A 57,671-nucleotide genomic window follows, 5' to 3' on the forward strand; every position below is an offset into this window, starting at 1 on the left:
AATCTCCATACATGGCGTGACCATGACCAGTAGCCATGATATTAGGTTCCAACGCAGCCAATTCTTTTACAGAACGCGCAGCTGCACCCCAATCAGGCGTAAAATATTTGGGAGGTCCACAGACGAATTCCTTCTGCGTAGCTACTGCCAAAACCGACTCCTGCATAGTGGTAACAAAGGCATCACCTGCAATCAATAAACCATCTTTTTCCCTAAACAGGCTTATGTGTCCGGGAGTGTGTCCTGGTGTATGAATCCATTTCCAGTCTTCTAATTCCGGAACAGTTCCATCATTAGGCAATTCTTTTAAATAATCACTTGCATTGATTGGACCTTTTGGATATGTAAAAGAAAGTAAAGACATCATACCTCCACCCACCGATGGGTCGGCTGGCGGGTAAGATGACTGACCAGTTAAGTAAGGCCTTTCCATATGGTGGCAATATACAGGGGTCCCCCACTCTTCTGCTAATTCAAGCAATGATCCTCTATGGTCAAAATGGGCGTGAGTCATAATAATAGCCTTAGGCCGGCTGCCACTACCACCAAATAAGCTGGAAGCCAGGCTCCTGATTTTAGAAGCCGTAGATTTCAATCCTGTATCTACAAGTACCCAGTCTGTTCTTTCCCTGTTCTGAATTATATACACATTCACAAAGATGTCTTTCAATCTCCATACGCCTGGAGCTACTATCCAACTATTATTACCAACAGATCTTTCCTCTGTGGCTGACTTCTCCCGTCTTTGTACTAATGTTTGATTCATAGTAATCTTTTAAGGATGAACAAATAGCGGGGCAAATAATATACCATGGCATATTACGTATACCAGGTAGTTATCTCATCATCAATAATGGATAAATCGGGGCAACCATTAGATTTCTAATGATGAACTCTCTTTTCTTTCAGCATGTGCTTAAACCTGCTAAAGGTTTCCGGCTGAATGTTGAGATAGGATGCAAGGAATTTTTGAGGCACCCTTTGAATCAGTTCCGGATTCTTATGAATGAAGTCAAGGAAGCGTTCCCTGGGAGTAAGACGAATCATATTGGTCCACCACTTATCCTTAACAACCATGGAAAATGTTACTACCAATCTTCCCAGCCTTTCCATTTTTGCACTTTTTGAATATATCCTCTCCAGGTTCTCATAGTTGATTGATACAACAGTAGTAGGCTCAATGGGTTCTACACAATATTCTGATGGAGTCCGGCTATGAAAGGATTCCTGTGAATGAATTATGTGGCCTTCAGTAGAGATCTGTGTTACCATATCTCCATCACCTTTCTTATAATACTTCAATACCAACCCTTTAAGAATAAAATTCAGGTACTCTTCTACTTCTCCTATTTTACACAATGGTTGCTTTTTCCTGAAATGGCGTATCTGGAGGTAGGGCCTGATATCATCATTAAATTCTTGTTCCTTAAGATCTATAAACTTGTGTAGAAACAGGAAAAATGGCCGTACATTTTCCATGCTGGCATCTTGTGAAGGTTATAATGAAGTTTGCCACCATAAGTTACTACAATTATTGCATTTCATAGTGGATCACCACGTAATAAAGTTTTTCTTTATTGGCTCTTTATTAATTGCCCTGAGGATATCTCTAAAAACTGCCTACATCTGGAAAAAGATTCCTGTAGATGCCAGGTCCCCTCCTTATATTACTCATAGCTGTAACTTAAAATAAACCTTAGTTTTGCCGATTATTTAAACAAACCACGCATAAATGACACAGAAGATTAAAGTTGCCAACCCGGTTGTAGAACTGGATGGTGATGAAATGACCCGTATAATCTGGAAATTTATTAAGGACAAATTGATCCTTCCCTACCTGGAACTTGATATTAAATACTTTGACCTTGGCATTGAATACCGTGACCAGACCAATGACAGGGTAACTATTGATGCTGCTAATGCCATAAAACAATATGGTGTGGGTATCAAGTGTGCTACCATCACTCCTGACGAAGACAGGGTAAAAGAGTTTAGCCTGAAGCAAATGTGGAAAAGCCCTAACGGTACTATCAGAAATATACTGGACGGAACAGTATTCCGTGAACCCATCGTTATCAAAAATGTTCCGCGCCTTGTCACAACCTGGGATCGTCCTATTGTTGTTGGCCGTCATGCTTTTGGCGACCAGTACCGGGCCACAGACTTTGTTGTTAAAGGAAAAGGCAAGTTGACAATTACATTTGAGGGTGATAATGGAGAAAAGCAGGAATACGAAGTTTACAACTATACCGGAGAGGGAGGTGTAGCCCTCGCTATGTATAATACCGATGAAAGTATCCGTGGCTTTGCACGCAGCTGTATGAATATGGCATTGCAAAAAGCATGGCCTTTATACCTGAGTACAAAAAATACTATCCTGAAAAAATATGATGGACGCTTCCGGGACATCTTCGCCGAAATATTTGATGCAGAGTTCAAACAAAAATTTGCAGAGGCAGGCATTACCTATGAGCACCGCCTTATCGATGATATGGTGGCATCTGCTATGAAATGGAATGGCGGCTTTGTATGGGCCTGTAAAAATTATGATGGAGACGTGCAGAGTGATTCTGTTGCACAGGGCTTTGGTTCACTGGGATTAATGACTTCCGTACTTGTAACGCCTGATGGACAAACAATGGAAGCCGAAGCAGCACATGGAACAGTAACCCGCCATTACCGTGAGCACCAGAAAGGTAACCCAACTTCTACTAACCCTATTGCTTCCATCTTTGCATGGACAAGAGGTCTCGCCTTCCGTGGTAAGCTGGATAATAACCAGGAACTAATCAACTTCAGCAATGCACTGGAAGAAGTCTGTATTGAAACAGTAGAAAGTGGTAAAATGACCAAGGATCTCGCCTTAACTATCAACCCTGGAAAAGTAGAACATGGCAAGGATTATTTATATACTGAAGAATTCCTTGATGCCATTGACCAGAACCTTAAAAAGAAAATGGGTATTTCCTGATAATATCTCATCATTTATAATAAAAGGTGCTTTCATCTGAAAGCACCTTTTATTATTCCTACACTGACCAATATCACAATTTTTCTATACAGCCATCATCTCCTCCCTGTCCATTTAATTGTTCATTTACAATATCAAAATGAGAGGTCATGAAAACAATGCTTATCATCCTCGTATTTATACATGGATTATTGCATTTGTTAGGGTTTACAATTGCTTTTAACATTACAAAGCTTTCGGAAGTTGCCATATCTGTTTCCAGATTCAGTGGCATTCTATGGCTTGTTGCGGGCTTGCTTTTAATCAACTCCGTGCTATTCTATATTAACGATAAGGATTGGTGGTGGATAATTGCAGGTGTAGCCTTATTGCTTTCTCAATACCTGATCATACTTAACTGGAAAGAAGCAAAATATGGCACTTTGATTAATGTCATTATCCTGGCTATCATACTCGTTTCTGTTGCAACGGCACAATTTAAAGACCAGTACCATAAAGATGTACAAGAGCAATTGGATAAGAATGCTAACCATAATTCCAATATTTTGACTGAACAGGATTTTGAATTATTGCCCAATGCTATTAAAAAATATTTAAAGTATTGCGGAGTAATAGGTAAGCCAAAAGTTAATCACTTTAAGGTCCGGTTTTCAGGTCAGCTAAGAAAAGATACAAGTGCAGCCTGGATGCCTGTTACAAGTTCGCAGTATAATTTTGTTGATAGTACCAGCCGCTTCTTTTTTATGAATGCAATGATGAAAGGTATGCCTGTGGCTGGATATCATCGCTTCAGTAATGGCAAAGCCGTAATGGATATAAGGCTGTTATCATTATTTAAAGTACAATACAAGGCAGGTAAAGAAATGGATGAAGCTGAAACCGTAACCTTCTTCAATGATATGTGCTGTTTGGCTCCAGCTACACTGTTAGACAAAAGAATAAAATGGCTGGACAGTGACAGCCATAAAGTGAAAGCAAGTTTCACCAGCAATGGTATAACAATCACAGCAACCCTCTATTTCTCAGATGATGGTAAGATGACCAATTTTGAATCTAACGACAGGTTTGCCATAGCTGCAGATAATAGTTTTAAAAAGGCTCAATGGTCAACTCCGATCAGGGGATATAAAATTATCAATGGAATTAATCTCCCTGCCATTGCCGAAACCATATGGCATTTCCCTAAAGAAGACCTTTGCTATGGGTCTTTTACCATTACCAATGTGGAATACAATCCCACATACTTAGACACCAAATAGCATCTGCATGACCTTAGTAATACAATACCTGTTTATTCTTTGATCCCAACATTGATTATCCCGGTAGGTACAACAGAAATTTATACCTTTCATTACATTAGTATGCTGATTACAATTTGTGTCTGAAATCTGAAATTTTCAGCCTAAATAAATAAAATGAAACCACTTCAAATAGCTGCTTATTGCACAATATCACTATCCATTATTTTATCAGCTTGTTCTGCTTCCAGGAATGTAAAGACCAATTCATATATTCCCGATTCGCAGTCCTTGTATGATACAATAGTAAAATGGGATAATATTTATTTTACCGCCTACAATACTTGTGACCTTGAGAAGCAACGATCTATTTTCTCAGACAGCCTGGAATTTTACCATGACAAAGGAGGTCTTTCCACTTCCAAAAATGATATCATGCAAGCGCTTGAAAAAAACATTTGCGGAAAAGTGACAAGGGAATTAGTAGCAGGTAGTATAGAAGTATATCCTATAAAAGACTTTGGTGCAGTAGAAATGGGAATTCACCGATTCCATAACAACCAGGAACCTCCCGGAACGCCATCACATGCGGGAAAATTTGTCATTATCTGGCAGCACACCAACAATACCTGGAAAATCACCAGAGTAATTAGCCTGCACTAAGCTTATATAATTGCCTGGCCATTAATAGCCTGGTGAAACAAGCATTGACATAACCTTACCAACGGCTACATATTGATAACCTGACCATGCTACGCTTCTAATAGTATATAAATGATCATCGGGATACGCTTGTGTCCAGTTTACACCATCACTGGAAGTGTATATGCCATTACCAGCGCCCACAAAAGTTTTCCCTGAATAACAAACACCTAATAATCCTATAGCCGGATTGGCAACATAGCTCCAGTTAATGCCATCATTGGAAAATCCGGATACACCGCTTCCCACGGTAACAAATTTAGATCTGGTCCATATAACATCATTTAAGGAATATCCCCCTGTGGCAGAGCTGGATCTGTTGGTCCAATCAATACCATTTGGTGAAGTTAATAATAGAGGCTTCCGGGTACCCTCTACAAAGTAACTACCCACAGCCACAAATAGGTTTCCTGACCAGGCAATGGAGGTAAGTTCACCACTATGAACCGTAAATGGAGATGCAGTCCATACAATACCATCTGTAGATTCTTGTATCTCTGTTTGGTTATTGGCCATATTAGCCCCGACAGCAATAAATTTTGAACCTGACCAAACAATGCCATAAAGCCGGAAATCGCTTACGTCACCTATAGATCTAATGGTCCAGTTTATTCCATCCGGTGAGGTTAATATGGTTTTATTTTCGCCAACAGCCACATACTGTGTTCCAGACCAGGTGATTCCCCATAACATATTATTAGTTCCTGTATGTTGCAATGTCCAACCCGAAACACTGTTAGAAGTGATAACTATTCCCGCATGTCCGACAGCCATAAATTGAGAATTGGCCCATATGATCTTATTTGGCTGGTAAGTACTTGAAATAGTAGTTTCCTGCCAGGACTTACCGCTATCATCAATCACAACCTGCACGGTCCCTGATAATTTATTGGAAATATTTCCTTTACCATCAATTATCCATATATCGAAAGTATAAGTAGCAGGAGTCGCTGACAATCCTACTTGAAATACACCGGTTAAAATGCCACTAACTTCACTATTAGCTGGTATATCCTGTGTAAGATCTGCCCCGGCAGATGTAGTGAGCCTCAACTGGTGCACACCCCCTTTGGCATTGGCAAAATTGATTTTTCCATAAAATGTAAAAGAAGTAAGATCAGGTCTTAATGTAACTATGTGTGGGTCGTATTCCAAACCTGAAATGCTGAAAGTTGTCGGGTTGGGGGGAGGGTTTCCACCTGATGTTCCCCCATTTTTTGAACATTGGACCATAAGGCCGCAGCAACAAAGTATTATGAATAGGCGTATAGAGGTAATCATACCCTAATCTAAAAGATCACCACTATTGAAACCAATGACAGGAAATTGAAAGATCACTGACAGGTATCAACCATTTCCATTTGATTTATTATACTGATTAATATGCTTAATAAATCGCATATCCTAAACTGGTAAAAGCATATTAAATAAGTATTGATTAAAATAAATCCCATTTAAATACATCCGGGTCTCATTAACCCTATTTACCAGGGTTGTGAATGATAATTTGATCAACTCCAGGGTATTACACCATATAGGCCTGGGATTCCGTTGCCGGTCATTTATACTTTACTTCTGATTTCTTTATTCCCTGGCTATACTTACTCCCTACCTCCGGTATAGCTACTGTATAGAAACGGTATGGATACTCCGTGCGGGCACGGAGTATCCATACCGTAGATAGGGAGTTCTTAGTGCTTTGGTATACTGGAAATAAGGAGAAGTACCGCAGCACTATAGAACAAGCATAATCGAATGCTATGGGCAGCAAAGAACAAATAATGCTATGATCTGATAGGTTTATTGAGGTGATTGGGAGCTATTCCTGGCTGGAGTACTCTATAATATCAAGGAAATGAATGTATTATAATTACCTGGTTTTCAACAAGAAAACTTGTCAACCTTCATTTGCCCTGGAGTTTGCTGAATTCTAAACCATGCAGGTCATGTAGTTTATTGATAGTGCTTTCAAGGTTTTCCATTGGAATACCAAGTACCATGCGGCAAAATAATTGTGCTTCATTTTGAAGTATGACACAGCCAAAGCGTTTTACCACCATCATCACTTCATTCATTAGTGTATAATCAAAACTTAGCACATAAGTTTCCAATATAGGCTTCTGAATAATAGGTGTCAGTTGCAAAGCAAGGGAGGTGACCATCTTGTAGGCATTGATAAGACCGGGTACCCCTAACAAGGTGCCACCAAAATAACGTACTACTATTACCGCTACGTTGGTGACACCTTTACTGTCTATTTGACCCAATATAGGCTTGCCTGCCGAACCAGAAGGCTCACCATCATCGCCTGCGCGAAAGTTATTTCCATCCGTGCCAATACGGTAAGCAAAGCAATGATGTGCTGCCTTGGGATGTTCTTCTTTTAGGGCTTTTAAATGCTTCTTAAAATCATCCGCAGTAGCAACAGGGTAAGCATAAGCAATGAAACGGCTACCCCTGTCCTTATATTCTGCAACAGAAGGCTTCTCAATAGTGTTATAATGGTTCATTCAATTTGATATGTTGATAAGTGCGGATAGTATCTGATGCAATACCCTCTGAAAATATGAGTGTCCCCTGTCTAAGTACTGGTGCAGCTAAACCTTCTCCCAGGAACAAATTTTCATTGGTGATCACCCTTGCCTCATCCCACATATCTTCTTCAATAAAAGATTGCAATAATACGGAACCGCCTTCAACCAGAAGGGATTGTATTTCCATATGGTATAAGGCATTCATTATTTGTTGCACCAGGCTATCAGAAGAAACTACCTGGTAATAATGTACGCCTGGCTGTTGGCGGACAACTTTCAAATTTTCAATGGTGTTTTTTCTTTCATTAAAAACTATGGTTGGAATAGATCCATCAAATAGCTTTAATCCGGATGGCAGTGTCAATTGTTTATCTATTACCATTCGCACCGGGTGATTTCCGGGCCATAGCCTTGTATTTAATGATGGGTCATCCTGAATGGCTGTATGGGTACCTATTAAAATAGCCATTTGTTCACTTCGCCATTTGTGTACCAGCCTGTTAGTAAATGCATTGGTAATAAAAAGCCGGGAAACAGGGAGCGGGCTATTTCCCAATGATGAAGAATACCCTAATTTACTATCTGCCGTTTGCGCCCATTTTAGCATAATATATGGCCGGTGGCATGTATGAAAAGTAAAGAACCGCTTATTCAATTCCCTACATTCCTTTTCCAAAATCCCCGAAACAACCTCTACCCCTGCTGACAAAAGCTTTTCAATTCCTTTTCCATCCACCTGTGCAAAAGGATCGCGGCAACCAATAACCACCCTTGGTATATTCATATGTACAATCAAATCAGCACAGGGAGGCGTCTTCCCAAAATGAGCGCATGGTTCCAGGGAAACATATAAGGTGGATTGACTGATCAACTCCTGTTTATCCGGGCTAACTGAATTGATACAGTTGACTTCAGCATGAGGTTCACCATATTTCCGATGATAACCCTCACCTATTATTTTGTCATCATGTACCAGCACGGCACCCACCATAGGATTGGGTGCTACATTGCCAACACCGAGTTGTGCCAGTTGAAGACAACGGTACATATATGTTTCGTGTGAAGTCGCGTTCATTCTATTGCAATAGACAAATTTAATCCAACATGTTTTAAGTTTGGCCAATGAAACTGGCAGCAGCAGAAAGGTATATCAGAAACAGCCTTGAGAGTATTTATCCTACTAACGAAGCAGTGATAATGGCAGATATGCTCCTGGAGCATTTCACATCCTTTTCAAAAGGTGACAGGTTGATGAATAAAGAAGCAGATTTAACCCAGCAACAAGAGGTAGCGATCCATAAAGGAGTTGAGCGTTTATTAAAGCATGAGCCCATACAGTACATAATGAATAAATGTTGGTTTTATGGGATGGAGTTATTTGTTGATCCATCAGTATTGATACCAAGGCCTGAAACAGAAGAATTGGTAGCATGGATCATAAGTGATGTAAGGGCCTCCGGATACAAGGTATTTTCCCGTGTAACAGCTGATGCCGATGAAACGGACTTATTAAAGATTCTGGACGTAGGAACAGGAAGTGGTTGCATTGCCTTAGCCCTAAAAAAAGCAATGCCACAAGCAGAAGTATGGGGTTGTGATTTGAGTGAAGAAGCACTGAATGTAGCCCGAAGAAATGGCTCTGCACTTGATATCAGGGTAGATTTTCAAGGGCTGAACTTTTTAGATCAATTGCAGCAAAAACAACTTCCGACAGTAAATATCCTCGTAAGCAATCCACCCTATATACCCATCAGGGATAAAGATCTAATGAATAAAAATGTTGTAGAACACGAGCCGCATACAGCATTGTTTGTCCCAGATGAAGATCCATTGATATTTTATAGAGCACTGGCCAAATTTGCATCATCCCGATTGCATGAAAATGGCAGTATCTATATGGAGATACATGAAGATTTGGGTAATGATGTAGTCAGGCTATTCAGTGATGAAGGTTATAATAAAATAGAATTAAGGAAGGACATGCAGCAAAAAAACAGGATGGTAAAGGTGAGTAAATAATAGCTCTTTAAGAGTAATGAGGGCTTTCCCGGCAAGTAACCTTTAAAGGTAAAGGATCAATTACTTGTCACTTTACATGAACCCCCACTTTTGCATTATATTTCTTGGCAATGCTCATGATCTTAAATACTTCTCCCCAATAGGCAATAGTATCGGCATTAACGATTACTGAGGGGGTGTCTACAATCTTTCTTGCGTTTTCTATCTGGTATTTAAGCAGGCTGTCCATGTGCGCATAATCAACCGGTGTCTGTCCCATAAAGTATTGGTGTTGATTATTCACAGAAACTATAATATTCTGTTTGGCTTTCATATCCTTTGAACCCTTTGGATTATTCACCTTGACAAGGTTTGGATTGGCCAACGTGGAAGCGATCAAAAAGAAAAGCAGCAGGATGAACAGGATATCATTTAGCGCTCCTGTATGCACCTCTGTATGAGCTCTTAATTTTCTTCGGATATTCATGTTACTGTATCTGGTATTTAATCAAGGTCATTTCTAACCTGGAGATTTACGTTTACACTTTTTTCTGCCCAGGTTGTGATCACCTTGTTGGCTCCTGCAATACATCTATGAATTCTGAGCTGGACGCTTCCATTTTGTTGGCGGTCTTATCAACCTGTGTGCTTAAAAAGTTGTGAGCCACATAAGCCAGCAGACCAATGATCAAACCTGAAGCAGATGTGATCATCTTAGTATAGATACCATTGGCCATTGTTTGAATGGTGAAATCTCCTGTTGAAGCAAGGCGGTAAAACAATTCAAACATACCAACGATGGTACCCAGGAATCCTAACATAGGCGCTATACCTGCAATCAGGGATAAAATAGAAAGATTTCGCTCCATGTTATAAAGCTCAAGTTTTCCTACATTCTCCATGCTTTTTTCAATACTATCAATAGGCTTTCCAATACGCTGAATCCCTTTGTCTATGATACGGGCTACCGGGTTATTGGTATTCTTGGCAAAGCTGCGGGCAGCACTTACATTTCCATTTACAATGTGATCGCGTATAATATTCATAAAATTGGAATCAATACGCGAAGCTTTACGTATGGCAATAAAACGCTCAAAGAAAACAAATATGGTAACCAGGAATAAAGCCACCAGGGGAATCATTACCCAGCCTCCCATGGTGAGCAATTCGCCTAAGCTAATGCTCCCGTCTTTATTCATATCAGCTTGTGAAGTAGCAGTCCGGCTTAAGGTATCTACAATTTGTAGCAGGTTTATCATACGAAATTTCGTCTTTTAGCGGTAAATGTAATATAACGTGATGAATAACGTTAGGCAACGCCTATTATTTTGTAATGCAAATAAGGGTTAAAAAATAGCCTGCTGTTTAAGCAGGCTTTAACTTTTTGAGAGATTTAACACAGGAAACCCCTACTTATAACTGGGTTCCTGCGGGCTTTATCATTAATGCTTGTATTTGTTTCATGGTTTTCTCCATACCCTCCGAACTTCCATCCAGGAAGATCACATTACCCTTACCATATTCTGCAAAGTTCTTTATAGCTTCTGTCCACATACTGAACAAGATCACATTGGTATCCAGGTTGGCCTGCTTCATCTGCTCTGCAGCCTCCGTCATACCCCTGGCCACTTCCTGGCGGAAAAGCGCTACACCCTGGCCACGCAAACGGGCGGCTTCTCTTTCTGCCTCCGCTGCAATTTTAATGGCATTACCTTCAGCTTCTGCGCCTTTTGTTTTAGTAATAAGCAGCGCCTGGCCTTCGTTTTCTGCTGCTGCCTTAAGATTATTAGAAGCAACCACTTTACTCATGGAATCCATAATGGCTTTATCAAATGTGATGTCATTGATCTGCAGATCCTGCAGATGATAACCCCATTGCTCCAATGTATGATCTATCTGGTCCTTTACATAATCAACGATCTCTTTTCGCTGTCCAAGTATTTCTGACTGACGCTTGGTAGCAACAAAGGCACGAATGGAGCCTTCTATGGTACGTGTAAGTGCCTGCATCAGGTCCCTGTCGCTGATAAACACAAATGCCACTCTTTTAATGGTTTCTTCATCCGTGTTCTGCACAGAGTATAGTAGCATGCTCTTAAAATAAACATTGGCCTGGTCTATAGTTACTGCCTGGAACTCCATTTCCACAGAACGGTTCTGAACCGATATCTTTTTCATTACCTGTTCGAAGAATGGTATCTTGAAGTTTAATCCAGGGCGTGCTGCACGACGGTATTTGCCAAACATCGTGATTACACCTACATACCCCTGGTTTACTGTGAATAGTCCACTAAACACAATAAGAAGAAGTAAAATTAACCACCAGTAGTTCAATAAAAAGTTGAGGAGAGAATTGGAATCGGATTGCAAAAGATACATGTTATGTTTTTTTGGTTGCTTGTTTGATCGACTAAGATACCATATCTGGATAAAATGAATTGTTATTCCCGGACGTATAAATAAATTTCAACTCTCCTGTTCCTTTGCCTTCCGGCAGGTGTATTATTATCTGCCACAGGTTTGGAACTTCCCCAGCCATTAGCCTGGATATTCCTATTGAAATGCGGTTGAAGGTAATCAAGGACAGATAATGCCCGCTTTTGAGAAAGAATTTCATTGGCGATGTAACTACCCCGGTTGTCTGTATGGCCATGAACCTGTATGGAATCAACGAAGAACTTCTTTGTTGAAATAATCAGGCTATCAAGAATCTTATTGGCTGCAGGGGTCAGTCCAAAACTATTGGTAGCAAATAATACATCGGGTAAAACCAGGGTATCTATTTTTTGGATTTGAGTAACGGAAGGACGGACGGTTTGAAGTGGTTTGTTTTTAGCTTCCTTTATTTCCCTTCCAAGGTATTCATGACGTTCATCCTGGGCGTAGATCGCTTCCATTGTATTTTTCCAATCAGGACATAATTGTTCTCTTACATCTGTAGGGCGAAGTGAAATATCATCAAGTAAAACAAAATAATTGTTTTCCCGGTTCAAACCTGTAGGACCAGTGATGTCTCCTTTTGAAAAATTGCCAATAGAAATAAAAGACTCCGAACCTGTTGCCTTATAGTGAAATACTATTTGTTGCCATGATGATGATTTAGAAGGCCTTTGAACAGCATCTTCAAGATATAGTGTAGGTGTAATTTTCTTGTATGGCTCTTTCTCAAATAAGAAATCGTAGGAAGTAAAATATACGCCTATACTGTCCAGAATGGGATGAAGAGATTTGATAAAAAAGCGCAGCTCATAGGTGTGGCCTTTCCGCAGTCCGCAGAGCAACCTACTCCGGATGAATGTTCTATAATAAGGTTTTTTCGCATGACCAGCTATTATGGATACAAAATGCTCTCCTCCATGGGCCAATCCCCTGTCTTTATAGTAATAAAAATAAGATGGCACTGTATATATCCATGCTTCGGGTGCGCAGTTCACTTTATATTCAGAACAAATATTCTCTTCTTCAAACCCTCCATTTAAAAGCAGTTCCTGTGCTATCAGCTGCAGTGGGAAGAGCATGATATATAAGAAAAATAGCTTCACAGAGTTTTGTTGTTATTCAGGAATGCATTCACCTATAATACATATCGGGGAAGAGCATTACCTAACTTTTCTCCTCCCAAATTTCTGCAATATGAATGATGGTTTCCACAGCCTTATTCATATCCTGAACACTGATAAATTCAAGCTTTGAATGGATAGCCTGCTCGCCTGCAAAAAGATTGGGGCAGGGTAAGCCCATGAATGACAACCTGCTGCCATCAGTGCCTCCGCGAATGCTTTCCATCTTTAAGTAAAGTCCGACTTTTGCAATAGCCTCCTTAGCATATTCAACAACTTGTGGATGCTGATCTAAGACTTCTTTCATATTGCGGTATTGTTCCGTCACCTTGAATTCAAAACTTGCTTTTGGGTAATTATCCATTACCATCTCCACCACACTTAACAGAAAGTCTTCCTTTTTTTTCAATCCATCAGTAACGAAATCTCGTATGATAAAATCAATTGTTGCTTTTTCTGCTATACCGTCTACACGGATGGGATGAATGAAACCTTGTTTTTCATCTGTTGTTTCGGGGGACAATTCAGCACGTGGAAGAGACGCCAGAACATCTCCCGCAATTTTTAAAGCGTTCACCATTTTATCCTTGGCATAACCCGGGTGAGTAATAACCCCATGGATGATCAACTGCACGGAATCAGCACTAAAGGTTTCATCTTCAAGGGACCCTGCCTCACCCCCATCCAGTGTATATCCGTAATCAGCTCCTAATTTTTTAAGATCAACTTTTACTGTTCCTTTCCCTACTTCTTCATCTGGTGTAAATAACAAGCGAATGGTGCCGTGTTTTACCTCTGGATGGGTCATCCAAAAATTGGCTGCATCCATGATTTCAGCAACGCCTGCCTTATCATCAGAACCCAATAATGTGGTACCACTGGCAGTAATGATATCATGCCTAATTAACCGGTCTAAATAAGGAAAGTCGGCCTTTTTCAGAACCTGGGCAGCATCGTCAGGCAACACAATATCTTCTCCATGGTAATTCTTATGCAGTATGGGTTTTACTCCTGTACCACTGGCATCGGGAGCGGTGTCAACATGGGCGCAAAAACATATTACTGGAACTTTCTTATTTGTATTAGCAGGGATAGTAGCATATACATACCCGTGTTCATCCATGTGTGCATCTGTAATTCCAATAGCCTGAAGTTCTTTCACCAGAAGCTTTGAAAGGTCTTTCTGCTTTTCAGTGGTTGGTTGCGATTGTGAAAGTGGATCACTTTGAGTATCTATCTGAACATATCTCATGAATCGCTCAGATGCTGTAAAGGAATAGTTGTGAAACATGCTTCAAATGTACGGCAAGGTAAATGCTAATCAAATGATACATAGTGGAATTGTACCATATTCAATACATGTATGCTCCCAAATAAACTATTTCTGTAGTTTTTCTTAACTTAACAAGAACCAAAACATTATGCAATGAAAAAAACCATTGTAGCTGCCCTTGTTGGTGGCATCATTATTTTCATTTGGCAATTCTTATCTTTTGCTTTGATTAACTTTCACAAGCCTGCACAAAACTACACTGATAAGCAGGATGCTATCATGACCTTTCTCAATTCACAACAATTGCCTGAAGGCGGATATATCCTGCCTAATATTCCTGACAATACCACTGCAGCTCAAAGAGAGCAAGCTATGAAAGAGGCTGAAGGAAAACCATGGGCTATTGTCCAATATCATCATTCCCTAAAGAACAATATGGCAATGAATATGGTGAGGGGTTTAATAGTGAATATTATCATAGTCTTCCTGTTTTGTTGGCTTCTTGGAAGAATGGCTAATCCAGGATTTACTACCATAGTATTAAGTGCACTGGCAATAGGCATGATCGTGTTTTTGAATGCACCTTATACCGGAGCTATATGGTATGAAAGTTTTGATACCTGGGCACACCTTGCAGATGCTATTGTCAGTTGGGGATTGGCAGGGTTATGGGTAGCCTGGTGGCTTGGCAGGGGAACCAGGTCAGCTGAATATAAAAAACCTGTGGAGCAATCATTTGAAATGGCAGCCGAATAATTGTATAAATAAGAATCGCCCTTAAAAAAGGGCGATTCTTATTATTTATGGGATAATTTTTATGGCATTATGATCCTTGATGTAGGCTCAATGGAAACTAATTCCAGGTCAAAGACCAGGTCCTGGCCAGCCAGGGGATGATTAGCATCCAACACCACACTCTCCTCTTTTACTTCTGCTACGGTTACTGGAAATTGTTGTCCGGAACCATTGCTCATCATTAACTGCATACCTACTTCAGGATTCATATCTGCAGGAAACTGATCTTTTGGAAATTCAATCATCATTTCCTGCTGCTTTTCACCATATGCATCTGTTACTTGTATCTCAACTGTTTTCTTATCACCTACTTTCATTCCCTTCACACCTTCATCAAATCCCTTGATTACTTGACCACTTCCTACTGTAAATTCCAAAGGTTCTCTTCCGTCTGAACTATCAAAAGTTTCACCGCTACGTAATTTTCCATGATAATGAACCTTTATCTTATCACCGTTTTGCACTTGTTGCATGATTTCGTTTTTTGAGTCAATAAATTATTTATGATACTGTTTCCAAATGGCTGTTCTTCACCAGGTATTTTTAAATTAAATGATAAACCTGCAACCAAACATATTATCTGCAACAACCAGGTGGGGCAAAAGCAGGAAGATGTTTTGTTATTGAAGGCTGGCAAGGTACTAATCTTTCACGTTTTGCTTGCCAATTTTTCCTGAAATTTGAACGATGAAGATTGTTTTAGCTTTTCTTATTTCTATACTTAGTATATCCTGCACCGCACAAAAAACGCCTTTAAAAACCACCTCTGCAACGACCAGTCCCATAGTTCCAGGAGCTGAACGATTGTCTGTATACCTTCCCTTGCTGAAGGGAAAAACAGTCGGCATTTTCGCTAACCAAACCTCCATGGTAGGAAATACCCATTTAGTAGATACCCTTAAAAAACTGGGCGTTTCTATAAAAGTGATATTTGGTCCTGAACATGGTTTTAGAGGAACAGCAGATGCCGGAGAAAAAGTATCAAATTATATTGACAAAGAAACAGGCATACCTGTTGTTTCACTGTACGGAAGCAAAAGAAGGCCTTCTATTGAAGATGTAAAGGATGTAGACATTTTACTATTTGATATACAGGATGTTGGTGTGCGTTTTTACACATTTATTTCCTCCCTCGAAGAGTTCATGAATGCGGCTTTTGAATATGGGAAACCTTTAATGATCCTCGACAGGCCAAATCCGAATGGATTTTATGTAGATGGACCCGTACTGGAACCTAATTACAAATCATTCGTAGGAATGCAGCCTGTGCCAGTGGTATATGGTATGACCATTGGGGAATACGCTATGATGCTAAGTGGTGAAAAATGGTTGAGTGAGAAGGCAAATCAACGCAGTGAATATTATAAGGTAGCTAAAAACTCTCCACCTGATACTTTATTTCATTTCATGGTAATTAAATGTGGCAATTATACACATAACAGTAAATACCAGCTCCCTGTAAAACCATCACCAAACCTTCCGGAGATTCAATCTATTTACTGGTATCCTTCTACCTGCTATTTTGAAGGAACTGTCTTAAGTGAAGGCCGTGGCACCGATAAACCTTTCGAAATATTTGGACATCCTTCCTTACCTAAGGATCTTTATAAATTCACCCCTGTTTCAACAGAGGGAGCAAAAGACCCTAAACTTAAAGACCAGGTTTGTTATGGTTGGAATATAAGTGGTACACAAGATCAGGTTTTGAAAAAGGTAAACAATAAAATACAATTAAAATACCTCCTCGATGCTTACCGTTTATTCCCGGATAAAGAATCATTCTTTATTAAAACAAAATCGGGAGACATGGACCAGTCATTTTTTAATAAACTGGCTGGTAACGCCACCTTAATGCAACAGGTAAAAGCGGGGGCTAGTGAAACAGAAATTCGCAAAAGCTGGGAACCCAAACTAAGCCAATTCAAGAGTATTCGTAGAAAATATCTTCTATATCCTGATTTTGAATAACAGGTAATAAGAGGTAAAAGAAAAATTATCAAATAGGATTTTATAAACCAGAATATTATTACGATTCCTGAAATATTACAATGAATTATAAAGATCTGCGCATTGTTTTTATGGGTACACCAGAATTTGCAGTTGCCTCGTTGAATGCGCTGGTACAGGCAGGATGCAATATTGTTGGTGTGATCACTGCTCCTGACAAACCAGCTGGAAGGGGTATGAAACTTCAGGAAAGCCCCGTGAAACAATATGCAATAGCTAAAGGGCTTAGAGTATTGCAACCTGAGAAATTAAAGAATGCACAATTCCTACAGGAATTAAAAGATTTAAATCCAGACTTGCAGGTTGTTGTAGCCTTTAGAATGTTACCAGAAGTGGTCTGGAATATGCCAAAAAGAGGTACCATCAATGTACACGGCTCACTACTGCCCCAATACCGGGGCGCAGCCCCAATCAACTGGGCCATTATCAATGGAGAAAAACAAACCGGGGTGACCACATTTAAATTGCAGCATGAAATAGATACCGGGGATATATTACTGCAACAAACCATTCCTATAGGAGAAAATGAAACTGCAGGTGAAATTCATGACCGTATGAAGGAAGTTGGTGCAGCATTATTGGTAAAAACCATTGAAGAACTGGCTGATGGGCGACTAAAAGAAAAGCCACAGGTCAAAACCGAAGACCAAAGAATACAAGATACCCCGGCATTGAAGCATGCTCCTAAAATTTTTACAGAAACCTGCCGCATAGACTGGAACCAACCATTGGAAGCAGTCAATAATTTAATAAGGGGCCTTTCTCCCTTCCCTGGTGCCTTTACATTCCTTGATCAAAAAATGCTAAAAATTTACAGGGGAGAAAAACTTAGCAATTCTACAAATGTCCAACCGGGAAAATATCAAACTGATGGTAAAACATATTTAAGATTTGCCTGTGCAGATGGCTTTTTCAATATTAAAGAACTGCAATTGGAAGGCAAAAAGAGAATGAATGTTGAAGATTTTTTAAGAGGATACAAATTTGCGGAAACGCAAAGTGACAATTAAAAATATTTACAAGCATGTAAAATAAAAGACCTCTAATTGAGGTCTTTTATTTTATAATAATTAAACTGCTTTTTTAATAATTCACTCTTACAATAAATTTCTCAGTTTCATTGATATCGAGTGCCGAAGCAGCAGCATTACTAAGACGTAAATTATAACCCTGGTTCTGACGTATACCACTCATTTCTCCCAACACCTTAGCATATACAACCTTATTATTTGAAGGGTTCACTATACGTACTATAGTTCCAGGCTCAACTCTATCCATCAAAGCATAATACTTTGCATCTTGCCATCCACTTGCTGTTTTAAATATTCCTGCAGTTGCAGTTTCGTCTGCTGAAAGTGGCTGAACCTTTACCTGCTTTTCAAATGAAGATTTAAAATAGCCACCATTTCCATCATTTACTGCCATGGAAACAGGCTGAGACTTAGCTATCGTTTCAGCCTTCTTTTCGGGCTCTTTTGTCTTTACTTCTTCTGTAGTTTTTTTGTCATCTAAAGGCTCGTGCACGGCGATATCCTTTTTAGTAGGCTCAGCTGCTTTTTTCACCGGCTCTGCTTGGATATTATTGTTTTGAACTATACTATTAGCCTCAGGAGATATAAGATAGCCCACTATCAATTTCTGGCCAGGGGTGATTTTATCTGTTGACAGATGGTTCCATTTACGCAAATTGGCCATCAATACTTTATTGTTTTTCAAACTTACCCTATATAGTCCCTCTTTATCTCCAACAACATAATAAAGACTACGACCTTTTTCCGAAGCCTGGGTAAAGTTGGTGGAAGTTAATGGGATCTTTATACTTTGGCCAATATTCAAACCCTTATTCATGTCAAGGGAATTAATTGCTTCAATTTCTTTTGGAGAAACATTATATAAACGGCCTATAGAATAGTAGTTTTCTTTTGGAGCAACCGTATGCACCAGGTAAGGTCCTTTATCTGAACTGTGTACAACCAATTCATTCTGTGCAAAAACAAATAAAGAGCAAAACAAAATGGTGGCAAGCAAAAATGACTTTTTCATGTGGATATAATTAGTTTTTCAATTGCCAGGCATGGTTCATTGCATGACATCAGATTAGCCTTACAAATATGCTCATTATTTTTCAAAAGCTGAATCGTTAGACTGCTTTAAAATACGCATTTCTTTAGGATAATAGTTGTTGATCCTGTTGGCAAGTGCATTAATCCATCCCAAAGGATGATTTTTATAGCTAACCGTTTGCCATCCCTTCGTTTGGGGAATTGTTGCCAGGTCTTTCCTTTGAAGATATTTAATGGCCTCTGCATAATCAAGGTTAGTTGAGGCTACATTTGGTGATAAAAGAGAACTTAAAGCCAATGCATGATCAGGAACAAGCCTTCCCTTCATGATTTGACCCAGCTCTGTTCCTGTATATTGAATATTCAAATTGCCGCGCAGTCGTATAAAATCATTGATGAATATGGCAGGCAATGCCCTGAAAGTATCATGATCCTTAAGAATTTCTAATGAATCTGATTTTAACCAGTCCTTAAGAATTAATTTTTCTTTACTACTGGCTGTATCTATGCGGGGAAGTTTACCTCCCACCTCTTTTTCTTCATTCACTTTTCTAAAACAGGAAATAAAAAACCCCTCTCCTTTTACCTTATTTGGATAAAAACGATATCCGAACGCACCATGACCAGGCGAAACTGATTCCACAATACCCCATTCATCATTCAAGGAAATCCGTTCATTCTTCATTTCAAACTCATTCACCAGCCAATCAGCTATCGATTCATCTTCAGCTTCTGAGTAAGAACAGGTAGAGTAGATCAACAAACCATTTTCTTTCAAGGCAGGAAGAATATCAGCCAGGATCCTTTGTTGTCTTTGGCTGCATAGTGCTACATTATTTAAACTCCATTCTGTAATAGCATCCGGGTCTTTCCTGAATAATCCGCTACCGCTACAGGGTGCATCAACAACAATAACATCAAAATACCCGGGAAGCTTTTTAAAGGCCGCAGGATCATTATTAGTTACCAGGGCATTAGACTTGCCCCATTTGATAATATTATCTATCAAGGTATTGCAGCGCGGTCTTATTACTTCGTTGCTTACTAGGAGACTTTCTTCTGATAGTATTGAAAGCAAATGGGTTGACTTACCCCCGGGTGCTGCACTTAGGTCCAATACTTTTAAAGGTTGTGACAAATCTGCAAGTTGGCTCATTGCCTGCTCCAGGAACATACTGGAAGCATCCTGCACATAATAACAACCAGCATGAAATAAAGGATCGAAAGTGAAAGATGGTCGTTCGGGTAAATAATAACCATAGTTTGTCCAGGGTATACTTGTGGGCACTGATGCCTGGTCTACACCAGCCAGTTTTATTTCCTTATCACTATCCCATAAAGAGTGGGCATCAGTCTTTATCGGGTTGATACGGATAGAAGTTACCTGGTTACCCTCATCATGCACTTTGATAAATGATTCCCTGTCGAAACCCTTAACACCTTCAATTGATTGTAAAAACGCCTCTGGTAACTTCATTATAATAAAAAACCTTTGACCTGGTGGGTCAAAGGTAATTGCAGATCCCTGATCTGTTTATTAAAAAGTAGGTTTTGAAAACACCTTGGCAGCCTGTTGCACCTGTGCATTATAGGCTTCAATTACTTTGGAAACAATACCGATGTTATCCTGGGCCTCTTTCCAGTTACGCTGTTCAATAGCTTCCCTTATGCCCGGCAAAGTTTTAACTCCATATCCTGTATAAAAACCGGGTGCATATACCTGGTGTTTATACCATGGCCTGCGTGGCAATCCATCTGTATCAATCAAACTTCTTTCTGCCTTATACAAAAGAAGGTTCAACTGGTTTAGTTTTTCTACAGGCAATGTTGTTGCATTGGCATACATTTTCTGAAACTCTTCTGCAGAAGTTTTCAATTGCGCAAGAGAATTATCCAGTTCACTGAAATTCAGAAAAGGCACCGCCTGTTTCACCTCGGGTGATGCATAGGTCTTTTTTGGATCCTTTCCTACTGCAAAAAGGTTTTCCTCTATCATTTTATTCTGGGTCTCAGTTTCCACTCTTTGATTATCCATCATGGCCTTTACTTCGGTAGCGTAATCATTCAATGTTTTATAAAAAGCATTGAAATCAAATGGAAGTGCATCTGCATTGGAAAGTCTCATAGTGATGCGGCCTGCAGTTTTTGCCAATGTAACTCCATATTGGAATCCCGGGTCTTTAAAGCGGGTATAGAGGTCATAGGAATCAAAAATGGAATGGTATTCCCCTCCCGGATCTTCCCCACCATATCCAAGATCCATAGATGCAATACCCATGTGTTGAATAAAGGGAGAGTAATCAGACCCTGCACCTAATGCGCCTAATTTCATATACTTATTGCCCAACAATTTTGCTCTTGAGGCTTTATCTGCATCCACCAATTGTTTGGCATAACGCCGCTCCTTAACCGAAACACCGGTCTGCGGATCTTTCACATCTTCAATTACCTGGTTAAAGAATGGCTCTAATGTATGTGAGCCACTGGCACCAATAAAACCACGGCCATTGCCATCAGAGTTAATATAGGCTACCACCTTTTCTTTTAATTCCTTCTCATGATCTTCTGCCCATTCTGTTGATCCCAGCAATGCCGGCTCTTCACCATCCCAGGCACAATAAACCACCGTACGACGTGGTTTAGAACCATTCTTTGCGAGTTCGCCCAATGCACGTGCTTCTTCCAATTCCGCTACCATTCCACTTAAAGGATCAGCAGCTCCATTGACCCATGCATCATGGTGATTTCCCCTAATGATCCATTGGTCAGGAAAATCGGTACCTACCATTTTAGCAATTACATCATGTACCGGTTTTTGATCCCAATTGAATGCCAGCTTCAGATGTACTTTATCTTTCCCTGGCCCTATATGATAAGTTATTGGTAAACCCCCTCTCCATGCTGCAGGAGCCACTGGCCCACCCAATGATTGTAGTAAAGGCAAGGCATCTTCATATGAAATAGGAAGCACAGGAATCTTCATGATGGTCTTCACGTCCTTTATATCCAGTCGCTTTGCATTTTTGGTTGCACCCACACCTGGTGTCAAAGGATCTCCCGGATATACAGGCATATCCATCACTGAACCCCGCTGAACAGCATCTGCCCGGCGAAATGGGCCAACAGGATAAGTATCTCCCTGCACATAGCCATCATCAGCAGGATCAGAATAAATAATACACCCTATAGCTCCATGCTCTGCTGCTACCTTTGGCTTTATCCCTCTCCAGGAACCTCCGTATTTAGCAATAACAATTTTGCCCTTAACATCTATTCCCATGCGTTCCAGTTCTTCATAATCTGCAGGAACGCCACGGTTCACAAATACAAGTTCAGATGTTACATCACCATCAGCTGAATAGGCGTTATAGCTGGGTAGCTGCTCTGACTTCTGACCAGAGGTCTTATCTTCTGATAAAGAAGGCTCTTCCAGCTTTGCTTTATATGGCTTGGAACCTAATAATTCCAATAATCTTGTCTTAGGTGTAGGAAACAAAACATAATAGGTATTTATTTCGGTTTGATATCCCCACTGGCGAAAAAGATCCGCCATGTATTCAGCATTTGCCCTGCCTTTGGCAGAACCAACATGGTGTGGGTGGGACGAAAGGAATTTCATCCATGTATCAAGGTTGCCGGCATTCATCTGGGCATCAAACTGCTTCTCCAGCCCTTTTTGTTTCTCTGAGCCGGCATCAGTAAAACCCAGAAGTTTTTGCTGAGCGTTTGAATGAATGCAAAGGAATAATAACAGGATATAAATTATCCGCATAACAGGAAGTATTTAAGTGTGTTTGCTAATGTACTACTAATGAGCATTGCAACAACACTTAATTGCACCTGGTTCTTATATGGAATAAGAAAGTTATACCTGTCTACAAGTTCTTGATCTCCGCTATAAGGTCCTGTAAAACCTTTTTAGCATCACCAAAGAGCATAGAGGTTTTAGGACGGAAGAACAGGTCATTCTCAATACCCGCATAACCGGGCTTCATGCTTCTTTTATTTACTATAACTGTTTTTGCCAGTTCAACATCGAGGATAGGCATTCCATAAATAGGTGAGGCGGTATCTGTTTTCGCCGCAGGATTCACAACGTCATTGGCACCCAGGATGAGCACAACATCTGTACTGCTAAACTCCTCGTTGGCCATCTCCATTTCTTCGAGTTTTTCATAACTCACATCCGCTTCTGCAAGCAATACGTTCATATGCCCCGGCATGCGGCCCGCTACCGGGTGGATAGCATACTTAACTTCAACTCCTTTATCTGTCAGCAATTTTTCAAGTTCATGACAGGCATGTTGCGCCTGAGCTACAGCCAATCCATAGCCCGGAACGATCATTACCTTATTGGCAAAGGTCATGACAACTGCCGCATCCGTCAGGCTGATCTCTTTATAATTACCTTGAGCCTTTACATCTCCGTTCTGGCTTGCTTTAGCACCACCAAAAGAGCCAATCAGCACATTGGCAAGAGATCGGTTCATTGCCTTACACATTAGTATGGTCAATAAGGTACCCGCAGCACCAACCAATATACCACCTGTAAGCATTACTTTATTATCATACAGGAAGCCTCCGCATGCTGCAGCCACACCTGTAAATGAGTTTAACAATGAGATAACCACGGGCATGTCTGCGCCTCCAATTGGCTGAACAAACAACACCCCATAAACCAGTGATAAAAAGAATACCAGGTAGAACAATACAAACACGGATGTATTCATGTGAATGTTCAAACCCTGAATAGATATTCTTTTAGCGGTGTTTGTAAGCAATCCATTGTTTACTTCAAAAGAAGAAGAAATGGTAGCTAAAAGAAAGATCGTTATGCCAATGATAGCCGCAAGAACACCAAGGTTTACAATATGCTGGCCTTTGAATGATTTGTCCTTGATTTTCCCATTCAGTTTGCCCCAGGCAATGATACTTCCGGCAAATGAAATAGAACCGATGATCAATCCAAGAAAAATGGTGATCATGGTACTTGTTTGCAAAGGCAGCTCGAAGGCACCTACATCAACTGTGGATTCGCCAGGGAAAGATTGGATAATGTGATAGGCGAAATTGGAAGAAGCAAAATGGTTAAACTCTGAAATTGATATCAGTGCCGCACAGGCACCCCCCATTCCATTGAACAAGCTTACCATTTCAGGCATGGCGGTCATCTTAACTTTCTTTGCCACAGCAGTGCCAATAACACCACCTATGATCAACCCACTGAATATCCAGATATAATTGTGCAGTCGTTCGCCGGAGTCAAGGTCTTCGTATAAAAAGATAGTACCAAAGATGGCCAGGAACATTCCACCAGCCGCCACCAGGTTTCCTTTGCGGGCGGTTTCGGGATGAGACAACATTTTCAATCCTAGTATAAAAGTAACCGAGGAGATAATGTAAATAATGGTGAGTATACTGAAGTTCATTTAGATCCTTTCTTTTTAGATTTAAACATTTCTAACATCCTGTCAGTAACAACAAAGCCACCAACCACGTTCAGGGTACCAAGTATCACAGCAAGGAAGCCAAGGATGAGGGCAAAATAATTATCGGCTTCCGCACGGCCCATAACAATGATGGCGCCTATGATCACCACCCCATGAATGGCATTGGCGCCGCTCATCAGGGGAGTATGTAATACACTCGGCACTCTACCTATAACCTCAATCCCTACGAATATCATCAGGATCACTATGTAAATGATCTGCTGGTTGCCTGCTATCCATGTCAAAGCATTCTCCATTTGTAAAAATTATATTTAACTGATTAATTGTTTTACCCGGTCATGTACCACTTCACCGCCATGAGTTATACAACTGCCTTTCACCAGGTCATCTTCCCAATTCAATTGAAGTGCACCTTCCTTTGTTGTAAGCAGTTGCAAAAAATTAAGAATGTTCTTTCCATACAGTTTGCTGGCATCAGAAGACATAGTAGACGGTAGATTACCACTGCCAATGATCTGGACACCATTGTGAATGACAATCTCTCCATCCCGCGTAAATGGCGTATTACCGCCTGTAGCTGCGGCAATGTCTACGATCACCGAACCGTTGCGCATATTATTGATCATTGCTTCGGTAATCAGTACAGGCGCCTTTTTACCTGGTATCTGGGCTGTGGTGATGACAATATCAGCCTTAGCTATGCTTTCAGATATCCTTTGTTGCTGCTTTTGCTTATACTCTTCTGTTTGTTCCACCGCGTATCCTCCTGCTTTCGAGGCATCTGCTGCACCTTCCACTTCCACAAACTTGGCACCCAGGCTCATTACTTCCTCTTTCACAGCAGGCCTTGTATCAAATACTTCTACTACTGCACCCAGTCTTTTAGCCGTTGCAATAGCCTGTAACCCTGCCACACCTGCTCCAAGTATCAAAACTTTAGCCGGCGTGATACTACCCGCCGCTGTCATGAACATGGGAAAATACCTTGGGTAGTTATTGGCAGCCACCAGCACAGCCTTATAGCCAGCTATATTGGCTTGCGAACTCAATACATCCATTGATTGCGCCCTGGTTGTTCTCGGCAACATGTCAAGGCTGAATACTGTTAACCCTTCCCCAGCCCATTTACTCATTTGTTCCTGGTGAAACAATGGTTGGTACATTCCTATCAATACTTTGCTGGATGGAATAGGTATAGATGGTTGATGTATACACAGTATCACTTCTGATGCAGCTACTACTGATTCTGCAGAACTAATAGTAGCTCCTGCTTTTTCATAATCACTATCAGAAGCCGAAGCCTTTGCCCCTGCACCTGATTCAACAACGATTGTATGCCCTTTTTTGATTAGTTGGCTTACACCCTCGGGCAGTAACGAAACCCGTGATTCCTGTTGTGGCTCTTTCAATATACCTGCAATCATGCGTTCAATTTATATCAAAAAATATTGTTCGTCCTATTAATGCCTTTCTTTTTTGTGTTTTGTTCTATGCTGTCTTCAAACCCTGTCGCCATTCCTATATTATTTAGATAAAGACCCATATCCATGTCATTAAAACCTTATTTTAAAATGCTGCTTTACTTTAAATTCTTTCCGGAAAAACACAAATCCAAGGAAGAATACATCGATCGTATATTGAACCGCTGGATGCTCTTTTATTTCACTCCACGCCCTTTCCATCTCTTTGCTCCAGTGGATATCATCAAAAACAAGAATGGATGCATCACTTGATTTATTCAGAAATTGGTTAAAGTAACGCATTGTAGGTTCATACCTGTGATTACCATCGATATATGCCAGGTCAATTATATTTTCATTTTTCAAAATGCCGGGTAATACTTTGTCAAAATCTCCCTGCAATGACTGGATATTATGTATTCCTAATTTTTTAAAGTTAGCCCTTGCTTTGGTTGTAATAGCCGTGCTGCCTTCTATTGTAATAATTTGCGCCGCCGGGCAGGCATAAGATAAATAAGCCGTGGTGAGCCCCAGGCATGTTCCCAGTTCTACTATCGTTTGCGGCTGGTAATGTTTGGCCACGCGGTACAAAAGCCTTGCATATTTCTTAGGCTTAAGAGCAGTGTACGCAAGTTGGGTAACAGTCTTTGTTTTTGCAGCACTCATTCTCGAACCCGCACCCAGGTCCTCAACTTCCAATAGCTCATGGTCTTTTTGCAATTCATTACGCAGGTCTTCTATAGCACCCGGCGGGTTATAATTTTTACCATTATTCAATACATTTAAAATGAAGTCAAAAACAAAAGGAGAATGCATACCATGCCCTTTACTATTGGATGCAGTCAGGTAATAATGCAGGTACTTTTTGGCTAATTCAAATGATGAATACAACGGTTGATTTATATAGTTTACAATAGCGTTCTTTAAAATACTTCGCTAGCTTTTCTTAGCTATGCTTCCTTTCCCAAACCTGGAAGGTATGAGACCATGCATTTTTTTCATCCGCATGGCAGAAACGATTATGGGTCAATACCCAATCATTTGCATCTAGCGCCGGGAAATAAACATCACCTTCAAACTGGTGATGCACTCTTGTCAGGTATATCCTTTGTGCTTTATCAAAAGATGAATTAAAGATCTCAGCACCACCTATTACAAATATTTCCTTTGCTCCATATTCTTTTGCCTTTGCTATGGCTTCTTTGGTAGAATGTACCATGTCCACATCCGGATGCTTCCATTCCTTATTCCTGGTTATGACAATACTTTTCCTTCCTTGTAATGGCTTTCCTATAGAATCAAAGGTTTTCCTTCCCATCAGGATGGGCATTCCCCAGGTTTGATTCTTAAAATATTTCAGATCATTAGGCAAATGCCATGGCAATTTGTTGTCCTTGCCTATCACATTGTTTTCATCAGCAGCCACTAACAGGCTTACAACAATATGGTCAATTCCAGCATCTGGTCCATTCTCTCTTTCCATTGGGTAAAGTTGGGCAAATTTAAAAAAGCAGCTACAGGAGTTTTATGATTAAAGTCCTAATCCAATTCAGGGAAATTATATTATACAGCTACCGGAGCTTTGATGGCAGGATGATATTGATAATTTTCCAGGGTAAAATCTTCATACCTGAAACTGAAAATATCTTTAACAGCCGGGTTAATTTTTAATACAGGTAAAGGATATGGCTTGCGGCTTAATTGCAGGTGCACCTGTTCCAGGTGGTTATTATAAATATGAACGTCACCAAAAGTATGAATGAAATCTCCTGGTTGCAGATCACAAGCCTGCGCCATCATCATGGTGAGAAGTGCATAAGAGGCAATATTAAACGGAACACCCAGGAAAACGTCTGCACTGCGCTGGTAAAGCTGGCAACTTAATTTACCCTCAGCCACATAAAATTGAAACAAAGCATGGCAGGGCATCAGGGCCATATCAGGAAGATCTGCCACATTCCAGGCACTGATGATCATTCTGCGGCTGTCTGGATTGGTTTTTATTTGCTTTATCACATCAGCCACCTGGTCTATCACCTGGCCGTGTGCACCCTCCCAACTTCTCCATTGTTTACCATAAACCGGACCCAAATCACCATGTTCATCAGCCCATTCATTCCAAATACTTACTCCATTTTCCTTTAGGTAAGCAATATTCGTTTCTCCCTTTAAAAACCACAATAGTTCATGTATTATGCTCTTAACGTGGAGTTTTTTGGTAGTAACAAGCGGAAAACCTTCCTGGAGATTAAAACGCATCTGGTAACCGAATGTGCTAATGGTACCCGTACCCGTACGGTCGTTTTTAGAAACTCCTTTATCTAGAATATGTTGAAGAAGGTCGAGATATTGCTGCATAAAACACCTTGAAAAATATGATTGATTGGGTGAAAATTAGCCATAGATAACATTAGCGCCAAATTCGTTTTAAACCTGGTTCCTGCAATGAGGAAAATATGTTAGAAACCATACGTAAATTGCCATTTCTGCACCCTTTATTTAAATTTCTTAATAGACTTATTATTTACCTATGTTGATCCTGGCCGTTTTTCTCCTGTTGTTATTTGTACTTATTTTCTTTTTCATGCAACAGCCAAAGTTTGGAAAGGCAGCTACAGGCAAAAGAAGGGAAAGAATGAATAATTCACCCAATTTCAAAAATGGCCAGTTTCAAAATCTTAACCCGACGCCTGCCTTAACAGAAGGAGCCAGTTATACTTCTGTTATGAAAGAATTCTTTTTTGATAAGAAAGAACAAAGAAAACCAGCCGGAATTCTTCCTTCCCGGAAAGAAGATATTTTCAAACTTGAAAAGGATTCAGATGTGATCATTTGGTTCGGACATTCCTCCTACTTCCTGCAGGTGGATGGCAGGAAATTCCTTGTTGACCCGGTGCTCAGTGGAAGTGCCTCTCCCATAGCATTTACCACCAGGTCTTTCCCTGGCAGCGATGTATATACCGTAGAAGACTTTCCGGCAATCGACTATTTGATCATCACCCATGATCATTGGGATCACCTGGACTATGATACTGTGGTCAAATTAAAGCCTAAAGTGAATAAAGTAATTACGGGCCTTGGCGTGGGTGCACACCTGGAGCATTGGGGTTATGATCCATCAAAGATCGTTGAGCTGGATTGGAATGAAGAAGATGTCCTTGAGCCTGGATTTTACATTAATAGTGCCCCCTCCCGGCATTTCTCAGGGCGCACTTTTAAAAGAAACACCACTCTTTGGAGCAGCTATATTTTAACCACCCCAAACAACAGAATTTATATCGGAGGCGATTCTGGCTACGATGACCATTTTAAAGACATTGGCCAGAAGTTCGGTCCCTTTGACCTGGTAATTTTAGAAAATGGTCAATATGATAAAAACTGGAAATATATCCATATGCTTCCTGAGGAAGTAGTAAAAGCCGCAGAAGATCTAAAAGCCAAACGATTATTACCTGTACACTGGTCCAAATTTGCCCTGGGCAATCATGCCTGGAATGAACCCATTACAAGGGTAACCCGGGAAGCCACTGCAAGGAACATGGAGCTGCTGCATCCCTTTATAGGCGAACCTATTTACTTTAAACAGCCTTTTAAGGGCCAAAGGTGGTGGGAATCAATTGCTTAATAATGGCAATACTGCATTCTAAGACAACTTAAAAATTGTTTTAAAGGGGTTTCCAAAACATCTAATAATATACGCAGGCCCATTCTTCTCCCTATCTACTATATACTAACCCCCTATCTCCTGTATAGGAACAGTATAGATACTGCGTGATGATCACGCAGTATCTATACTTCAGATAGCTAGTTGATAGGGCGAAGCTATACAGTTGCCACGGCACAGGTACATCCCAAATGAAGTATTGACAGGCTATAGAAAGCTGAATAACCTGGTAATGCCAAGATGGCTTTCACCAATTGAACTATACATAAATGAAATTGTGAGGTTTGTGCAGGGGAATATTGTGGAAATAGAGGTGCCCCCTCGAGGAGGGCGATACCTCTTATTAGATCAGGCTGGTACTTTAGACATCATTTCTCTTTCCCAGAAACGGTGTTGTGCCACGGCAGCTATAAAGTTTTTAATATTTCCATTGTTGATAACACCACTTGCCGATAGATCTTTACTCATATCACTTCCCAGCTTTCGGGGGATATAGGTATCCTCTAAAAAGGGCATGGCCTCCTTATCAGCGCCTATAGCCTTGCAATGGCGAAAAGCTTCATTAACAAAATGGACCGCATCTGGTTCCTCTCTTAATGCAGCTACGCTTTGAGCACCTCCTGGAATATAGACAGCATCAAACAAAACTGAAGCTGCGTTGAAAAATGTTCTATCAGGACTGAATGCTCCTCCTTTTGAACCCTTGACAGGAGAAAGCTTAGGGGCTACCAATTTCACCATGGCACCCTCAGCCGATAATTTATTTATAAGGTTTTTTAAAGAAGCTTCGTCTACCCCATCAGCTATCAGAACTGCAATTTGCCTGGAAGCAATGGTATTCTTTACAGTTTTGGCCATACTTAGGGCCTCCGACTTTTCTATTGACGATTTGCCTTTAATTGGTTGATATGCTTTAGGATTACCATCTGCAGGTATAGCTCCATTTTGAACAGGCATGGGCTTTTTGGGTGCCACTGCACCTATTTTGCCAGCTATATATTGAGCTAATCCCAGGTCAACATTTGAAAAATGATCTACAACCCTTTGCCTTATTTCCGGAATGTTTACCAACGATAATTCAAAACTAAAAGCGTCCTTAATATGCTGCTTTTCAACTTCTGACTGGCTATTATAAAAAAGAGTAGCCTGGCTGAAATGGTCTAAAAAGCTTTTGCTTCTACCTCTTATTTTGGAAGAATCAATTCTTTCCTGGAAGCTGGTAAATCCTCCTTCTGATGCCTTGGCTAAAAATGGACATCCGCCACCAACAGTATTTGGTGAATAGGCCGCCTTTCCTTTGTCTATTTGCTGGCGCATATGTCCTTCGCGCTGGTTATTAAATATGGTATTGACAGACCTGTTAATAGGTATCTCGTGAAAATTGGGACTGCCAAGCCTGGATAATTGGGTATCTGTATAGGAAAATAACCTTCCCTGCAATAAAGGATCATTTGTGAAGTCAATACCAGGCACAATATGGCCAGGATGGAAAGCAACTTGTTCTGTTTCAGCAAAGAAATTATCCGGGTTGCGATTCAATGTCATCCTGCCTACAATTTGCACAGGCACCAGCTCTTCAGGGATGATCTTGGTGGGATCTAACAAATCAAATTCAAATTTATGTTCATCTTTCTCCGGAACTATCTGAACGCCCAGGTCCCATTGAGGGAAAGCGCCATTTTCAATACTGTCCCAGAGGTCACGCCTATGGAAATCGGGATCCTTACCCGATATTTTTTGAGCTTCATCCCATGCCACTGAATGCACACCTAACAAAGGCTTCCAATGGAACTTTACAAAATGACTTTCCCCTTTTTCATTGATAAACCGGAAAGTATGGATTCCAAATCCTTCCATCATTCGCAAGCTCCTGGGAATAGCACGGTCGCTCATTGCCCACATGATCATATGCGAGCTTTCAGGCATTAATGAAACAAAATCCCAAAATGTATCATGCGCGGAAGCAGCCTGAGGTATCTCGTTATCCTGTTCCGGCTTTACAGAATGAATCAGGTCAGGAAACTTCATTGCATCCTGTATAAAGAAGATAGGAATGTTGTTACCTACCAGGTCATAATTGCCTTCAGTAGTATAAAACTTTACTGCAAAACCTCTCACATCACGAGCGAGATCTGTAGATCCCCGGGAACCAGCCACTGTAGAGAAACGGACAAAAACGGGGGTTTCACGGGCCGTGTCATTCAGGAATGCTGCCTTTGTGTATTTAGACAGGGATTTATTTAATTTAAACACCCCATGGGCAGCAGACCCCCTGGCGTGAACAATCCTTTCAGGAATACGTTCATGATCGAAATGGGTAATTTTTTCACGTAAAATAAAGTCTTCCAATAACGTTGGTCCGCGATCACCTGCCTTTAGTGAATTGTGATCATCATTGATCTTTAGTCCCTGGTCGGTAGTCATGAATTGATCGGTTCCGTCAGCCATGTTCCTGGAAAGGTCTTCAATCTTATTATTGACACTGCTTTTCTTACTGGTAGCTTTGGCCATAAGTATAATTTTAGTTGCGTTAAAAAATGTGTAGTGATCAGGAGTAAGGAAAAATAGAGGTAGGGAAGTATAAGAAAACATGCAATAATCAAACCACGAGGTTATACAAAATGAGACAGGTCAGCTGCTATAAAGAAGACTTATAAAGCGGAAGGTGTAAACCTGTTTTACTAATAATTATTTATGAGGAGCCGGTTGAAATTAAGCAGGAAGCAACGCTTGCAGAACAATTCAAATGAAGAACTTTGAAAGTGGTTTAGTGAAAAAAGATATAAACCTCTTACATCAATTGTCGAAAATCTTACCTGCTAACAATAGTATAATTTGTGGACTGTACTGGATTCGAACCAGTGACCCCTACTCTGTCAAAGTAATGCTCTAAACCAACTGAGCTAACAGTCCATAAGGGGCGGCAAAATACGAAATCTATAATTATGGTTGTAAGAATTGAAGAAGCGGCTTCATTCAATTTCTTTGTAATTACAAGCCTCTTCTTTTCAATTCCTTTTCTATCAGTCCAAGTTCCCTGCTTGTTTGACCACCAACAGAAGTATTTTCTTCTGCACGGCGCATCAGGTAAGGTACAACGTCTTTAATGGGCCCAAAAGGCAGGTATTTACTTACACTGAAGCCTGCTGCTGCCAGGTTATAGGTGATGTTGTCGCTCATACCATATAACTGGCTGAAGTGAACATGAGGATGATCATGAGAAATACCTTTTGTATCCATTAATTGCGTAGCCAGTAAATTACTCTGCTCGTTATGTGAGGCCACGATGACCCCTATACGATGGAGGTTTTCAATACAAAACCTGACTGCTTCGTTATAATCATTATCTGTAGATTGCTTGTCAGGCTGGATAGGTGAAGGATACCCTTTTTCCTGTGCCCTTTTGCGCTCTTTTTCCATATAGGCACCTCTTACCAGTTTCACAGCCAATAGGAAATCTCTTTCCTCTGCAGCTTTATAACATTGCTCCAGGAATTCCACCCTGTCATGACGGTATAATTGAAGTGTGTTATAGATGACGAGTTTCTCTTTGTTGAAACTATCCATCATTAACATGGTCAATGCATCCACAGGGTCTTGAATCCATGTTTCTTCTGCGTCAACTAAAAATCCAATATCAGCTTTATCCGCAGCTTTACAAATGAGGTCAAAGCGATCACAAACCCTCTGCCATTCAGCTCTCTCCTCATTGCTTAATTTAGCAAGGGCATCATTATACTTTTTAATAAGTGAATCTGTTGGGGAAACATGCATTAATGAATCCAATCTTTCAAGCAACCCGAAACGTGCGATCCCTGTTACCTTCACACTCATAAAGGGAACATTATCCTGCGTAGAGGCAAAGTTGATCACTCTTATAAATTCATCACGGGCATGGTCATAATTGGCCTCGCCTTCCTTTCCTTCCACCCCATAATCGAGTATTACCTGGACATGGTATTTTGCCATCTTTTCAATAGCCGGAATGGAGGCTTCCATTGTTTCGCCACCTACAAAATGCCTGAATATGGTTTTACGTATCAGCCCTTTTATAGGCAACCCCGCCTTTATGGCCCAGGGGGTCAACTTTGTACCGAGTTTTACTAACCATGGCTTACCCATTAATCCAAATAACCAATGACTTTGTTTAAGGTCATCGTTTGATAAATGTGCAAAAGCTATCTCCGTATTATCGAAGGACATGGAAGTTGACATGGGCTGTAATACTTTGGTATTCATGGCTTGCAAATCTAATAGTTTATAAAGTGAAATAAGTTAAGATATCATTACAATGATAAAAATCATAATGCCATTAAATGTTGACTTCAGAACCGGTTTTCATGATTTTTATCATAACCTGTCATACCCTTAGCTTTGCGCAAATTTCAAGTATGCAAAAGCGAACACCTGCAGATAGCATGACCATGATGACGGAAATAGTACTCCCCAATGATACCAATGTCTTTGGTAACCTTATGGGGGGCAGACTAATGTACTGGATGGACATTGCAGCAGCTATTGCTGCCCAACGTCATTGCAATGCCCCTGTGGTAACCGCCTCTGTTGATAATATTTCTTTTGAGAACCCTATAAAACTAGGTAACACCGTTCATATAGAAGCCAAAGTGAGCAGGGCTTTTCACACCTCAATGGAAGTGCATTTAAAAGTGTGGGGTGAAGATTTTACGCAGCAGTATAAGTATAAAAGCAATGAAGCTTATTATACTTTTGTTGCGCTTGACCCCAACAGGAAACCAAGGATAGTACCGGAACTGGTACCAGAAAGCGAAGAAGAGAAAAATCTTTTTGAAGGAGCTTTGCGCAGAAGGCAGGTACGATTGGTTCTGGGCGGTAAAATGAATCCTAATGATGCATCTGAACTAAAAGCTTTATTCTTTAAATAATCAAATATGCCAGCATATATCATTGTTGAAATTGAAATTCATGACCACGAAACTTACGAAGGCTATAAAAAATTAACCCTTGATACCTTAAAAAATTACCAGGGGAAATTTATTGTGAGAGGTGGCAAAACAGAAACCCTTGAGGGAGAATGGGCGCCAGAAAGAATTGTAGTGCTTGAGTTCCCAACTAAAGAAATGGCAAAATCATGGTGGGCATCTGAGGAATATGCACCTGCCAAAGCTATTCGTCAAAGTTCTTCGGCTACGAAGATGCTTTTGGTGGAAGGGATGTAAAGATGAAACGAAGCCAGTGGCAGCTTTTTAAACCAGTTATTTTAGATAAGCTGAATACATCCAGACAAGTTTCTCCTGTTCACGAATGTAATCGCTCATTAATGCACTGCTGCCTTCATCACCCGCTTCATCAGCCACACCGGCTATCTGACGCTGCAATGTGATCAGCGTACGAAATGAAACAACTATGTTTTGCATAGCGTCCGTGCCATTGGATACATTTTTGGCTTCAGGAATAGTTGCAGTATCTACATAATCAGAGAAAGTATGTAAAGGGGTGTACCCCAGGGTTAGAATACGTTCTGCCACTTCATCCACTTTCACTAACAGGTCATTGTATAATTCTTCAAATTTAGCGTGGAGCTCAAAAAATTTATCTCCGGTTATGTTCCAATGAAATCCACGTGCATTAATATAAAATAACTGGTAATTAGCTAATAAGATATTTAAACTGTCTGTAAGCTTTTTAGAATTTTCAGTATCAAGTCCTATCTGATTGTGATTTACCATAATAAAACTGTTTTATTTAAATAATTAAAATGCCGGGAAAAGAAGAGGTTAAAGGATCAGGCTACAGCTTCTTCTTTGGTTTTCCAGTGGTGTGGTCCCGTGAGCATATATTCTTTGCTTTGTTCGATGGCATCCATTACCTGCGCGAGGATTTGATCGGCTGGTGCTTCGTAATCAATTTGCAGTGGCTCTTTAAAATGTACAGAAAGCTGAACGCCTTTCTTTTTAAACTTCAGGCCCTTTTTGTCAAATGCCCTCCAGAAGCCTTGTATCACTACAGGGATGACAACAGGCCGGCAATGCTTAATGATGTAGGCTGTTCCCTTTCTGCCGGGAGCATATGGTTTGGTAGTTCCCTGCGGGAAAGTAATGACCCATGCATTATTTAAAGACCTTTCTATTTTGCGTGTATCAGAAGGATCTAACCCTCTTCTTGTTTCATTGCCATCCTTCTTCCAGGTACGCTTTACAGTCAATGCACCTCCAAGTGTAAATAACCGGCTGATCCAACTGCTTTTCATGGTTTCTTCAGCAGCTACATAATAAACGCTTGTAAAAGGATTCAGAAGATAAAAAGGAAGGCCAAGCCTGTTTCTTCTTCTCCACTTAACTGCACAAAATATATGCAGGAAGGTTATAACATCAGCAAAATAGGTTTGATGATTACTAACAAACAATACATTTTTCCTTGGCAGGTTCTCTATATGTTCAGTACCTGAAATTTTCAACTTGTTTACTATTGCCAGACCGGGATAGGAAAATACACCCACAATGGCATACACCACTTTTCTTACAAATTGGAATTCAGCTAACTTTTTCCAAATATTCATGCAGCAAGCAAATTTGATAGTTAAAGTTACATGTTTACGTAATGTTAATGGAGATGCAGATCTTATGTAAAATTAATGTCTACACCATCTATACAAAAAATTAGTGCCATGAAAAAAATGACTATTACCCTAATGATGCTGTTTAGCCTGGTGAATGTAAATGCGCAAAATGAGAAAAACTTATTTCCCCGAACCATTACAGTAACAGGAAGTGCTGAAATGGAAATAGTTCCCGATGAAATTTATGTTCAGGTGGACCTGAAAGAATATGATAAAAAAGGACAGGGAAAGGTAAGTATTGACCGAATTAAACAAGATTTCCTACGGTCTGTAAAAAGCCTGGGAATACCAGATACCCTGGTTAGTATAGCTGCATTTGATGCATTGAATAGTAATCCCTGGTTGAGAAAGAAACATAAAAAAGAGGAATTGTATGCAACTATTTCCTACCAGGTTAAGGTAAGCGACAGCAAACAACTGGATCAATTGGTTGACTTGCTTGATGATAATGCTACAGAAAACTTCTTTATTCAACGAACTGCCACTAGCAGAATGGAAGAGCTTCGCAAAAAGCTTAAAATTGACGCCATTAAAGCTGCAAAGGATAAAGCAGTTTATCTAGCTGAAGCTATCAATGAGAAACCAGGTGTTGCAGTAACTATCAATGAGCCTGTGGAATATTATACACCTTATATGTACAATATGAAAGCCTCAAATATGCAACTGGCCAACCAGGCACCAGAGGATGGTTCACCTGTATCATTTAAAAAGATAAAGATGAAATATGATGTAACAGTTGTTTTTCAACTTCTTTAATAAAACAGGTTCTTATTTCTTAATCGAACAGGCATAAAAAAAGTCCTCAACAGGTGTTGAGGACTTTGTCATAAAAAGATATATGATTAGCCTTCAGTTTCAGGAGTAGTGCCTGCGGCAGATCCACCCTTCTCTTCCTGCTGTAATCTTTCTTTGATCTGTGCTAAAGCGCCAAGGTCTCCAAGGGTTGGTTTTTCAACTTTACCCTGCAGGCTCTTTACTGCTTTTTTGGTTTTGTCAGCATCAGCTCTTGCTTCCTTACGGGCAGCATCCTTTTCATCAGCCTTTGCCTGCTCCCAAATCCTGGCATGAGAAACAACAATGCGTTTTTCATTGCGATCAAATTCAATAACCATGAATTCAGTTGTTTCGTCAGCACCTACACTCTTACCATCTTCTTTTGCAAGGTGACGGTTAGGCGCAAATCCTTCCAAACCATAAGGTAATTGAACAATAGCTCCTTTATCATCCTTACGTAATACAGTTCCTTCGTGGATAGAACCAACGGCGAATGTATCCTGCAGGCTGTTCCATGGATCTTCTTCCAATTGCTTATGACCTAATTGCAGCTTACGGTTTTCTTTATCTATACCCAGGATGATCACATCAATGTTCTCACCTACTTTAGTAAACTCAGTTGGGTGATTGAAACGCTTCAACCAGCTAAGATCTGAGATGTGGATCATACCACCAATTCCAGATGTCAGCTCAACAAATACACCATAAGGTGTAATGTTTTTAACCACTCCGGTATGACGGCTTCCTTCAGGGAACTTAGTTTCGATATCGCTCCATGGATCCTGAGACATTTGCTTAATAGACAAGCTCATTTTACGGCTGTCTTTGTCAAGTGTTACCACTTTAGCTTCATGCTCATCTCCTAACTTGAAGAATTCTTTAGCATTGATAGGTGTGTTAGCCCATGTGATTTCAGATACGTGAACCAGGCCTTCAACACCAGGAAGTATCTCAAGGAAAGCACCGTAGTCTTCAATGTTCACTACTTTACCCTTAACGATAGAACCTTCTGTAATGGTTTCAGGCAACACATCCCAAGGATGAGGAGTTAATTGTTTTAAACCAAGAGAGATACGTTTTTTCTCGTCGTCGAAATCCAATACCACAACGTTGATCTTCTGGTCTAATTTCAATACTTCGCTTGGGTGGTTGATACGTCCCCATGAAATATCCGTGATATACAACAAACCATCTAAACCGCCAAGGTCCATGAATGCACCGAAATCGGTAATATTCTTAACAGTACCTTCCAGTACCTGGCCTTTTTCAAGTTTACCAATGATTTGAGCACGTTGTGCTTCAATATCGCTTTCAATAAGAGCTTTGTGAGAAACAACTGCATTCTTAATGGCTTCGTTGATCTTAACCACTTTGAATTCCATTGTTTTACCAACAAACTGATCGTAGTCTGTAACAGGCTTCACATCGATCTGAGAACCTGGCAGGAAGGTTTCCATACCAAATACATCAACGATAAGTCCACCTTTAGTTTTGCTGGTAACAGTACCTGTAACGATCTCACCAGTTTTATGAACCTCAACGATCCTTTCCCAGGCACGGGTAATGCGGGCTTGTTTACGGCTCAGGTTAAGATTACCATCACGGTCTTCTTTTTCCACAACCATAACTTCCACTTCATCACCAACTTTCAGTCCCTGGATATCTCGGAACTCGTTCAATGAAACAAGTCCATCAGACTTGAAACCAATGTTTAATACCACGTCTGTTTTAGTGATACCAACAACCAGTCCCCTGATCATCTCGCCATCGTTCAATTGCACGAAAGTGTTTTCATACACTTTGTCGTACTTGTCTTTTTCTTCCTGGCTGTAAGTAGCAACATTGCGTTTGTCAATACTCCAGTCAAAGTCGTCATGAGCTGTTGCAATTCTTTCTTCAACAGGCTCCTGAACAGGTACATTTGTTGTCGCTGTAGCCTGCTCTGTTGCTTGTTCAGCAGCAGGTGCATTCTCCTGTCCTTCAGCGTTTGGGTTAACAATTTGATTTTCTTCCATAATAAACCCCGTGTTTTTGTTCGGGGCGGCAAAGATACATTTTAGTTTATAGTCTATGTTTTATGGTTAATAGTTTTTTAAGTGGATATTACTTTTTTTTGTTAAGGCTGTGTAAAGGTTTGGGAGCTTTTAATGAAAGGGGCTGAGGCAATGGTATTTGCCCATAATGCTTTAAATTAAGGAGTACAATCCACTTATTTCATTCGATACAAAAAAACTCATACTTTTTAAAGCCATACCTCAAATTTTAGACGCATCCAAAATAAATGAAACAACCACTAAAAATGTTTTATAGTTTTTAATAATATATTCTATTTTGGTGCTATTACCTTTAAAACCTTAATATTTATATCGTGACCCTATATTTATCTAAAACTATCTTTCTGACAACCTTCGTATGCTGCATAATATTTTCTCTTACGTCAAAAAGCCAAAGCAAAACGCCTAACTGTTTAGAACTGAAAACAGGAACATTTTATTCTTATCCAAAGAACTCTAACCTTCGATACAATTTTACTAGAACAGACGATGTACAGAAAGAGGTTAATACTAATTCAGGTGATTCTGTTCTCTGGAAAGTAAACTGGATAAGCGATTGCAGTTATACTCTTAAATACATATCAGGAAGTGAAAAACAGAAACCAGAAGAGGCAGACTTTTTAAAGAAGCATAAGCTGCTGTATGAAATTGGTAATATAACACCTAACTATTATTTATTTAAAACTTACGTGGACAATAATAAAAACCCGGTTATTATGTCCGACACTGTTTGGTTTAAAGAAAAAACATTAGTTACAGACAACTCTTTATTTAAGCAGATTGATATCTCTACAGCTTACAGAATACGTCTTAAAGACACTTCAAAGTTTGCGCTCTTATATGTTTACAGGCCGGGGAAATTCCCATGCTCCTTTATTGATTATATTGTTTATTACAATGACAATATTATGTATTTGGCAAAAAATAAATCAGCATATGTATTTAAAATTTTAAAAGAAGGTCCTGCAATGATTCGGGCAGTAAGCCAGGGTAAAGAATCAACCGTTAAACTTGACGTGCAATTTGGGCAGCGGTACTATTTAGCTTCAGAAATTGTTTGGGGCAGCCCATGCAAACCCATTCTTCTAATTACGGATGAAGAAAAAGGAAGAAAAGAGTTTGAAAAAATTCAATAATATTGAATTATCATTTGAAGGCAAATACCTAAGCATTCTACTCCTCATGACTCAGCGAAAAAAGAGATGTAGTTATCATTTTCGCTGCTATCCAACCGCTTGTCCATGCATGCTGAAAATTAAAGCCTCCTGTTATACCATCCACATCAAGAATCTCCCCTGCAAAGAACAGGTTAGGCACCTTTTTGGACATCATAGTTTGCGGATCTACCTCCGATAAGGCAATGCCCCCAGATGTAACAAATTCTTCTTTAAATGTGGTTTTCCCTTTAACTATTAAAATATAATCAACAAGATTTTTGATCAGGAGGTTTTCCAGTTTGGCAGGGAGGTCAGCAAACCGCATTTCTGTAGAAATTCCTGCCTGTTGAACGAGGAACTGCCAGAAACGGGCTGGCAACTGACCCACAACATGGTTGACGATCTTCTTCCCTGCAATGGAAATCCTGAAGTTTTGAAAGGCTTCCTTCAAACTCTGTTCGTTGTATTCCGGAATCCAGTTTATGTGGATGGTAAATGCGTAATTTTTTTGGGCAAGTTCCCTTGCTCCCCAGGCACTTAGTCTTAAGATAGCAGGACCACTTAAACCCCAATGAGTGATCAGCACCGGACCTTCTTCCGATAATTTGGAGCCTTCGATCTTCACTCTTGCTTTTTCTACAGACACCCCCATTAATTGAGTAATGGGATGACCTGGAATATTAAAAGTAAACAATGATGGCACAGGTTCAGAAATGGAATGTCCTACATTTTGTAACCATTGAAACATAGAAAGCTTGGGATAACCTCCACAGGCAATACAAACATAATCAGCAGTTACCTGCCTGTCATTATTTAACTGAAGATGAAATATTCCCTCCCTGGATTGAAGATCCCTGACTTCAGTATTCAGTCTTATATCAACACCATAACTATTGGCTTCATTCAAGAGGGTATTAATGATAGTTTCAGAGGAATCGGTAGATGGAAACATTCTTCCATCTTTTTCTGTCTTTAAGGCGACACCTCGTTCATGAAACCAACTAATCGTATCTGAAGTAAAAAACTGGTAAAAGGTTTTTTTTACAAAGTTCTGACCCCGTGGATAACGTTTACTCATTTCCGTTATATCAAACAAAGAATGGGTCACATTACACCTTCCTCCCCCGGATATTCTTACCTTGGATAAAAGCTTACTTGTTTTCTCCAAAAGTTCTACCTGCAGACCTGGGTTCATCCTTGCTGCATTAACTGCACAGAAAAACCCTGCAGCCCCACCTCCTATCACTATTAACTTCTTACGGGGCATAAAATTTCTATTCAGAACAGGTTTATAAGAGGAACGAAATCAATAATCCGAAAAAAGATTAATATTGGCTTTCTCGGCAACCTCTATAGGTGTATAATTGGATAAGATATCAGCCTTCTCTTTTCTTATGCATACATCATGTTCAAAATGAACCGAAGGTTTTCCATCCTTTGTCCTAACAGTCCAACCATCGGCATCTGTAAATACATCTTTCTTTCCCAAATTGATCATGGGCTCTATAGCCACCACTAGTCCTTCCTTAAGAACAGGTCCGGCACCTCTTTTACCATAATTAGGCACCTGTGGATCTTCGTGCATACTTCTTCCCAATCCATGACCAACCAGTTCACGTACCACACCATAACCATGTTTCTTTTCTGTATGTTCCTGTATGGCAAAAGATATATCACCAACCCTGTTACCGGCAATAGCCTTTTCAATGCCTTTATAAAGAGATTCTTTAGTGACCCTTACTAACTGAATAACTTCATCAGCAGGCTTGCCTATCATAAAAGTATATGCATGATCACCATGAAACCCATTTTTATAAACCCCTACATCAACAGAAACTATATCTCCTTCTTTTAGTTCATAAGCTCCAGGAAAACCGTGTACTACTACATCATTTACTGAAATACAAGAGTTGTAGGGGTAACCATGGTAATTTAAAAAGGATGGAACGGCTTTATTGTCCTGGAGAAATCCTTCAATGAACTGGTCTATAGATAAAGTTGTAATTCCCGGTTTTAATATTTTCGCTACTTCAGAAAGTGTTTTACTTACCAGTAATGCACTTTCTCTCATCAATTCAATTTCCTCGTTGTTTTTATAATGGATCATATAATTAATTCCTGCTTAAAATTTTTATTTAAGAATCTATATTGAAACGCTCACCTTTTTATAAACAAAAACCTGGCAAGTAAGCTTACCAGGTTTCATTAACTATTTTTATTCTTATTAATAAGAAGCCTGGGTAACAGTTCTTCCCTGGATACGACCACTTTTCATTAATCCATCGTACTGACGCATTAATAATTGTGTTTCGATCTGTTGAAGTGTATCCAAAATTACGGCTACCATGATCAACAGAGATGTACCACCATAGAAAGTAGAAAATCCTGCTGTAACGCCAAGTAATTGTGCAATACCGGGAAGAATACCAACCAATGCCAGTAAAAATGCACCAGGTAAAGTAACCTTATCCATAATAGCACCAATGTAATCAGCTGTAGGTTGTCCTGGTTTTACACCGGGAACAAAACCATTGTTCTGCTTCAGGTTATCAGAGATCTGTTTAGGATTAAAGATCAAGGCCGTGTAAAGGAAAGTAAATCCAATAACCACAACAGCATAGATGGTCATGTACCAAACATTGGTATGGTCGGTAAATATCCTGTTAATACCTTGTCCTGTTTCAGTCTTTGCTAAACTTGTCAGGTTGAACAATGTTGGCAGGAACATGATTGCCTGTGCAAAGATGATAGGCATTACACCAGCACTGTTCACCTTGATGGGAAGGAATTGGCGGGCACCACCAAACTGGCGGTTACCTACAATCTGCTTGGCATAGTTAACAGGTATCTTACGTGTTCCCTGAACCAATAAAATACATCCAAGTATGATAGCAATAAGTACAGCGATCTCAATGATGAATACAAGGATCTGTCCTGAACGAACTGATTTATTTGTTAACTCCTGTAGGAATGATTGAGGTAAACGGGCAAGGATACCGATCATGATGATCAGGGAGGTACCATTACCTAATCCTTTATCTGTAATCTTCTCACCTAACCACATTACGAACAAACATCCGGCAGTTAAGGTAACTACAGTGGAAAGCCAGAAATAATCTGCATAACCTGGCATCACACCACCGCTTTGGGCAGTAATTTGTTTGAGGTAAGCAACATAAGCTGATGCCTGAACAACTGTAACACCAACTGTCAGGTACCTTGTCCATTGATTGATCTTTTTACGGCCACTCTCTCCTTCCTTTTGCATTTTCTGGAATTGCGGTACCAGAACTGTCATAAGCTGGATGAAGATAGAGGCAGAAATGTAAGGCATGATACCCAATGCAAAAATGGATGCCTGTGAAAAAGCACCACCAGCAAATGTATCAATTAAGCCAAGGATACCGCCACTAGCCTGTTTGGCTACCTGCCCTAACGCTGTAGGATCAATACCAGGGAGTACGATATGTGTACCTACACGATAAATGAAAATAAGGATCAGGGTATACAAGATCTTGCTGCGCAATTCCTCGATGCTCCAGATATTTTTTAAAGTCTTGATTAAATTTTTCACGGAAAATTCAAAGTTTACGGTCCATAAACAAAAAAAGACGCATTGCTGCGCCTTGCAATTTACTAAAAATTACTTCACTAATTCAACCGAACCACCCGCAGTTTCGATAGCCTGCTTAGCTTTCTCGCTGATTGCGTTCACTTTGAAGACCAGCTTAGTTTTTAATTCTCCGTTTCCTAAGATCTTTACCCTGTCAGTCTGGTTGATCAGACCGTTGGTATATAGGTTTTCCAATGAAAACTCCTGGATACCATATTTTTCAATTAATTGCTCTATCTGTCCGAGGTTGAAAACCTTATATTCAATACGGTTGGGGTTTTTGAAACCGCGTTTAGGAACACGACGCTGGATTGGCATCTGGCCACCTTCATGTGCCATCTTCCTTTTATAACCTGCACGGCTTTGACCACCTTTGTTACCTTTTGTTGAAGTGCCACCATGACCGGAAGCTTCACCACGACCAATACGTTTTTCCTTATGAACAGCGCCTTTTGCAGGGCGTAAATTGTGTAGATTCATCTTACTTGATTTTTACTTACGGGGAATCTCCCCTCGCTTGTTAATTAAAAATATAAAAATGAAAACAGATCACCGGGATGCCATTTTCATTTTATAATGCTTTATTAAGCAACTTCTTCTACAGACACCATGTGTTCAACTTTGCGAACCATGCCTAATATCTGTGGAGTAGCTTCAACTTCTTTAGTTGCATTCATTTTGTTCAAACCCAATGCCTGAAGCGTTAACTTCTGCCGCTCTGGCCTGTCAATCGGGCTTTTTACTAAAGTGATCTTTATCTTTTTCATACTAATAATATTGAAGGTGAAAGGACATACAAAGGGATTAACCTGAATATGAATACCTCTTCCCTGGATTATCCGTTAAATACTTTCTTTAAACCAATTCTTCTTGTCCTGGACACAGAAATTGGTTCTCTCAACAATGCCAGAGCTTCAAATGTTGCCTTAACAACGTTGTGAGGATTAGCAGAGCCTAAAGATTTAGCCAATACGTCGGTAACACCCGCGCTTTCCAAAACTGCACGCATAGATCCCCCAGCGATAACACCGGTACCATGGGCAGCTGGCTTTATCAACACTTTAGCTGCACCAACCTTAGCTAACTGGTCGTGAGGAATTGTTCCATGCATTACAGGCACCTTTATCAGGTTCTTCTTTGCATCTTCAATACCTTTTGTAATAGCTTCCTGAACTTCTTTTGCTTTACCTAAGCCATGACCAACCACACCTTGTTCATTGCCAACAACCACTAATGCAGAGAAGCTGAACGTACGACCACCTTTGGTAGTTTTTACTACACGATTAATAGCAACTACCTTTTCTTTTAATTCCAGGTCGCCTGCTTTTACTCTGTTTAAAATTGCTTTTGCCATTTAATCTATTTAAGATTTAATATGTAAGATTGAATATTTGATTGAATGACTTAACTATTAAATATTAAATCTTCAATCTTAAAATTAAAATACCAGTCCGCCCTCTCTTGCACCTTCAGCCACTTGCTTCACACGGCCATGGTATAAATTACCACCACGGTCAAATACTACTGTTTCAATTCCAAGGTCTTTTGCCTTACGGGCAATTGCCTGGCCTACCAGCTTGCTTTTTTCAGATTTATTGCCTTTTTGGGCAGCAATGTCCTTATCTCTGGATGATGCAGAAGCCAGCGTTGCTGAATTGTCATCATCAATCAATTGAACATATATATCTGCGTTACTGCGAAATACAGAAAGACGTGGCTTTTGCGCCGTTCCTGCTATCTTGGCACGGATACGGTAGCGTATGTTCTGTCTCCTGGATAATTTTGCGCTTGTTCTCATTTTATTCTGTTTATCTCCCTGATACTGCCAGGGATATTTTATATTTTACTTTCCAGGTTTCCACTATTAAATAGTGAAGAAACCCAAACAAAAAACTATTACTTACCTGCGGCTTTACCAGCTTTTTTACGAACAACCTCACCCTGGTAACGTACACCCTTTCCTTTGTATGGTTCAGGCTTACGCAGGCTGCGGATCTTTGCTGCAACAGCACCAATCAACTGACGGTCTGTTCCTTCCAAGGTGATTGTTGGATTCTGACCTTTTAATTGTTCAGTAGCCACTTTCAATTCCTTTGGAATTTCAAAGATGATATTGTGAGAGTAACCTAAAGCAAGATCCAATACATTTCCAGTATTAGCAGCCTTAAAACCTACACCAATTAATTCCAGTTTCTTTGTATAGCCATCTGTAACCCCTTTTACAAGGTTGCTTACAAGAGCTCGGGATAAACCATGAAGCGCACGGTGGCGGATCTGGTCAGTAGGACGTGTAACGATGATCTGGCCGTCTTTCACTTCCACTTTAATATCACGATCAATCGGCTGTTTTAATTCGCCCTTTGGTCCTTTTACAGTAACCACATTATCAGAACCTACGCTAACCGTTACGCCGGCGGGAACTGCAACTGGAGCTTTACCTATACGAGACATAAAATATGTTTTAAATTATTTGATTAAAGTTGTTACGTTATTGACCGGTCAGCCTGGATAGGTGTCGGCTTAATGTATCAACAACTGGTATTAATATATATAACAAAGAACTTCACCACCTACATTCTGCACTTTAGCTTCCTTGTCTGTCAAAACACCCTTAGAAGTAGAGATGATCGCTACACCTAAACCATTTTTAACACGACGGAAATCACCTGGCTTGGAATAGTGACGCAAACCTGGGCGGCTCACTCTTTCCAAACTATGAATTGCTGGTTGCTTTGTTTGAGCATCATACTTCAGGGCTATTTTGATCAAGCCTTGTTTGTTATCATCTTCAAACTTGTATTTCAGAATATAACCCTGGTTGTACAGGATCTCTGTCATACGTTTTTTCAGGTTAGAAGCCGGAATCTCTACGATTCTGTGGCCTGCCATTTGCGCATTACGTATTCTTGTCAAATAATCTGCAATAGGATCTGTTACCATATTATTAGCCCTCCTACATTCCGCCGGAGCGGAACAATTGGATAGTTTAAATTTTTAATTTATTGTTTACTGTCATTGATCCTGATCGTTACACTTTTGCTTCAACCTTTGGATCAATTGTATTTTACCAGCTTGCTTTTTTCAAACCTGGTATCATACCATTTAAAGCCATATCACGAAGTGCGATCCTGGAAATACCGAAATAACGGCTATATCCTCTTGGACGACCTGTCAACTGACAACGATTTTTCAAACGTACCTTAGAAGAATTCTTTGGTAAAGCATCCAATGCCTGCCAATCGCCGGCTTCTTTCAATGCTGCTCTTTTTTCAGCATATTGAGCCACCATTCTTTCTCTTTTACGTTGTCTGGCTTTTACTGATTCTTTAGCCATAATTGTTTTTTAGTTTTTATTTCTGAATTAGTGATCCGGGGTTATTACCTCAAGATCCTATTATCAAATTATTTCTTTACATTTTTGAAAGGCATACCCAATTCTTTCAACAGTTCGAACGCTTCTTCATCAGTTTGGGCAGTGGTAACAAAGCTGATGTCCATACCAGTGATACGATTTACCTTATCAATATCGATCTCAGGGAAAATGATCTGCTCTGTAACACCCATTGTATAATTACCACGGCCGTCAAAAGACTTCTCATTGATACCTTTGAAATCACGTACACGTGGAAGTGCAACTGAGATCAAACGGTCAAGGAACTCATACATCTTCTCACCACGTAAAGTAACACGGGCGCCAATTGGCATGTTCTTACGCAATTTGAAGTTGGAGATGTCCTTTTTAGACATTGTTGAAACTGCCTTTTGACCACTGATCGTTGTCAGCTCTTCAAGGGCGATATCAACTAACTTCTTATCATTCACTGCACCGTTAACACCACGGTTAATAGCGATCTTTTCCAGCTTTGGAACCTGCATAATGGATTTGTATCCGAAACGTTTCATCAACGCAGGAATCACTTCATCCTTATACTTATTTTTTAATCTCGGAGTATATGTTGCTGTAGCCATGATTATATTACCCCTCCAGATTTTTTAGATATACGAATTTTTTTACCGTCTTTTTCTTCTCTCTTCACTTTAGCACCTTGCTTGCCATCCCACAACATAACATTGCTGATGTTGATCGGTGCTTCTTTCTTAATGATTCCGCCCTTTGTGTTTTGAGCTGAAGGCTTAGTGTGTTTGGTGATGATGTTCACACCTTCCACGATTACTTTACCTTCTTCAACCAATACATCTTTTACCAGGCGTGGCTTTTTCAGGTCCTTATCATCACCAGTGATCACAACCACCTGGTCGCCTTTCCTGATATTATACTTTGGTTTAAATCTTGTTTTCATTTTATTTTTCTTTTACCTCCCCATTCCAACGGGGATACATTTTACTATTTTTATTAAAGAACTTCAGGTGCCAATGAAATGATCTTCATATAACCTTTATCACGAAGTTCCCTGGCTACCGGTCCAAAAATACGTGTACCTCTTGGCTCATCGGCGGCATTCAGTATCACTACTGCATTGTCATCGAAACGGATGTAGGAACCATCCTTGCGACGCAGTTTATTTTTAGTACGAACGATAACCGCCTTGGCAACAGTACCTTTTTTGATACCGCCTGCTGGAATAGCGTCTTTAACAGTCACCACAATCTTATCACCCACTCCTGCGTAACGCTGACCACTGTTACCCAATACACGGATACAAAGCACTTCTTTAGCACCGCTGTTATCCGCTACGTTTAAACGGGATTCTTGCTGGATCATTTTTATTTTAAGCTTTGAGCTATTAGCTTTTCAGCCAATAGCAATTAATACAATGTTTATTTGAATCTGCAGCAGAAAGCGGGGCTTCCGATCTGCAGGACTTTCTTACTTCACTTTCTCAACGATCTCTACTAATCTCCAACGCTTGGTCTTGCTCATAGGGCGAGTTTCCATGATGCGAACAACATCTCCAATACTTGCTTCATTCTTCTCATCATGAGCATGGAACTTGGTAGTCTTTTTTACGAACTTACCATAGATCGGGTGTTTTACTTTTCTTTCCACGGCAACAGTAATGGTCTTAGTCATTTTGTTGCTGGTAACAACACCGATCCTGGTTTTTCTCAGGTTCCGGCTTTCCGTTGTTGTTGCTGTAGTTGTATTTTCAGCCATATTATTTAAGCTTTAAGCCTCAAGCGTTGTGCTATAAGCCCGGGGCTCACAGCAACAGCTTGTCGCTGTTCTATCCTAATTGTTTCTTTTTTAATTCAGTTTTCAAACGGGCTACTTCCTTACGAAGACCCCTGATGCTCATTGGATTCTCCAATGGAGAAATAGCATGTGCAAATTCAAGCTTTTTTAAGCGCTGCTCGTCTTCACTGATACGGGCTAGCAGATCCTGCTCGCTTAAACCCTGAATGCTTTTTTTGAAATCTACTGTCTTTGACATGTTCTTAATTTGAAAATGTTATGATTGAAAAGCCACACTTAAACGTTCACACTTTGCTTACCGTCCAATCTCCTAATTACTTATGCCTCCGCTAAATCGCGGCGCTTGATGAATTTTGTTGCAATGGGTAATTTACCTGCTGCAAGGTTCAATGCTCCTTTTGCTACCTCCTCTGTTACTCCATCTATCTCGAAAAGGATACGACCTGGCTTAACTACAGCAGCCCAGTACTCAAGGTTACCTTTACCCTTACCCATACGAACCTCTGCAGGCTTATTGGTAATGGGTTTATCAGGAAATATGCGGATCCACACGTTACCTTCACGTTTCATATGACGGGTTAACGCTTGTCTCGCCGCTTCTATCTGACGATCGGTGATCCAATGATTTTCCAAAGCTTTCAGTGCAAAAGAACCAAAAGAGATAGTTGCTCCTCTTTTTGCATCGCCTTTCATGCGACCTTTCTGCATTTTCCTGTGCTTTGTTCTTTTCGGCTGTAACATAAAATCAATTTGATATTTCGATAATTTGCCAATGTTCTCACACCAGCTTATCCTATTTTATAATCGTTTTGTTTCTATTAGTCAACTCCTGGTTAACTACTTATTGATGCTGGCCTCTGCCACCACGACCCCTGTTGAAGTCACGGCCTCCGCCACCCTGGCCACCGCCACCTTGTCTTCTTTCTCCACCTCTGAAGCCACCACCTCTTTCGTCTCTTCTTTCTCTCCTATCGCTTACATCGCTCTTACCACCAACAAAGTTTGGATTCAGGTCTCTCTTCTGTAATACCTCACCTTTACATATCCATACCTTGATACCAATTTTACCATATACTGTTTGTGCAAACACATTGGCATAATCAATATCCATACGGAATGTATGAAGAGGTGTACGACCTTGCTTGAATTCTTCGCTACGGGCGATCTCAGCTCCACCTAAACGGCCGCTTAATTTCACCTTAATACCTTCTGCACCCATACGGAGTGAAGATGCAATAGCCATTTTAGTAGCTCTTTTGAAATTGATACGATTTTCGATCTGGCGGGCAATCGTATCTCCTACAATCATAGCATCCAGCTCGGGACGACGGATCTCAAGAATGTTGATCTGTACATCCTCTTTGCCTGTAAGCTTCTTCAACTCTTCCTTGATGCGATCAACCTCGCCACCACCTTTTCCTATGATGATACCAGGTTTGGATGTATGAATGGTAACGATCAGTTTTCCTAATGTGCGTTCAATAACGATTTTGGCAATGCCACCTTTATTGATACGTGCATTCAGGTATGTCCTGATCTTGTTGTCTTCGATCAGTTTGATTGCAAAGTCTTTTTTATTGCCATACCAGTTAGATTCCCATCCCCTGATGATGCCTAACCTGTTACCAATAGGATTTGCTTTTTGACCCATGATTATACTTTAATAATTTGAATTAAGGTTTAGCGTCTACAATTACTGTTACGTGATTGCTTCTTTTACGTACACGGTATCCGCGACCTTGTGGTGCCGGACGCATACGCTTCAATGTTCTTGCTCCATCAACAAATATGGTCTTTACAAACAACTGTCCTTCATCACCACCTTCATTTTTTTGCTTCCAGTTGCTAATGGCACTCAACACCAACTTACGCATAGGCACTGCAGGGTGCTTTGGATTGTGTTCTAAAACAGCCAAAGCCTTTTCTACTTGCATGCCACGTATCAAATCCGCTAATAAGCGCATTTTGCGTGGAGATGTTGGATAATTTCTCAGTTTTGCTACTGCTTCCATTTTTATATAGTTTCTTGTTTATAGTCTTTTGGTTTTTGGTTGGTCTCTTGGCAAGAAACCATAAACCTTAAACCATAAACTCTTTTATCCTTTTTTACTTGAATGTCCTCTAAAGTTCCTGGTTGGTGCAAACTCACCTAACTTATGACCTACCATGAACTCTGTAACATACACAGGAATGAATTTATTCCCGTTATGTACAGCAAACGTATGACCTACAAAATCAGGAGTGATCGTTGAGCGGCGGCTCCAGGTTTTGATCACACCTTTCTTGTTTTTGCCCTCGTTGATAGCTAACACCTTGCCTTCAAGATTAGCAGCTACATAAGGACCTTTTTTAATTGAACGAGCCATTTTATATTCTGTTTAGAATTGTCAGTTTAATTATTTAGCCAGCTTCTTACCGTTCTTACGTTGGATGATCAGCTTATCACTGCCTTTACCCTTTGTACGTGTTTTCAATCCACGTGAGTATTGACCATTCCTGCTACGAGGTTGACCTCCGGAAGCACGGCCTTCACCACCACCCATTGGGTGATCTACCGGGTTCATCGCAACACCACGGTTTCTTGGCTTAATACCTTTCCAACGGTTTCTACCAGCCTTACCCATTGACTGCAACTGGTGATCGCTGTTAGAAGCAATACCAACTGTAGCATAACAATTGATCAATACTTTTCTTAACTCACCGCTTGGCATTTTAAGAACAGCATATTTTTCTTCTTTGTTGGAAAGCTGTGCAGATGCACCAGCACTACGGGCGATCTTACCACCCTGGCCAGGCTGCATTTCTATGTTGTGAACAACAGTACCCAAAGGCATGTTCTTCAATTGTAAAGCGTTTCCTAATTCAGGAGCTACAGCATCACCGCTAACTACAGTCATTCCAACTGTTAAGCCCTGTGGTGCCAGTATGTATCTTTTTTCACCATCTGCATAATGCAATAAGGCGATAAATGTTGTTCTGTTTGGATCGTATTCAATAGTTGCAACTTTACCAGGTATATCTTTCTTATTACGTTTGAAATCAATGATACGGTACATCTTCTTATGACCGCCACCTATATAACGCATTGCCCTGCGACCCTGGAAGTTACGACCACCAGTACGTGTTTTTATTTCAACCAGTGACTTTTCGGGCTCATTGGTTGTAACCTCTGCGTATGCATTTCCGATTCTCCAACGAGTACCGGCTGTAATGGGTTTATACTTTTTTAATGCCATGACTTTATTTCTTTTTCAACATTTGCGGCTGTTGAAGCCATTCTTGTTTACGAATTAGATGTTAGAATACAAATCAATGTTTTCACCTTTAGCTACAGTTACCATAGCTTTTTTATAAGCTGGCTTCTGACCTTTGGTAAATCCTTTTTTTGTATAACGGGTTTTGTTCTTACCAGGAACAACGGCAGTGTTTACATCCACTACACTAACTCCGTAAAATTCCTCGATAGCTTTCTTGATCTCGAGTTTATTTGCTTTACGGGCAACCTTGAAAGCATAACGACGCAGGCTTTCCTGCTGGCTGTTTGCCTTTTCGGTTAAAATTGGTTTTATCAGTACTTCAGAAAGTTTCATCTGAATTCAATTTGAAAATTTGACAATTCAACAATGTGACAATGAATATTCAAAACCACCTGTCTTTTACTATAAGAACTTGTATCAGCAAACTGGCCAGGCCAGTTAACCAATTGATTAAGCAGCTACTTCTTCTTCCTCACCACCAGCAAATATCTTAGCAGCGCTTTCTGTTAACACTAATACTTCCGAATTCACCAGGTCGTAAGTGTTTACATCACTCATTAACATTGTCAGCACTGACGGGATGTTACGAGAGCTTACATATGCTGTTTCATTATACTCAGGAAGGATGAACATCAGTTTCTTATCACCTACTTTCAGGCTGTTCAGCATGTTCATGAAGGTCTTTGTCTTTGGAGTTTCCAATTGAACATCCTCAACAACAAAAATCGCATTGTTCTTTGCCTTATGAGCTAATGCTGACATCTTAGCCAGGTCCTTCACTTTACGATTCAACTTGATGTCGTATTTGTGAGGCTTAGGTCCGAATATAGTACCACCACCCTTGTACAAAGGGTTACGGATGTTACCCTTACGGGATCCACCAGTTCCTTTCTGACGGTGAAGCTTACGGCTTGCACCTTGTACTTCGGCACGGGTTTTCACTTTATGTGTACCCTGACGCTGGGCAGCCAGGTATTGCTTTACAGCAAGATATATGGCGTGGTCATTTGGCTCGATACCAAATATTTCTTCAGGAAGTTCAACAGTTCTACCTGTTTCTTGTCCTTGTATGTTTAATACTTTTACTTGCATTTTACTTCTGGATTAAAACGATTGAACCATCGTGGCCTGGAACAGAACCACCAACCAATATGTAGTTTTTATCAGCGAAGATCTTAACTACTTTCAGACCTTTTACTTTCACCCTATCCTGGCCCATTCTGCCTGCCATGCGCATTCCTTTGAATACACGGCTTGGATAAGATGATCCACCAATAGAACCCGGGGCTCTCTGGCGATCGTGCTGGCCGTGGGAGGCTTCACCCACACCAGAGAATCCATGGCGCTTTACAACACCCTGGAAACCTTTACCTTTAGTTGTACCAACCACATCAACTTTATCGCCTTCAGCGAAAATGTCAACAGTGATGGTGTCACCAATATTTTTTTCCTCGAAATAGTTTCTGAATTCTTTTACACACTTTTTAGCCGAAGTATTGGCCTTAGCGAAGTGATTTTTCTCTGCTCCAATTGTGTGCTTTTCTTTCTTATCGCCGAAAGCGACTTGTAAGGCATTGTAGCCATCTGTATCCTGCGTTTTAACCTGGGTAACAACGCAAGGACCAGCCTCAATGATCGTGCAGGCAGTTTGTTTGCCGCTTGCATCGAAGATGCTGGTCATCCCAATTTTTTTACCAATGATTCCTTTCATTTTCTTTGCGGTTTTTCCCCGCAAGGTTATGCAAGACATTCTTCGATTGGGAAGCTCATCCCTGAGCTTGTCGAAGGGTCAATCCTGGTTCATCAACCGACCTTTTCCTTTGGTTCGACGGGTATCGATTCGGAAGTACCGGTGACAAACAAACCTCGAAGGGCTTGTTTATATATAACCCCTATACAATTAAGTAGTTGGGGAAGTTTCTTGATCAGAGCTCTTTTCTTTCCTGCCTCAGCAGGAAGTTGAGAGATGATTATAAATTTGATAAGAACTAATTTTTTCTAAAAGACCTGCCAGGCAGGTCATCTGTCATGCCTTGATCTCAACCTCTACACCAGATGGAAGATCCAACTTGGAAAGTGCATCTACTGTCCTGGAAGAAGACGTATAAATATCCAGTAAGCGCTTGTGAGTAGCTAACTGGAACTGTTCACGGCTTTTCTTGTTCACGTGTGGTGAACGCAAAACTGTAAATATCTTCTTGCGGGTAGGAAGAGGAATAGGACCTGTTACTACAGCACCTGTGCTGCGAACAGTCTTAACTATTTTCTCTGCTGATTTATCTACCAGGTTGTGGTCGTAAGACTGTAATTTGATTCTGATTCTTTGTGACATATGCCAAACCCATTTTTGGAATGGGAGTGCAAAGGTAACGGGTTGAGTTTAAACAGACAAAAGTTTAATAAACAAATTTTGTGAAGAAACCATTAAAGGCCGCTCAAAACCACCCTCTATCAGAATTTTTGCGTTATTAGCTTAAAAATTCACTGTCATCGTTCAATATTACTATAGGAAAAACGCCCTAACCAGGGCGTTTATCATTTCTATTTCATACAATTCATTCCCTGGTGTATGAAGAAGTACCTGTTTCCACCCGAATTCGATTTTCCACGTTTCTAACACCAGATATGGATTCTACCAGGTCTTCAGCTCTTCTTTTTTCATCCCTGGATGCTGCTGTACCTGTAAGTATGACCTCGTCACCTTCCACCTTCACCTCTATATTAGAAGCATCGAGGTAATCATCATCGCTAAGCCTGTCGCAAACATCCTCCCTTATACGGTCAGCTGATCTTCTGTAATCCTTGGGACCTTTTCCTCTATGGCCCCCGGAACGGCTTTCATCCATCCGGCGGCGTCTTTCTGCATCATCATCTCCAAACCAGGAGGAAACCTCATCTCTGGTTCTATCCCACCAACCTCTGTCTACTCCACCCTGGGTAGCATTTCCATAATTACTGGTATCCCCACCATAAATGCTTTCCTGTCCCCTGTTTCGGTCATTATAATCCCCCGAAGCATACCTGCCACCATAAACATCCCTATCCCTTGAACCATAATTATCTCCACGGTTTGCATTCATTCCCCGGAACCGGTTTTGATTGCTGCCATACCCGCCTGAGGTTCCATAGGTCTGTCCATAATTACCAGTGTCTCTCCATTGACCCTGTCCCCTATTCCAGTCATCATGCTGCCTGTAATCATGTTCTGAGCTATACCCGCCCGAAGTATTCCGCCAATCGTTCCGGTTTTCACTATTATAGTCACCGCCCCGGCCAAAATTCCTGTTTCCTTTATTTCTGCTCCTATCGTCATTCATCCAGTTCCTGCTACCCTGGTGACTGGCATTTCCATAATTTCCATGGTTGTATTCACCCTGGTCATTAAATCGATTTTGATTTTGTTCCCAATCCTGGTTATAAGATTGAAAATCATCCTTTTGATTATTCTTTGCCATAATATAAGGATTTAAAAATGAAGTAATAATGCAGGAATTGCATAAAAAACTATGCCTATATTATTATCTTTCAAGGACTTATAGATGAGTTAGTTACCTATCAGCCAGGGTGGTAATCCCTGGTTAGTCATCCAGTTTTTGAAGTTTAAGGCTGAGTGTTGCAAAATTTCCCAGTTCCACATGTTCTACCCTGAAATAATGTATTCCTTTCTTTACATGTATAATTGCTCTCCTGTTGGGCGATTCATCAAAAACATATTGAGACGGATCCCATTCTTTAATGATGAGTTTCCCATCAACATACAACTTCACTGCATCATCCCATGAAACACTTAATTCATATTTACCTGCATCCATATCTGCTTTGCCTTCTGCCAGGGTCAGGAACTTAACATATTGCTTGTTGGCTTCTCTCATGCCTCCCCACCAGGCATAATTCAACTGGTTCACAGTGTCAGTTTTAAAAGGTGGTTGAATAGTGATTGCGGGTATGGCGTTTGAATCTTTAAAATTAAATGAGTCTATAGCATACCATTTTACTGTAAAATCTATTGGCTGGAAGAATTTCCTGAACTTAAACCGGAAAGGCTTACCTGCAGATATAGTATTCCCCCATTGGTCAGAAAACTTGCTGCCTTTATATTCGGCCACAATCTCGATATCGGATTTTAGACCCCCAACTTTCTCAGCAGTGAACGTAGCAGGTAAAACACCCTTTTTTATAGAAATATTCTTTATTCCTTTTATGGACACGATCTTCCACTTGCCCGTTGGACCAAGTATATTAAACACCATTTTACCTGAGGTATCTGTAGGATTGGTATTCCATACCAGCGGATAACCGAAATTGTAAGGTCCCCATTCCGTGATCATGATATTTTTTCTGCCTGCCAGTTTACCATTTCCTTTAAAAGGATCTTTTGCATTTTTTATTTCAGGAAGATCAGGCTTGTAGTCCTCTGATAACTGGTACATTAAGTCTTCATGGAAAGAAGTGTCAATTGCTGTTACTGTTGAATCTATTTGGTACTCAACATCACAAAGGGACACCCGGTTATCAAAAATTTTCAGGCTATCCGTACGGGTTATATCATATACAATAGGATTCTTGTTAAAACTGTTCCCGGCAATAGTATATGCTGCACTCCTGGTATCCCTGTATTTTGGATAACCCCAACCAGGTGATTGCGTTTTATCAGACCATAATTTAATTGCTTCCTTATCCTCATAAAATATATTATGGTGTATACTATTATTCAAGCCGTGTTCTATAGCAATGGCAATCCTGTTATACCGGAATTGGTTATTACTAATATCAGTCTCATAACTATACCCCGCCCATATTCCATGATCACATTCAAATACCCTGTTGTGGATGATCTTATTCCTGCTAAATGTTGCTTCTATGCCATTGGTGGGAGCATATGAAAAATCGTTATCCAGTAAAACATTATCATTACAGCCTCCTTTGCCTGTATCCATTGTTGTTTGTCCCGCCCATAGGAAAAATCCATCTCCACCATGTGTCACGGCATTTTTATAAAAAAGGTTATTATTGCTTTGTTCATAGATCAATATACCTGCACTATCCTGCCCACGGTTATAAACTCCATGACTATATCCCCTGACATTAAAGATGATCCTGTTGTAACAAACCTTATTACCAGAGCAACGGTACATACCAAGGCCAATCCCCGAGTTAAAAGAAAAATCATTGTTATAGATCATTCCATTAATGCATTGCATCAGCATTAATGCATTTTGCCCACCTGTAACTTTGCAATTGGCAACGGTAGCATTATTACATCCCTGCAAGTATATGCCAGCTCCATACCGCATCCATTCATTGTTTTCATTATGATGATAACTCATCCAGTCAGAAATATCCTCCTG

The 57,671-nt window shown here is 40.3% G+C and carries 64 protein-coding genes and 1 tRNA gene (2 of these 65 only partly in view); 13 read left to right on the forward strand and 52 right to left on the reverse strand.

Annotated features, from left to right (window positions below; translation table 11 throughout):
* Both BUA53_RS01705 and BUA53_RS01710 read right to left on the reverse strand, forming a co-directional pair.
* Positions 1–766, reverse strand: the 5' portion of a protein-coding gene (locus BUA53_RS01705; RefSeq protein WP_072833499.1) for an MBL fold metallo-hydrolase. It extends 341 nt beyond the left edge of the window; only the first 766 of its 1,107 coding nucleotides appear in the window; the start codon lies at positions 764–766; its stop codon lies off the left edge, out of view.
* A 116-nt stretch (positions 767–882) separates the two neighbouring features.
* On the reverse strand, positions 883–1,479 hold the full coding sequence (locus tag BUA53_RS01710) for a Crp/Fnr family transcriptional regulator (protein ID WP_072833500.1): 597 nt from the start codon (positions 1,477–1,479) through the stop codon (positions 883–885).
* A 253-nt stretch (positions 1,480–1,732) separates the two neighbouring features.
* Here BUA53_RS01710 and BUA53_RS01720 point away from each other — a divergent pair, with 253 nt between their 5' ends.
* From BUA53_RS01720 to BUA53_RS01730, 3 genes are all read left to right on the forward strand, one after another.
* A complete protein-coding gene (locus BUA53_RS01720) occupies positions 1,733–2,971 on the forward strand; it encodes an isocitrate dehydrogenase (NADP(+)) (protein ID WP_072833502.1) in 1,239 nt (412 codons plus the stop codon).
* A 149-nt stretch (positions 2,972–3,120) separates the two neighbouring features.
* Positions 3,121–4,230 (forward strand): DUF6544 family protein, encoded by a 1,110-nt coding sequence (locus BUA53_RS01725; protein WP_072833503.1) that lies wholly within the window; start codon positions 3,121–3,123, stop codon positions 4,228–4,230.
* A 156-nt stretch (positions 4,231–4,386) separates the two neighbouring features.
* Entirely contained in the window at positions 4,387–4,872 is a 486-nt protein-coding gene (locus tag BUA53_RS01730; RefSeq protein ID WP_072833504.1) for a nuclear transport factor 2 family protein, read from the forward strand.
* A 21-nt stretch (positions 4,873–4,893) separates the two neighbouring features.
* Here BUA53_RS01730 and BUA53_RS01735 read toward each other — a convergent pair whose 3' ends face one another.
* The 3 genes from BUA53_RS01735 to ribD form a co-directional block, all read right to left on the reverse strand.
* A complete protein-coding gene (locus tag BUA53_RS01735) occupies positions 4,894–6,144 on the reverse strand; it encodes a hypothetical protein (RefSeq protein WP_072833505.1) in 1,251 nt (416 codons plus the stop codon).
* 671 nt (positions 6,145–6,815) lie between these two features.
* A complete protein-coding gene (locus BUA53_RS01740; protein WP_072833506.1) occupies positions 6,816–7,421 on the reverse strand; it encodes an IMPACT family protein in 606 nt (201 codons plus the stop codon).
* Complete coding sequence (gene ribD / locus BUA53_RS01745) at positions 7,408–8,520, reverse strand: bifunctional diaminohydroxyphosphoribosylaminopyrimidine deaminase/5-amino-6-(5-phosphoribosylamino)uracil reductase RibD (RefSeq protein ID WP_072833507.1); 1,113 nt, start codon at positions 8,518–8,520, stop codon at positions 7,408–7,410. The genes BUA53_RS01740 and ribD overlap by 14 nt, the downstream gene beginning before the upstream one ends.
* 47 nt (positions 8,521–8,567) lie before the next feature.
* Between ribD and prmC the strand changes: the two genes are divergently transcribed.
* Positions 8,568–9,464 (forward strand): peptide chain release factor N(5)-glutamine methyltransferase, encoded by an 897-nt coding sequence (prmC, locus tag BUA53_RS01750; RefSeq protein ID WP_072833508.1) that lies wholly within the window; start codon positions 8,568–8,570, stop codon positions 9,462–9,464.
* A gap of 67 nt (positions 9,465–9,531) precedes the next feature.
* Here the strand turns inward: prmC and BUA53_RS01755 are convergent, their stop codons facing one another.
* The 5 genes from BUA53_RS01755 to pepT all read right to left on the reverse strand — a co-directional run bounded on the left by BUA53_RS01755 (position 9,532) and on the right by pepT (position 14,255).
* Positions 9,532–9,930: an ExbD/TolR family protein gene (locus BUA53_RS01755; protein ID WP_072833509.1), complete on the reverse strand. Its 399-nt coding sequence runs from the start codon at positions 9,928–9,930 to the stop codon at positions 9,532–9,534.
* 79 nt (positions 9,931–10,009) lie between these two features.
* The gene (locus BUA53_RS01760) at positions 10,010–10,702 is read right to left on the reverse strand and encodes a MotA/TolQ/ExbB proton channel family protein (RefSeq protein ID WP_072833510.1); all 693 of its coding nucleotides are present in this window, start codon (positions 10,700–10,702) and stop codon (positions 10,010–10,012) included.
* 154 nt (positions 10,703–10,856) lie between these two features.
* Positions 10,857–11,822 carry an SPFH domain-containing protein gene (locus BUA53_RS01765; RefSeq protein WP_072833511.1) on the reverse strand — a complete coding sequence of 322 codons (966 nt, stop codon included), beginning with the start codon at positions 11,820–11,822 and terminating at the stop codon, positions 10,857–10,859.
* A 62-nt stretch (positions 11,823–11,884) separates the two neighbouring features.
* Complete coding sequence (locus tag BUA53_RS01770) at positions 11,885–12,985, reverse strand: OmpA family protein (RefSeq protein ID WP_139256308.1); 1,101 nt, start codon at positions 12,983–12,985, stop codon at positions 11,885–11,887.
* Positions 12,986–13,046: 61 nt separating this feature from the next.
* On the reverse strand, positions 13,047–14,255 hold the full coding sequence (pepT, locus tag BUA53_RS01775) for a peptidase T (protein ID WP_245792990.1): 1,209 nt from the start codon (positions 14,253–14,255) through the stop codon (positions 13,047–13,049).
* A gap of 174 nt (positions 14,256–14,429) precedes the next feature.
* On the opposite strand from pepT, the gene BUA53_RS01780 reads away from it, so the two are divergent.
* Complete coding sequence (locus tag BUA53_RS01780) at positions 14,430–15,032, forward strand: hypothetical protein (RefSeq protein ID WP_072833514.1); 603 nt, start codon at positions 14,430–14,432, stop codon at positions 15,030–15,032.
* A gap of 59 nt (positions 15,033–15,091) precedes the next feature.
* Here BUA53_RS01780 and BUA53_RS01785 read toward each other — a convergent pair whose 3' ends face one another.
* Positions 15,092–15,544, reverse strand: a complete 453-nt coding sequence (locus tag BUA53_RS01785; RefSeq protein WP_072833515.1) for an FKBP-type peptidyl-prolyl cis-trans isomerase — start codon at positions 15,542–15,544, stop codon at positions 15,092–15,094.
* 30 nt (positions 15,545–15,574) lie between these two features.
* Here BUA53_RS01785 and BUA53_RS21115 point away from each other — a divergent pair, with 30 nt between their 5' ends.
* From BUA53_RS21115 to fmt, 3 genes are all read left to right on the forward strand, one after another.
* Positions 15,575–15,748 (forward strand): hypothetical protein, encoded by a 174-nt coding sequence (locus BUA53_RS21115; RefSeq protein WP_175545994.1) that lies wholly within the window; start codon positions 15,575–15,577, stop codon positions 15,746–15,748.
* 10 nt (positions 15,749–15,758) lie between these two features.
* Positions 15,759–17,039, forward strand: coding sequence for an exo-beta-N-acetylmuramidase NamZ family protein (locus BUA53_RS01790; protein WP_072833516.1), 1,281 nt, complete (start codon positions 15,759–15,761; stop codon positions 17,037–17,039).
* Between the two features lie 80 nt (positions 17,040–17,119).
* Positions 17,120–18,088, forward strand: a complete 969-nt coding sequence (gene fmt, locus BUA53_RS01795) for a methionyl-tRNA formyltransferase (protein ID WP_072833517.1) — start codon at positions 17,120–17,122, stop codon at positions 18,086–18,088.
* Between the two features lie 73 nt (positions 18,089–18,161).
* On the opposite strand, the gene BUA53_RS01800 is transcribed toward fmt, so the two are convergent.
* The 9 genes from BUA53_RS01800 to BUA53_RS01840 all read right to left on the reverse strand — a co-directional run bounded on the left by BUA53_RS01800 (position 18,162) and on the right by BUA53_RS01840 (position 28,409).
* Positions 18,162–19,121 carry a LysM peptidoglycan-binding domain-containing protein gene (locus BUA53_RS01800; protein WP_072833518.1) on the reverse strand — a complete coding sequence of 320 codons (960 nt, stop codon included), beginning with the start codon at positions 19,119–19,121 and terminating at the stop codon, positions 18,162–18,164.
* A gap of 75 nt (positions 19,122–19,196) precedes the next feature.
* Complete coding sequence (locus BUA53_RS01805) at positions 19,197–20,618, reverse strand: methyltransferase RsmF C-terminal domain-like protein (protein ID WP_072833519.1); 1,422 nt, start codon at positions 20,616–20,618, stop codon at positions 19,197–19,199.
* A 60-nt stretch (positions 20,619–20,678) separates the two neighbouring features.
* Positions 20,679–22,913, reverse strand: coding sequence for a transferrin receptor-like dimerization domain-containing protein (locus tag BUA53_RS01810; RefSeq protein WP_072833520.1), 2,235 nt, complete (start codon positions 22,911–22,913; stop codon positions 20,679–20,681).
* Between the two features lie 103 nt (positions 22,914–23,016).
* Complete coding sequence (locus tag BUA53_RS01815) at positions 23,017–24,570, reverse strand: NAD(P)(+) transhydrogenase (Re/Si-specific) subunit beta (protein ID WP_072833521.1); 1,554 nt, start codon at positions 24,568–24,570, stop codon at positions 23,017–23,019.
* The gene (locus BUA53_RS01820; protein WP_072833522.1) at positions 24,567–24,887 is read right to left on the reverse strand and encodes an NAD(P) transhydrogenase subunit alpha part 2; all 321 of its coding nucleotides are present in this window, start codon (positions 24,885–24,887) and stop codon (positions 24,567–24,569) included. Before BUA53_RS01820 ends, BUA53_RS01815 begins: the two co-directional genes overlap by 4 nt.
* Before the next feature lie 15 nt (positions 24,888–24,902).
* Positions 24,903–26,015, reverse strand: a complete 1,113-nt coding sequence (locus BUA53_RS01825) for a Re/Si-specific NAD(P)(+) transhydrogenase subunit alpha (RefSeq protein ID WP_072833523.1) — start codon at positions 26,013–26,015, stop codon at positions 24,903–24,905.
* A 129-nt stretch (positions 26,016–26,144) separates the two neighbouring features.
* On the reverse strand, positions 26,145–26,942 hold the full coding sequence (locus tag BUA53_RS01830) for an O-methyltransferase (RefSeq protein ID WP_072833524.1): 798 nt from the start codon (positions 26,940–26,942) through the stop codon (positions 26,145–26,147).
* A gap of 55 nt (positions 26,943–26,997) precedes the next feature.
* The gene (locus BUA53_RS01835) at positions 26,998–27,534 is read right to left on the reverse strand and encodes a dihydrofolate reductase (protein WP_175545995.1); all 537 of its coding nucleotides are present in this window, start codon (positions 27,532–27,534) and stop codon (positions 26,998–27,000) included.
* A gap of 80 nt (positions 27,535–27,614) precedes the next feature.
* Positions 27,615–28,409 carry a thymidylate synthase gene (locus BUA53_RS01840; protein ID WP_072833525.1) on the reverse strand — a complete coding sequence of 265 codons (795 nt, stop codon included), beginning with the start codon at positions 28,407–28,409 and terminating at the stop codon, positions 27,615–27,617.
* Positions 28,410–28,635: 226 nt separating this feature from the next.
* On the opposite strand from BUA53_RS01840, the gene BUA53_RS01845 reads away from it, so the two are divergent.
* Positions 28,636–29,676: an MBL fold metallo-hydrolase gene (locus tag BUA53_RS01845; protein ID WP_245792991.1), complete on the forward strand. Its 1,041-nt coding sequence runs from the start codon at positions 28,636–28,638 to the stop codon at positions 29,674–29,676.
* 387 nt (positions 29,677–30,063) lie between these two features.
* Here the strand turns inward: BUA53_RS01845 and BUA53_RS01850 are convergent, their stop codons facing one another.
* From BUA53_RS01850 to BUA53_RS01860, 3 genes are all read right to left on the reverse strand, one after another.
* Positions 30,064–32,226, reverse strand: coding sequence for a catalase (locus BUA53_RS01850; RefSeq protein WP_072833527.1), 2,163 nt, complete (start codon positions 32,224–32,226; stop codon positions 30,064–30,066).
* A gap of 327 nt (positions 32,227–32,553) precedes the next feature.
* Positions 32,554–32,628 (reverse strand) — tRNA-Val (locus BUA53_RS01855).
* 78 nt (positions 32,629–32,706) lie between these two features.
* The gene (locus tag BUA53_RS01860; protein WP_175545996.1) at positions 32,707–33,954 is read right to left on the reverse strand and encodes a proline dehydrogenase family protein; all 1,248 of its coding nucleotides are present in this window, start codon (positions 33,952–33,954) and stop codon (positions 32,707–32,709) included.
* Positions 33,955–34,106: 152 nt separating this feature from the next.
* On the opposite strand from BUA53_RS01860, the gene BUA53_RS01865 reads away from it, so the two are divergent.
* Together BUA53_RS01865 and BUA53_RS01870 are read left to right on the forward strand one after the other, a co-directional pair.
* On the forward strand, positions 34,107–34,619 hold the full coding sequence (locus BUA53_RS01865; protein ID WP_072833615.1) for an acyl-CoA thioesterase: 513 nt from the start codon (positions 34,107–34,109) through the stop codon (positions 34,617–34,619).
* A 6-nt stretch (positions 34,620–34,625) separates the two neighbouring features.
* Entirely contained in the window at positions 34,626–34,913 is a 288-nt protein-coding gene (locus BUA53_RS01870; protein ID WP_072833528.1) for a DUF1330 domain-containing protein, read from the forward strand.
* A gap of 36 nt (positions 34,914–34,949) precedes the next feature.
* On the opposite strand, the gene BUA53_RS01875 is transcribed toward BUA53_RS01870, so the two are convergent.
* On the reverse strand, positions 34,950–35,423 hold the full coding sequence (locus tag BUA53_RS01875; protein WP_072833529.1) for a Dps family protein: 474 nt from the start codon (positions 35,421–35,423) through the stop codon (positions 34,950–34,952).
* 56 nt (positions 35,424–35,479) lie between these two features.
* Positions 35,480–36,253, reverse strand: a complete 774-nt coding sequence (locus BUA53_RS01880; RefSeq protein ID WP_072833530.1) for a lysophospholipid acyltransferase family protein — start codon at positions 36,251–36,253, stop codon at positions 35,480–35,482.
* Positions 36,254–36,361: 108 nt separating this feature from the next.
* Between BUA53_RS01880 and BUA53_RS01885 the strand changes: the two genes are divergently transcribed.
* Positions 36,362–37,069 (forward strand): SIMPL domain-containing protein, encoded by a 708-nt coding sequence (locus BUA53_RS01885; RefSeq protein ID WP_072833531.1) that lies wholly within the window; start codon positions 36,362–36,364, stop codon positions 37,067–37,069.
* 86 nt (positions 37,070–37,155) lie between these two features.
* On the opposite strand, the gene rpsA is transcribed toward BUA53_RS01885, so the two are convergent.
* Positions 37,156–39,102 carry a 30S ribosomal protein S1 gene (gene rpsA / locus BUA53_RS01890; protein ID WP_072833532.1) on the reverse strand — a complete coding sequence of 649 codons (1,947 nt, stop codon included), beginning with the start codon at positions 39,100–39,102 and terminating at the stop codon, positions 37,156–37,158.
* 353 nt (positions 39,103–39,455) lie between these two features.
* Between rpsA and BUA53_RS21400 the strand changes: the two genes are divergently transcribed.
* The gene (locus BUA53_RS21400; protein ID WP_072833533.1) at positions 39,456–40,277 is read left to right on the forward strand and encodes a hypothetical protein; all 822 of its coding nucleotides are present in this window, start codon (positions 39,456–39,458) and stop codon (positions 40,275–40,277) included.
* Between the two features lie 37 nt (positions 40,278–40,314).
* Here BUA53_RS21400 and BUA53_RS01900 read toward each other — a convergent pair whose 3' ends face one another.
* From BUA53_RS01900 to BUA53_RS02025, 26 genes are all read right to left on the reverse strand, one after another.
* Complete coding sequence (locus BUA53_RS01900) at positions 40,315–41,565, reverse strand: BaiN/RdsA family NAD(P)/FAD-dependent oxidoreductase (protein WP_072833534.1); 1,251 nt, start codon at positions 41,563–41,565, stop codon at positions 40,315–40,317.
* 39 nt (positions 41,566–41,604) lie between these two features.
* The gene (gene map, locus BUA53_RS01905) at positions 41,605–42,405 is read right to left on the reverse strand and encodes a type I methionyl aminopeptidase (protein WP_072833535.1); all 801 of its coding nucleotides are present in this window, start codon (positions 42,403–42,405) and stop codon (positions 41,605–41,607) included.
* Between the two features lie 117 nt (positions 42,406–42,522).
* The gene (secY, locus tag BUA53_RS01910; protein WP_072833536.1) at positions 42,523–43,872 is read right to left on the reverse strand and encodes a preprotein translocase subunit SecY; all 1,350 of its coding nucleotides are present in this window, start codon (positions 43,870–43,872) and stop codon (positions 42,523–42,525) included.
* Positions 43,873–43,941: 69 nt separating this feature from the next.
* A complete protein-coding gene (rplO, locus tag BUA53_RS01915; RefSeq protein WP_072833537.1) occupies positions 43,942–44,391 on the reverse strand; it encodes a 50S ribosomal protein L15 in 450 nt (149 codons plus the stop codon).
* A 104-nt stretch (positions 44,392–44,495) separates the two neighbouring features.
* Positions 44,496–44,678 (reverse strand): 50S ribosomal protein L30, encoded by a 183-nt coding sequence (gene rpmD, locus BUA53_RS01920; RefSeq protein WP_072833538.1) that lies wholly within the window; start codon positions 44,676–44,678, stop codon positions 44,496–44,498.
* A gap of 68 nt (positions 44,679–44,746) precedes the next feature.
* Positions 44,747–45,265: a 30S ribosomal protein S5 gene (rpsE, locus tag BUA53_RS01925; RefSeq protein WP_072833539.1), complete on the reverse strand. Its 519-nt coding sequence runs from the start codon at positions 45,263–45,265 to the stop codon at positions 44,747–44,749.
* A gap of 84 nt (positions 45,266–45,349) precedes the next feature.
* Positions 45,350–45,709, reverse strand: a complete 360-nt coding sequence (gene rplR, locus BUA53_RS01930; protein WP_072833540.1) for a 50S ribosomal protein L18 — start codon at positions 45,707–45,709, stop codon at positions 45,350–45,352.
* 98 nt (positions 45,710–45,807) lie between these two features.
* Entirely contained in the window at positions 45,808–46,362 is a 555-nt protein-coding gene (gene rplF / locus BUA53_RS01935; RefSeq protein ID WP_072833541.1) for a 50S ribosomal protein L6, read from the reverse strand.
* A 90-nt stretch (positions 46,363–46,452) separates the two neighbouring features.
* Positions 46,453–46,851, reverse strand: a complete 399-nt coding sequence (gene rpsH / locus BUA53_RS01940) for a 30S ribosomal protein S8 (protein ID WP_072833542.1) — start codon at positions 46,849–46,851, stop codon at positions 46,453–46,455.
* 124 nt (positions 46,852–46,975) lie between these two features.
* On the reverse strand, positions 46,976–47,245 hold the full coding sequence (gene rpsN, locus BUA53_RS01945; RefSeq protein ID WP_072833543.1) for a 30S ribosomal protein S14: 270 nt from the start codon (positions 47,243–47,245) through the stop codon (positions 46,976–46,978).
* A gap of 68 nt (positions 47,246–47,313) precedes the next feature.
* On the reverse strand, positions 47,314–47,880 hold the full coding sequence (gene rplE, locus BUA53_RS01950; RefSeq protein WP_072833544.1) for a 50S ribosomal protein L5: 567 nt from the start codon (positions 47,878–47,880) through the stop codon (positions 47,314–47,316).
* 2 nt (positions 47,881–47,882) lie between these two features.
* Positions 47,883–48,212 carry a 50S ribosomal protein L24 gene (gene rplX, locus BUA53_RS01955; RefSeq protein WP_072833545.1) on the reverse strand — a complete coding sequence of 110 codons (330 nt, stop codon included), beginning with the start codon at positions 48,210–48,212 and terminating at the stop codon, positions 47,883–47,885.
* A gap of 53 nt (positions 48,213–48,265) precedes the next feature.
* Complete coding sequence (gene rplN / locus BUA53_RS01960; RefSeq protein WP_072833546.1) at positions 48,266–48,634, reverse strand: 50S ribosomal protein L14; 369 nt, start codon at positions 48,632–48,634, stop codon at positions 48,266–48,268.
* 105 nt (positions 48,635–48,739) lie between these two features.
* Complete coding sequence (rpsQ, locus tag BUA53_RS01965; RefSeq protein WP_072833547.1) at positions 48,740–49,027, reverse strand: 30S ribosomal protein S17; 288 nt, start codon at positions 49,025–49,027, stop codon at positions 48,740–48,742.
* Positions 49,028–49,097: 70 nt separating this feature from the next.
* Positions 49,098–49,304: a 50S ribosomal protein L29 gene (gene rpmC / locus BUA53_RS01970; RefSeq protein WP_072833548.1), complete on the reverse strand. Its 207-nt coding sequence runs from the start codon at positions 49,302–49,304 to the stop codon at positions 49,098–49,100.
* Between the two features lie 80 nt (positions 49,305–49,384).
* The gene (rplP, locus tag BUA53_RS01975; RefSeq protein ID WP_072833549.1) at positions 49,385–49,807 is read right to left on the reverse strand and encodes a 50S ribosomal protein L16; all 423 of its coding nucleotides are present in this window, start codon (positions 49,805–49,807) and stop codon (positions 49,385–49,387) included.
* Between the two features lie 100 nt (positions 49,808–49,907).
* Entirely contained in the window at positions 49,908–50,717 is an 810-nt protein-coding gene (gene rpsC, locus BUA53_RS01980; RefSeq protein WP_072833550.1) for a 30S ribosomal protein S3, read from the reverse strand.
* 22 nt (positions 50,718–50,739) lie between these two features.
* Positions 50,740–51,078, reverse strand: coding sequence for a 50S ribosomal protein L22 (gene rplV / locus BUA53_RS01985; RefSeq protein ID WP_072833551.1), 339 nt, complete (start codon positions 51,076–51,078; stop codon positions 50,740–50,742).
* An 84-nt stretch (positions 51,079–51,162) separates the two neighbouring features.
* Complete coding sequence (rpsS, locus tag BUA53_RS01990) at positions 51,163–51,432, reverse strand: 30S ribosomal protein S19 (RefSeq protein ID WP_072833552.1); 270 nt, start codon at positions 51,430–51,432, stop codon at positions 51,163–51,165.
* A 30-nt stretch (positions 51,433–51,462) separates the two neighbouring features.
* Entirely contained in the window at positions 51,463–52,302 is an 840-nt protein-coding gene (rplB, locus tag BUA53_RS01995) for a 50S ribosomal protein L2 (RefSeq protein WP_072833553.1), read from the reverse strand.
* Positions 52,303–52,356: 54 nt separating this feature from the next.
* Positions 52,357–52,656, reverse strand: coding sequence for a 50S ribosomal protein L23 (rplW, locus tag BUA53_RS02000; protein WP_072833554.1), 300 nt, complete (start codon positions 52,654–52,656; stop codon positions 52,357–52,359).
* 117 nt (positions 52,657–52,773) lie between these two features.
* Complete coding sequence (gene rplD, locus BUA53_RS02005) at positions 52,774–53,415, reverse strand: 50S ribosomal protein L4 (RefSeq protein WP_072833555.1); 642 nt, start codon at positions 53,413–53,415, stop codon at positions 52,774–52,776.
* A gap of 1 nt (position 53,416) precedes the next feature.
* Entirely contained in the window at positions 53,417–54,034 is a 618-nt protein-coding gene (gene rplC, locus BUA53_RS02010) for a 50S ribosomal protein L3 (RefSeq protein ID WP_072833556.1), read from the reverse strand.
* A gap of 315 nt (positions 54,035–54,349) precedes the next feature.
* Positions 54,350–54,655, reverse strand: a complete 306-nt coding sequence (gene rpsJ, locus BUA53_RS02015; protein WP_028787065.1) for a 30S ribosomal protein S10 — start codon at positions 54,653–54,655, stop codon at positions 54,350–54,352.
* Between the two features lie 223 nt (positions 54,656–54,878).
* Complete coding sequence (locus BUA53_RS21405; protein WP_217652907.1) at positions 54,879–55,778, reverse strand: BON domain-containing protein; 900 nt, start codon at positions 55,776–55,778, stop codon at positions 54,879–54,881.
* 123 nt (positions 55,779–55,901) lie between these two features.
* Positions 55,902–57,671: the 3' portion of a right-handed parallel beta-helix repeat-containing protein gene (locus tag BUA53_RS02025; RefSeq protein WP_217652908.1), read on the reverse strand. 411 nt of this gene lie beyond the right edge of the window; 1,770 of the gene's 2,181 nt are visible here — the last part of the coding sequence; its start codon lies beyond the right edge, outside the window; its stop codon occupies positions 55,902–55,904.

Origin of the sequence: Flavisolibacter ginsengisoli DSM 18119 (assembly GCF_900129295.1) — a bacterium.
GTDB classification, from domain to species: Bacteria; Bacteroidota; Bacteroidia; order Chitinophagales; family Chitinophagaceae; genus Flavisolibacter; species Flavisolibacter ginsengisoli.

Coding starts and splice junctions, on each gene's coding strand:
- BUA53_RS01710 (WP_072833500.1), bottom strand. CDS start 1,479: ATGGAAAATGTACGGCCATTTTTCCTGTTTCTACACAAGTTTATAGAT.
- BUA53_RS01720 (WP_072833502.1), top strand. CDS start 1,733: ATGACACAGAAGATTAAAGTTGCCAACCCGGTTGTAGAACTGGATGGT.
- BUA53_RS01725 (WP_072833503.1), top strand. CDS start 3,121: ATGAAAACAATGCTTATCATCCTCGTATTTATACATGGATTATTGCAT.
- BUA53_RS01730 (WP_072833504.1), top strand. CDS start 4,387: ATGAAACCACTTCAAATAGCTGCTTATTGCACAATATCACTATCCATT.
- BUA53_RS01735 (WP_072833505.1), bottom strand. CDS start 6,144: ATGGTCCAATGTTCAAAAAATGGGGGAACATCAGGTGGAAACCCTCCC.
- BUA53_RS01740 (WP_072833506.1), bottom strand. CDS start 7,421: ATGAACCATTATAACACTATTGAGAAGCCTTCTGTTGCAGAATATAAG.
- ribD (WP_072833507.1), bottom strand. CDS start 8,520: ATGAACGCGACTTCACACGAAACATATATGTACCGTTGTCTTCAACTG.
- prmC (WP_072833508.1), top strand. CDS start 8,568: ATGAAACTGGCAGCAGCAGAAAGGTATATCAGAAACAGCCTTGAGAGT.
- BUA53_RS01755 (WP_072833509.1), bottom strand. CDS start 9,930: ATGAATATCCGAAGAAAATTAAGAGCTCATACAGAGGTGCATACAGGA.
- BUA53_RS01760 (WP_072833510.1), bottom strand. CDS start 10,702: ATGATAAACCTGCTACAAATTGTAGATACCTTAAGCCGGACTGCTACT.
- BUA53_RS01765 (WP_072833511.1), bottom strand. CDS start 11,822: ATGTATCTTTTGCAATCCGATTCCAATTCTCTCCTCAACTTTTTATTG.
- pepT (WP_245792990.1), bottom strand. CDS start 14,255: ATGAGATATGTTCAGATAGATACTCAAAGTGATCCACTTTCACAATCG.
- BUA53_RS01780 (WP_072833514.1), top strand. CDS start 14,430: ATGAAAAAAACCATTGTAGCTGCCCTTGTTGGTGGCATCATTATTTTC.
- BUA53_RS01785 (WP_072833515.1), bottom strand. CDS start 15,544: ATGCAACAAGTGCAAAACGGTGATAAGATAAAGGTTCATTATCATGGA.
- BUA53_RS21115 (WP_175545994.1), top strand. CDS start 15,575: ATGATACTGTTTCCAAATGGCTGTTCTTCACCAGGTATTTTTAAATTA.
- BUA53_RS01790 (WP_072833516.1), top strand. CDS start 15,759: ATGAAGATTGTTTTAGCTTTTCTTATTTCTATACTTAGTATATCCTGC.
- fmt (WP_072833517.1), top strand. CDS start 17,120: ATGAATTATAAAGATCTGCGCATTGTTTTTATGGGTACACCAGAATTT.
- BUA53_RS01800 (WP_072833518.1), bottom strand. CDS start 19,121: ATGAAAAAGTCATTTTTGCTTGCCACCATTTTGTTTTGCTCTTTATTT.
- BUA53_RS01805 (WP_072833519.1), bottom strand. CDS start 20,618: ATGAAGTTACCAGAGGCGTTTTTACAATCAATTGAAGGTGTTAAGGGT.
- BUA53_RS01810 (WP_072833520.1), bottom strand. CDS start 22,913: ATGCGGATAATTTATATCCTGTTATTATTCCTTTGCATTCATTCAAAC.
- BUA53_RS01815 (WP_072833521.1), bottom strand. CDS start 24,570: ATGAACTTCAGTATACTCACCATTATTTACATTATCTCCTCGGTTACT.
- BUA53_RS01820 (WP_072833522.1), bottom strand. CDS start 24,887: ATGGAGAATGCTTTGACATGGATAGCAGGCAACCAGCAGATCATTTAC.
- BUA53_RS01825 (WP_072833523.1), bottom strand. CDS start 26,015: ATGATTGCAGGTATATTGAAAGAGCCACAACAGGAATCACGGGTTTCG.
- BUA53_RS01835 (WP_175545995.1), bottom strand. CDS start 27,534: ATGGAAAGAGAGAATGGACCAGATGCTGGAATTGACCATATTGTTGTA.
- BUA53_RS01840 (WP_072833525.1), bottom strand. CDS start 28,409: ATGCAGCAATATCTCGACCTTCTTCAACATATTCTAGATAAAGGAGTT.
- BUA53_RS01845 (WP_245792991.1), top strand. CDS start 28,636: ATGCAACAGCCAAAGTTTGGAAAGGCAGCTACAGGCAAAAGAAGGGAA.
- BUA53_RS01850 (WP_072833527.1), bottom strand. CDS start 32,226: ATGGCCAAAGCTACCAGTAAGAAAAGCAGTGTCAATAATAAGATTGAA.
- BUA53_RS01860 (WP_175545996.1), bottom strand. CDS start 33,954: ATGAATACCAAAGTATTACAGCCCATGTCAACTTCCATGTCCTTCGAT.
- BUA53_RS01865 (WP_072833615.1), top strand. CDS start 34,107: ATGCAAAAGCGAACACCTGCAGATAGCATGACCATGATGACGGAAATA.
- BUA53_RS01870 (WP_072833528.1), top strand. CDS start 34,626: ATGCCAGCATATATCATTGTTGAAATTGAAATTCATGACCACGAAACT.
- BUA53_RS01875 (WP_072833529.1), bottom strand. CDS start 35,423: ATGGTAAATCACAATCAGATAGGACTTGATACTGAAAATTCTAAAAAG.
- BUA53_RS01880 (WP_072833530.1), bottom strand. CDS start 36,253: ATGAATATTTGGAAAAAGTTAGCTGAATTCCAATTTGTAAGAAAAGTG.
- BUA53_RS01885 (WP_072833531.1), top strand. CDS start 36,362: ATGAAAAAAATGACTATTACCCTAATGATGCTGTTTAGCCTGGTGAAT.
- rpsA (WP_072833532.1), bottom strand. CDS start 39,102: ATGGAAGAAAATCAAATTGTTAACCCAAACGCTGAAGGACAGGAGAAT.
- BUA53_RS01900 (WP_072833534.1), bottom strand. CDS start 41,565: ATGCCCCGTAAGAAGTTAATAGTGATAGGAGGTGGGGCTGCAGGGTTT.
- map (WP_072833535.1), bottom strand. CDS start 42,405: ATGATCCATTATAAAAACAACGAGGAAATTGAATTGATGAGAGAAAGT.
- rplO (WP_072833537.1), bottom strand. CDS start 44,391: ATGAATCTACACAATTTACGCCCTGCAAAAGGCGCTGTTCATAAGGAA.
- rpmD (WP_072833538.1), bottom strand. CDS start 44,678: ATGAAAAAGATAAAGATCACTTTAGTAAAAAGCCCGATTGACAGGCCA.
- rpsE (WP_072833539.1), bottom strand. CDS start 45,265: ATGGCAAAAGCAATTTTAAACAGAGTAAAAGCAGGCGACCTGGAATTA.
- rplR (WP_072833540.1), bottom strand. CDS start 45,709: ATGAGAACAAGCGCAAAATTATCCAGGAGACAGAACATACGCTACCGT.
- rplF (WP_072833541.1), bottom strand. CDS start 46,362: ATGTCTCGTATAGGTAAAGCTCCAGTTGCAGTTCCCGCCGGCGTAACG.
- rpsH (WP_072833542.1), bottom strand. CDS start 46,851: ATGGTAACAGATCCTATTGCAGATTATTTGACAAGAATACGTAATGCG.
- rpsN (WP_072833543.1), bottom strand. CDS start 47,245: ATGGCTAAAGAATCAGTAAAAGCCAGACAACGTAAAAGAGAAAGAATG.
- rplE (WP_072833544.1), bottom strand. CDS start 47,880: ATGGCTACAGCAACATATACTCCGAGATTAAAAAATAAGTATAAGGAT.
- rplX (WP_072833545.1), bottom strand. CDS start 48,212: ATGAAAACAAGATTTAAACCAAAGTATAATATCAGGAAAGGCGACCAG.
- rplN (WP_072833546.1), bottom strand. CDS start 48,634: ATGATCCAGCAAGAATCCCGTTTAAACGTAGCGGATAACAGCGGTGCT.
- rpsQ (WP_072833547.1), bottom strand. CDS start 49,027: ATGGCTGAAAATACAACTACAGCAACAACAACGGAAAGCCGGAACCTG.
- rpmC (WP_072833548.1), bottom strand. CDS start 49,304: ATGTCAAAGACAGTAGATTTCAAAAAAAGCATTCAGGGTTTAAGCGAG.
- rplP (WP_072833549.1), bottom strand. CDS start 49,807: ATGTTACAGCCGAAAAGAACAAAGCACAGGAAAATGCAGAAAGGTCGC.
- rpsC (WP_072833550.1), bottom strand. CDS start 50,717: ATGGGTCAAAAAGCAAATCCTATTGGTAACAGGTTAGGCATCATCAGG.
- rplV (WP_072833551.1), bottom strand. CDS start 51,078: ATGGAAGCAGTAGCAAAACTGAGAAATTATCCAACATCTCCACGCAAA.
- rpsS (WP_072833552.1), bottom strand. CDS start 51,432: ATGGCTCGTTCAATTAAAAAAGGTCCTTATGTAGCTGCTAATCTTGAA.
- rplB (WP_072833553.1), bottom strand. CDS start 52,302: ATGGCATTAAAAAAGTATAAACCCATTACAGCCGGTACTCGTTGGAGA.
- rplW (WP_072833554.1), bottom strand. CDS start 52,656: ATGAAACTTTCTGAAGTACTGATAAAACCAATTTTAACCGAAAAGGCA.
- rplD (WP_072833555.1), bottom strand. CDS start 53,415: ATGCAAGTAAAAGTATTAAACATACAAGGACAAGAAACAGGTAGAACT.
- rplC (WP_072833556.1), bottom strand. CDS start 54,034: ATGAAAGGAATCATTGGTAAAAAAATTGGGATGACCAGCATCTTCGAT.
- rpsJ (WP_028787065.1), bottom strand. CDS start 54,655: ATGTCACAAAGAATCAGAATCAAATTACAGTCTTACGACCACAACCTG.
- BUA53_RS21405 (WP_217652907.1), bottom strand. CDS start 55,778: ATGGCAAAGAATAATCAAAAGGATGATTTTCAATCTTATAACCAGGAT.